General features: G+C 66.9%; 43 protein-coding genes and 14 pseudogenes (2 of these 57 running past the window's edge). 24 read left to right on the top strand and 33 right to left on the bottom strand.

All coding sequences use genetic code 11. The features are described 5' to 3' along the window. On the bottom strand, positions 1 to 347 hold the 5' portion of the coding sequence (locus OG819_RS34435; RefSeq protein ID WP_266638446.1) for an inositol monophosphatase family protein. It extends 295 nt beyond the left edge of the window; only the first 347 of its 642 coding nucleotides appear in the window; the start codon lies at positions 345 to 347; its stop codon lies beyond the left edge, outside the window. A gap of 75 nt (positions 348 to 422) precedes the next feature. Between OG819_RS34435 and OG819_RS34430 the strand changes: the two are divergent. Beyond that, positions 423 to 907: pseudogene (locus OG819_RS34430) on the top strand (transposase); the annotation flags it as partial. 191 nt (positions 908 to 1098) lie between these two features. Here OG819_RS34430 and OG819_RS34425 read toward each other — a convergent pair. Together OG819_RS34425 and OG819_RS34420 are read right to left on the bottom strand one after the other, a co-directional pair. Then, entirely contained in the window at positions 1099 to 2724 is a 1626-nt protein-coding gene (locus tag OG819_RS34425) for a cytochrome bc complex cytochrome b subunit (RefSeq protein ID WP_266638447.1), read from the bottom strand. Positions 2725 to 3214: 490 nt separating this feature from the next. Further along, positions 3215 to 3505: a WhiB family transcriptional regulator gene (locus OG819_RS34420; protein WP_323138076.1), complete on the bottom strand. Its 291-nt coding sequence runs from the start codon at positions 3503 to 3505 to the stop codon at positions 3215 to 3217. Positions 3506 to 4072: 567 nt separating this feature from the next. Between OG819_RS34420 and OG819_RS34415 the strand changes: the two genes are divergently transcribed. Continuing rightward, the gene (locus OG819_RS34415; RefSeq protein WP_266652496.1) at positions 4073 to 5044 is read left to right on the top strand and encodes a sigma factor-like helix-turn-helix DNA-binding protein; all 972 of its coding nucleotides are present in this window, start codon (positions 4073 to 4075) and stop codon (positions 5042 to 5044) included. A 22-nt stretch (positions 5045 to 5066) separates the two neighbouring features. Here OG819_RS34415 and OG819_RS34410 read toward each other — a convergent pair whose 3' ends face one another. The 3 genes from OG819_RS34410 to OG819_RS34400 form a co-directional block, all read right to left on the bottom strand. Next, on the bottom strand, positions 5067 to 5999 hold the full coding sequence (locus OG819_RS34410) for an RNA polymerase sigma-70 factor (RefSeq protein ID WP_266638449.1): 933 nt from the start codon (positions 5997 to 5999) through the stop codon (positions 5067 to 5069). An 856-nt stretch (positions 6000 to 6855) separates the two neighbouring features. Beyond that, a complete protein-coding gene (locus OG819_RS34405) occupies positions 6856 to 7143 on the bottom strand; it encodes a hypothetical protein (RefSeq protein ID WP_266652494.1) in 288 nt (95 codons plus the stop codon). Continuing rightward, positions 7140 to 7868 carry a hypothetical protein gene (locus OG819_RS34400; RefSeq protein WP_266652492.1) on the bottom strand — a complete coding sequence of 243 codons (729 nt, stop codon included), beginning with the start codon at positions 7866 to 7868 and terminating at the stop codon, positions 7140 to 7142. The genes OG819_RS34405 and OG819_RS34400 overlap by 4 nt, the downstream gene beginning before the upstream one ends. A gap of 413 nt (positions 7869 to 8281) precedes the next feature. On the opposite strand from OG819_RS34400, the pseudogene OG819_RS34395 reads away from it, so the two are divergent. The 6 genes and pseudogenes from OG819_RS34395 to OG819_RS34370 form a co-directional block, all read left to right on the top strand. After that, positions 8282 to 8476: pseudogene (locus tag OG819_RS34395) on the top strand (protein kinase family protein); the annotation flags it as partial. 122 nt (positions 8477 to 8598) lie between these two features. After that, positions 8599 to 9996, top strand: coding sequence for an IS1380 family transposase (locus OG819_RS34390; protein WP_266652490.1), 1398 nt, complete (start codon positions 8599 to 8601; stop codon positions 9994 to 9996). A gap of 159 nt (positions 9997 to 10155) precedes the next feature. Continuing rightward, positions 10156 to 11064: pseudogene (locus OG819_RS34385) on the top strand (protein kinase family protein); the annotation flags it as partial. Positions 11065 to 11146: 82 nt separating this feature from the next. Beyond that, positions 11147 to 11614 (top strand): helix-turn-helix domain-containing protein, encoded by a 468-nt coding sequence (locus tag OG819_RS34380; protein ID WP_266652488.1) that lies wholly within the window; start codon positions 11147 to 11149, stop codon positions 11612 to 11614. Between the two features lie 42 nt (positions 11615 to 11656). Continuing rightward, positions 11657 to 13138 (top strand): IS1182 family transposase, encoded by a 1482-nt coding sequence (locus OG819_RS34375; protein ID WP_266652810.1) that lies wholly within the window; start codon positions 11657 to 11659, stop codon positions 13136 to 13138. Positions 13139 to 13368: 230 nt separating this feature from the next. Then, positions 13369 to 14025, top strand: coding sequence for a transposase (locus OG819_RS34370; protein ID WP_266652486.1), 657 nt, complete (start codon positions 13369 to 13371; stop codon positions 14023 to 14025). A gap of 316 nt (positions 14026 to 14341) precedes the next feature. Here the strand turns inward: OG819_RS34370 and OG819_RS34365 are convergent, their stop codons facing one another. Together OG819_RS34365 and OG819_RS34360 are read right to left on the bottom strand one after the other, a co-directional pair. Continuing rightward, entirely contained in the window at positions 14342 to 15253 is a 912-nt protein-coding gene (locus OG819_RS34365) for a sigma factor-like helix-turn-helix DNA-binding protein (protein WP_266652484.1), read from the bottom strand. 808 nt (positions 15254 to 16061) lie between these two features. Beyond that, positions 16062 to 16160 (bottom strand): annotated as a pseudogene (locus OG819_RS34360) (IS5/IS1182 family transposase); the annotation flags it as partial. A gap of 960 nt (positions 16161 to 17120) precedes the next feature. Here OG819_RS34360 and OG819_RS34355 point away from each other — a divergent pair. The 5 genes and pseudogenes from OG819_RS34355 to OG819_RS34335 all read left to right on the top strand — a co-directional run bounded on the left by OG819_RS34355 (position 17121) and on the right by OG819_RS34335 (position 19658). After that, positions 17121 to 17831, top strand: coding sequence for a sigma-70 family RNA polymerase sigma factor (locus tag OG819_RS34355; protein ID WP_323138077.1), 711 nt, complete (start codon positions 17121 to 17123; stop codon positions 17829 to 17831). Between the two features lie 40 nt (positions 17832 to 17871). Continuing rightward, entirely contained in the window at positions 17872 to 18339 is a 468-nt protein-coding gene (locus OG819_RS34350; protein ID WP_266638451.1) for a helix-turn-helix domain-containing protein, read from the top strand. A gap of 25 nt (positions 18340 to 18364) precedes the next feature. Next, positions 18365 to 18988: pseudogene (locus OG819_RS34345) on the top strand (transposase); the annotation flags it as partial. A gap of 212 nt (positions 18989 to 19200) precedes the next feature. Next, positions 19201 to 19308, top strand: a pseudogene (locus OG819_RS34340) (IS5/IS1182 family transposase); the annotation flags it as partial. Between the two features lie 38 nt (positions 19309 to 19346). Continuing rightward, entirely contained in the window at positions 19347 to 19658 is a 312-nt protein-coding gene (locus OG819_RS34335; protein WP_266638794.1) for a hypothetical protein, read from the top strand. Positions 19659 to 19702: 44 nt separating this feature from the next. Here the strand turns inward: OG819_RS34335 and OG819_RS34330 are convergent. Next, positions 19703 to 19891, bottom strand: a pseudogene (locus OG819_RS34330) (IS5/IS1182 family transposase); the annotation flags it as partial. Positions 19892 to 20510: 619 nt separating this feature from the next. Here OG819_RS34330 and OG819_RS34325 point away from each other — a divergent pair. After that, positions 20511 to 21440: a UTP--glucose-1-phosphate uridylyltransferase gene (locus OG819_RS34325; RefSeq protein WP_266638452.1), complete on the top strand. Its 930-nt coding sequence runs from the start codon at positions 20511 to 20513 to the stop codon at positions 21438 to 21440. A gap of 569 nt (positions 21441 to 22009) precedes the next feature. Here the strand turns inward: OG819_RS34325 and OG819_RS34320 are convergent. From OG819_RS34320 to OG819_RS34305, 4 genes are read right to left on the bottom strand one after another with little or no spacing between them, the layout of a single operon-like run. After that, complete coding sequence (locus tag OG819_RS34320; RefSeq protein WP_266638453.1) at positions 22010 to 22948, bottom strand: hypothetical protein; 939 nt, start codon at positions 22946 to 22948, stop codon at positions 22010 to 22012. Continuing rightward, a complete protein-coding gene (locus OG819_RS34315; RefSeq protein WP_266638454.1) occupies positions 22945 to 23436 on the bottom strand; it encodes a hypothetical protein in 492 nt (163 codons plus the stop codon). Before OG819_RS34315 ends, OG819_RS34320 begins: the two co-directional genes overlap by 4 nt. Continuing rightward, positions 23436 to 24662, bottom strand: a complete 1227-nt coding sequence (locus tag OG819_RS34310) for a macrolide family glycosyltransferase (RefSeq protein ID WP_266638455.1) — start codon at positions 24660 to 24662, stop codon at positions 23436 to 23438. Before OG819_RS34310 ends, OG819_RS34315 begins: the two co-directional genes overlap by 1 nt. Further along, positions 24659 to 25627, bottom strand: coding sequence for a patatin-like phospholipase family protein (locus OG819_RS34305; protein ID WP_266652482.1), 969 nt, complete (start codon positions 25625 to 25627; stop codon positions 24659 to 24661). Before OG819_RS34305 ends, OG819_RS34310 begins: the two co-directional genes overlap by 4 nt. An 830-nt stretch (positions 25628 to 26457) precedes the next feature. Between OG819_RS34305 and OG819_RS34300 the strand changes: the two genes are divergently transcribed. Both OG819_RS34300 and OG819_RS34295 read left to right on the top strand, forming a co-directional pair. Then, on the top strand, positions 26458 to 26931 hold the full coding sequence (locus OG819_RS34300; protein ID WP_266638432.1) for a carboxymuconolactone decarboxylase family protein: 474 nt from the start codon (positions 26458 to 26460) through the stop codon (positions 26929 to 26931). A 1095-nt stretch (positions 26932 to 28026) separates the two neighbouring features. Further along, the gene (locus OG819_RS34295) at positions 28027 to 28866 is read left to right on the top strand and encodes an alpha/beta fold hydrolase (RefSeq protein ID WP_266638457.1); all 840 of its coding nucleotides are present in this window, start codon (positions 28027 to 28029) and stop codon (positions 28864 to 28866) included. A 422-nt stretch (positions 28867 to 29288) separates the two neighbouring features. Here the strand turns inward: OG819_RS34295 and OG819_RS34290 are convergent, their stop codons facing one another. Continuing rightward, positions 29289 to 29540 (bottom strand): hypothetical protein, encoded by a 252-nt coding sequence (locus tag OG819_RS34290; RefSeq protein WP_266652480.1) that lies wholly within the window; start codon positions 29538 to 29540, stop codon positions 29289 to 29291. A 430-nt stretch (positions 29541 to 29970) separates the two neighbouring features. Between OG819_RS34290 and OG819_RS34285 the strand changes: the two genes are divergently transcribed. Together OG819_RS34285 and OG819_RS34280 are read left to right on the top strand one after the other, a co-directional pair. Beyond that, complete coding sequence (locus OG819_RS34285) at positions 29971 to 30138, top strand: hypothetical protein (protein WP_266638459.1); 168 nt, start codon at positions 29971 to 29973, stop codon at positions 30136 to 30138. Between the two features lie 601 nt (positions 30139 to 30739). Next, positions 30740 to 32077 (top strand): IS110 family transposase, encoded by a 1338-nt coding sequence (locus tag OG819_RS34280; protein ID WP_266647905.1) that lies wholly within the window; start codon positions 30740 to 30742, stop codon positions 32075 to 32077. A 91-nt stretch (positions 32078 to 32168) separates the two neighbouring features. Here OG819_RS34280 and OG819_RS34275 read toward each other — a convergent pair whose 3' ends face one another. Further along, positions 32169 to 32573 (bottom strand): cupin domain-containing protein, encoded by a 405-nt coding sequence (locus OG819_RS34275; RefSeq protein ID WP_266419099.1) that lies wholly within the window; start codon positions 32571 to 32573, stop codon positions 32169 to 32171. Positions 32574 to 32760: 187 nt separating this feature from the next. On the opposite strand from OG819_RS34275, the gene OG819_RS34270 reads away from it, so the two are divergent. After that, on the top strand, positions 32761 to 34455 hold the full coding sequence (locus OG819_RS34270; protein WP_266652478.1) for an ISAzo13 family transposase: 1695 nt from the start codon (positions 32761 to 32763) through the stop codon (positions 34453 to 34455). Positions 34456 to 34531: 76 nt separating this feature from the next. Here the strand turns inward: OG819_RS34270 and OG819_RS34265 are convergent, their stop codons facing one another. From OG819_RS34265 to OG819_RS34235, 7 genes and pseudogenes are all read right to left on the bottom strand, one after another. After that, on the bottom strand, positions 34532 to 35461 hold the full coding sequence (locus OG819_RS34265) for a transposase (RefSeq protein WP_266647792.1): 930 nt from the start codon (positions 35459 to 35461) through the stop codon (positions 34532 to 34534). 703 nt (positions 35462 to 36164) lie between these two features. After that, positions 36165 to 36695, bottom strand: coding sequence for a DUF1003 domain-containing protein (locus OG819_RS34260; RefSeq protein WP_323139381.1), 531 nt, complete (start codon positions 36693 to 36695; stop codon positions 36165 to 36167). Between the two features lie 204 nt (positions 36696 to 36899). Then, positions 36900 to 37184 (bottom strand): annotated as a pseudogene (locus tag OG819_RS34255) (transposase family protein); the annotation flags it as partial. Positions 37185 to 37482: 298 nt separating this feature from the next. Then, positions 37483 to 37746, bottom strand: a pseudogene (locus OG819_RS34250) (transposase); the annotation flags it as partial. Positions 37747 to 37796: 50 nt separating this feature from the next. Continuing rightward, positions 37797 to 38623 (bottom strand): IS5 family transposase gene (locus OG819_RS34245; protein ID WP_266633851.1). Its coding sequence is split into 2 segments (ribosomal slippage): positions 37797 to 38263 and positions 38263 to 38623, totalling 828 coding nucleotides; the frame shifts between segments, so codons are not numbered across the junction. A 66-nt stretch (positions 38624 to 38689) separates the two neighbouring features. After that, positions 38690 to 39094, bottom strand: a complete 405-nt coding sequence (locus OG819_RS34240; protein ID WP_266638460.1) for a MarR family winged helix-turn-helix transcriptional regulator — start codon at positions 39092 to 39094, stop codon at positions 38690 to 38692. Between the two features lie 422 nt (positions 39095 to 39516). Then, a pseudogene (locus tag OG819_RS34235) lies at positions 39517 to 40413 on the bottom strand (transposase). Positions 40414 to 40910: 497 nt separating this feature from the next. Between OG819_RS34235 and OG819_RS34230 the strand changes: the two are divergent. Then, positions 40911 to 41213, top strand: coding sequence for a DUF5133 domain-containing protein (locus OG819_RS34230; RefSeq protein WP_323139380.1), 303 nt, complete (start codon positions 40911 to 40913; stop codon positions 41211 to 41213). A 463-nt stretch (positions 41214 to 41676) separates the two neighbouring features. Here the strand turns inward: OG819_RS34230 and OG819_RS34225 are convergent, their stop codons facing one another. The 5 genes and pseudogenes from OG819_RS34225 to OG819_RS34205 all read right to left on the bottom strand — a co-directional run bounded on the left by OG819_RS34225 (position 41677) and on the right by OG819_RS34205 (position 48800). After that, positions 41677 to 44427 carry an AAA family ATPase gene (locus OG819_RS34225; RefSeq protein WP_266652476.1) on the bottom strand — a complete coding sequence of 917 codons (2751 nt, stop codon included), beginning with the start codon at positions 44425 to 44427 and terminating at the stop codon, positions 41677 to 41679. Positions 44428 to 45560: 1133 nt separating this feature from the next. After that, a complete protein-coding gene (locus tag OG819_RS34220) occupies positions 45561 to 46067 on the bottom strand; it encodes an SsgA family sporulation/cell division regulator (RefSeq protein WP_266652474.1) in 507 nt (168 codons plus the stop codon). A gap of 124 nt (positions 46068 to 46191) precedes the next feature. Beyond that, positions 46192 to 46368, bottom strand: a pseudogene (locus OG819_RS34215) (alpha/beta hydrolase); the annotation flags it as partial. Positions 46369 to 46411: 43 nt separating this feature from the next. Continuing rightward, positions 46412 to 47710, bottom strand: coding sequence for an ISAs1 family transposase (locus tag OG819_RS34210; RefSeq protein ID WP_266652472.1), 1299 nt, complete (start codon positions 47708 to 47710; stop codon positions 46412 to 46414). 571 nt (positions 47711 to 48281) lie between these two features. After that, a complete protein-coding gene (locus OG819_RS34205) occupies positions 48282 to 48800 on the bottom strand; it encodes an alpha/beta hydrolase fold domain-containing protein (RefSeq protein WP_266652470.1) in 519 nt (172 codons plus the stop codon). Between the two features lie 122 nt (positions 48801 to 48922). On the opposite strand from OG819_RS34205, the pseudogene OG819_RS34200 reads away from it, so the two are divergent. After that, positions 48923 to 49270: pseudogene (locus tag OG819_RS34200) on the top strand (IS630 family transposase); the annotation flags it as partial. Between the two features lie 38 nt (positions 49271 to 49308). Here the strand turns inward: OG819_RS34200 and OG819_RS34195 are convergent. Further along, positions 49309 to 50370 carry an IS3 family transposase gene (locus tag OG819_RS34195; RefSeq protein ID WP_266623315.1) on the bottom strand — a complete coding sequence of 354 codons (1062 nt, stop codon included), beginning with the start codon at positions 50368 to 50370 and terminating at the stop codon, positions 49309 to 49311. After that, complete coding sequence (locus OG819_RS34190; RefSeq protein ID WP_266623313.1) at positions 50367 to 50780, bottom strand: transposase; 414 nt, start codon at positions 50778 to 50780, stop codon at positions 50367 to 50369. The genes OG819_RS34195 and OG819_RS34190 overlap by 4 nt, the downstream gene beginning before the upstream one ends. 80 nt (positions 50781 to 50860) lie before the next feature. Between OG819_RS34190 and OG819_RS34185 the strand changes: the two are divergent. After that, positions 50861 to 51327: pseudogene (locus OG819_RS34185) on the top strand (transposase); the annotation flags it as partial. A gap of 45 nt (positions 51328 to 51372) precedes the next feature. Here the strand turns inward: OG819_RS34185 and cpt are convergent. After that, a complete protein-coding gene (gene cpt, locus OG819_RS34180; protein WP_266652468.1) occupies positions 51373 to 51903 on the bottom strand; it encodes a chloramphenicol phosphotransferase CPT in 531 nt (176 codons plus the stop codon). A 219-nt stretch (positions 51904 to 52122) separates the two neighbouring features. On the opposite strand from cpt, the gene OG819_RS34175 reads away from it, so the two are divergent. After that, positions 52123 to 53076, top strand: coding sequence for an IS481 family transposase (locus OG819_RS34175; RefSeq protein WP_266652466.1), 954 nt, complete (start codon positions 52123 to 52125; stop codon positions 53074 to 53076). A 424-nt stretch (positions 53077 to 53500) separates the two neighbouring features. Further along, positions 53501 to 53740: pseudogene (locus tag OG819_RS59160) on the top strand (transposase); the annotation flags it as partial. Positions 53741 to 53833: 93 nt separating this feature from the next. On the opposite strand, the gene OG819_RS34170 reads toward OG819_RS59160, so the two are convergent. From OG819_RS34170 to OG819_RS34160, 3 genes are all read right to left on the bottom strand, one after another. Further along, the gene (locus OG819_RS34170) at positions 53834 to 55231 is read right to left on the bottom strand and encodes an IS1380 family transposase (protein WP_266652464.1); all 1398 of its coding nucleotides are present in this window, start codon (positions 55229 to 55231) and stop codon (positions 53834 to 53836) included. Positions 55232 to 55587: 356 nt separating this feature from the next. After that, positions 55588 to 56808: an IS701 family transposase gene (locus OG819_RS34165; protein ID WP_266652462.1), complete on the bottom strand. Its 1221-nt coding sequence runs from the start codon at positions 56806 to 56808 to the stop codon at positions 55588 to 55590. 137 nt (positions 56809 to 56945) lie between these two features. Continuing rightward, positions 56946 to 57671: the 3' portion of an IS256 family transposase gene (locus tag OG819_RS34160; RefSeq protein WP_266647762.1), read on the bottom strand. 636 nt of this gene lie beyond the right edge of the window; 726 of the gene's 1362 nt are visible here — the last part of the coding sequence; its start codon lies off the right edge, out of view — the gene reads right to left on this strand; the stop codon is at positions 56946 to 56948.

Genomic DNA, 57671 nt, shown 5'->3' with positions numbered 1-57671 from the left:
GAGGCCATGCCCAGGGTGATGCGGCCATCCTCCTCGACAGCGATCAGTGTGCTCCACTCCGGTTCACCGGCGAGGAAGCTCGCGGTGCCGTCGATGGCGTCGATGATCCAACGCCGTCTGCCGTGCCCATGGGCGCCGAACTCCTCACCGATGAACGCGTCGTCGGGATGCTCCTGGCGGATCAAGGAGCGAAGGACGATTTCGATCTCCCGGTCGGCGTCGGTGACGGGGCTCCCGTCGCTCTTGGTCCGGGATTCGATGGTGGCGGTCGAGAAGTAGCGTCGGGCGATGGCATTCGCCTGGTCGGCGAGGCGGTGCGCCAGTTCCAGGTCTGCAGGGTCCGTCACGAGGCCGCCCTTCCCACCGTGGTCCGCCGTTGAGGCTCCGAAGGGAGCGTGCAGGCGCGGTGAGACTATCAAGGCGTGGCTGCTGTGATCACGGCGTCGGAGCCGTCCTGGATTTCCCCGTTCACCGGACTGAACCCACGCTGCTTTGTCACTGACATTGCGCCAGTTCGCCCCAGCGTTCGGTATCTCAAAGTCCGCGGCTGACCGAATAGTCGACCACCTCGGTCCGCTACTGGCGCTTCAGCCCCGCAAGCGGTTCCACACGGACACCGTGCTCATCGTGGACGGAACTCTGGTGCCCACCCACGACCACACGGTGGCCGAGCGGTCCAAGAACTATCGGTACTCCACCAACCATCAGGTCGTCGCCGACGCCGACACCGTCGCCTGGTCGTGGTGGTCGGCGGGCCACTGCCGGGCAACCGCAACGACTGCAAGGCATGCGCGGAATCCGGCGCGGAGGCCGCCGTCGGCCGGGCGACCACAATCGCCGACGGCGGCTGTCCCGGCACCGGCTGGTGATGCCGCACCGCCGACGCAAAAGCGAGGAACTCCCAGAGGAGCAGCAGGCGGGCAGATGTATGGCCCCCACGAGGGCGGCTCTGCTGTGACCGTCCAGACCTGCTGCTGGGTGCGACGGCCCTCGACGGCGCTGTGCGGACAGCGCAGAGACACCGCCCCGAGCAACACGGGCCCCGGAGCGAGCAACGGTCCGTACCCCGGCGAGGTAGGACCGGCACCCGCGATGTGATCAGTGTCGGTGCCCGCTGGTGATCTCCTCGTACTCCTGCGCCGTCGGCTTGGTGATCTGCGTGCCTTCACCGTAGAGCCTCTGGCTGAGGCGGGCACGCAGACGCCGGGTAAGGCTGGAGTTGGTATCCGGTCCTCCCTCGTTTCCCGTGGAGTCGGGACCGATCGGCTTGTATTGCTCATGCTGTGTGAGAACGTGCAGTTGTTCCTGCCCGAGTGGCTCGTGCACTTCGATGAACTCGCCGTTCGGCAAACGCTTGATCATGCCGGTCTCGCGACCGTGCAGCACTTTCTCGCGGTCTTGACGCTGGAGCCCGAGTGCGCACCGTTTCGCCACGACGTAGGCCAGGAGGGGCACGATGAAGAGACCGATCCGAACTGCCCACGTCACCGACTCAACCGCGACGTGAAGACGAATGGCAATGATGTCGTTCGCGGCACCGATCAGGGCTACCAGATAGAAACTGATCCACGCGACGCCAAGTCCCGTTCGTACCGGGCGGTTGCGTGGTCTGTCGAGGAGATGCTGGTCACGATCGTCACCGGTCACCCAGGACTCGATGAACGGGTACGCACCCATGGCAAGGAAGAGACCAACGCCCGCCAACAGCGGGATCAGGTTGTCCAGAGCCAGGGTGTGGCCCCAGAAGGCGATTTCCCAGCCAGGCATGACGCGCAGAAGTCCATCTGCCACGCCCATGTACCAGTCGGGCTGCGAGCCTGCCGAAACCTGGTCGGCACGGTGGGGGCCATACTGCCAGATGGGGTTGATCTGCACGGCGGAAGCGATGATGAAGATGCCGCCGGCAACCAGGAAGAAGAATCCTGCGGACTTCACGGCGCGCACCTGAAGCGGCAGGCCCACAACATTCTTGTTGCTGCGTCCCGGACCCGGATACTGTGTGTGCTTGTGGTAGAGGACCAACACCAGATGGGCCGCAAGCAGTCCCACCATGAGGGCGGGGATGAGCAGAACGTGGATTGCATTGAAGCGCGCCACTAGATCGTTTCCCGGAAACTCGCCTCCGAAAAGGAACATCGAGAGGTAGGTTCCGACGATCGGGATGGAAAGGATTGTTCCGTTCACGACCGCGAGTCCGGTCCCGGACAGGAGGTCATCCGGAAGGTCATATCCCGTCAGCCCTCCGAACATTCCCAACACCAGCAGCAGGAATCCGAAAATCCAGTTGAGCTCACGAGGCTTACGGAACGCGCCCGTAAAGAATACGCGCATCATGTGGACGAGTATGGCGGCGACAAAGACCAGGGCTGCCCAGTGGTGGATCTGTCGGATCAGCAGGCCACCACGCACATCAAAAGATATGTGCATAGTTGAGGCGAACGCCTCTGACACCATCTGGCCCTTCAGTGGCGCATAGCTGCCTTGATATGTCACTTCCTTCATCGACGGATGGAAGTACAGCGTCAGATACACACCTGTGACCACGATGATAATGAAGCTGTAGAGGCATATCTCGCCCAGCATGAACGACCAGTGGTCAGGGAACGCTCTTCGCGCATTTGCCCTGACTCGGCTGTATACACCCAGGCGCCCATCGGCCCATTCTGCAACCTTTTCACCCTTGCGTTCTTGCCGCACTTCTTTTTCCTGACTCCCGTCACCCATGCCTCTACCACCATTCGTAAATCGCCAAAAAGGAAATGCGTCAGATTTCGCAGATTTCACGTCTCCTGCGGCAGCGCCGGTTCCTACTGGTCGCGAATTTGAGACGGGCTGGGCATCGCGTTTGTTTCCGTCCGTTTTCACGCGGCCCGTCACGGTCGATATGCGTGACATCCGCTTACGAAATGCCCGTCATCCAGCACCCGCCGGGCATCTCCTGGACCGGGCACATGGGGGAACGACGGGCCGCCCGTCACCGCCATAAGCTCCTGAGCCGCGGGCTCAAGAACGGCCATGCTCATCACTGCACTCCTAGCGTCGGCAGGCTCCTGGACTGCTTCCACCCATATGACCGGGCATGAGGCGTGAATGTGACACGCCCGTCGTGGCACTGCCAGGCCGTTCCCCGGCAGGCTTCCTCCCGGAGTCTGTGGTCGCAGGCCCGTTGAAGCTGTCTCGTTTCGAGGCCGGCACGGTACGGGTGCTGGGAACATCACGCAGCCGTTGCGACCGTGCCCTTGGCCCGGTAGGCCTGACGCCGCCTCATCGCGCGGCGTTCGCTCCCCGTCGTACCGCCCCAGATACCTTCCATCTCCCCCACCTGCACGGCCCAGTTGAGGCACTGCTCCACGACCGGGCAACGGCCACACACGGCCTTCGCTCCGTCGATCTGCTCAAGTGTCGGACCACTGTTTCCTATGGGGAAGAACAGATCAGGGTCTTCATGGAGGCAAGCTGCCCGTTCGCGCCAGTACACGGTGTAATCCGCTCGTTCGACAGTCATGGGACAGGAAACCTCCACAGTTCCGGGTGATCGCGAAATTCGGCAGGAAGCCCCCGAGTTCGATCATGGTCTTTCGCGTCCGTAGAAGGAGTTGCCGGGAGCTGTCACGTGAGACCGGGTGACCGACGCATCTGTGACATACAGCCGCGTGGCGCTGAAGGCGATGATCTGCACTGGGCCGACTGGCCGGGACGCAGCCGCGGGGACAGCCACGCTGGTGAGCCCCGCCTATGCCGCCCCCTGCCGGGATGCCGGAGAAATCGTGCGGGATCAGCGTCTCAGCGCACGCGGCGTAAGCGGGTGGTGCCGGAGTCCACATGATCGTGCGTGGAAGCCCATGTCACACGATCCATACATGCTCGGTCTAACGGGTTGAGCAGAGAAATGAAAGAGATGCGTCGTACGCAAGGACTCAGCCATTGGCTACTGCAACCCCGTTCCCGGGGTGCCGGAGCACGCATGGTGGCATCCTGCCGTCGCTACGCCGTTGTCGATCAAGCCCGCCTGAACTACGACGCGGTCGATATGTGCGGCCGTGTTGGTGCCGTGCGAGAGTGAGGATGCCGTATGGACCATGGTGACGCGGTGCCGATCGCGGAGTTGCTTGAGGAGCGTCGGTATCTGCTGGACGTCGCCCGTTGGATGCTGGGCAGCGGCAGTGAGGCGGAGAGCGCTGTCGATGAGACCTATCGGCGGTGGTACGAGCTGGCCGAGGCGGCCCGTGAGCAGATCACGACGCCCCGGTCCTGGCTCGCGAAGGTGGCGGGTGGCATCTGTCTGAGCCGGCTCGCCCTGCCCGGCCGGGCTGATGACGCCGGCCGGACGGCGGGGGCCGCTGTAGGGTCCCGGGCGGCTGGACATCCTGTTTCCACACCGGAGGAAGAGGCCAGCCGGGTTCTGCTGGATGCTCTGGACTCTCTGTCCCCGGCCGAGCGGGCGGCGTTCGTGCTCAACGATCTCTTCGGGATGGCACCCGATACGGTCGCCGACATCGTGGGACGCACCGAGCCGGAGGTCGCCGAACTCGCCGACCGGGCACGCCACTGCCTTCGGGCACAGCGTTCACGTCCCACCACGCCGCAGGAGCACGACGCCCTCGCCCGTACCGTCCGTCAGGCCTGCCTGACCGAGGACGCCGACCTGCTGGCCTCACTGCTCTGCCCGGACGCCACGGCGTTCTTCGACGGCGGCGGCAAGGTCCGCGCGCTGGTACGACCCGTACACGGCGGTGAACAGGTCGCACACAGCCTGCTCACACTCCTCGCCCGCCGCCCCCACACCACACTGACCACCCACTCCGTCAACGGCCGCACCGGCCTCGTCGCCCGCTACGGCCACCAGGTCGCCGCCGTCATCAGCCTCGACATCGCCGACCACCACATCACCCAGATCTGGGTCGTCCTCAACCCCGACAAACTCCGCTCCTGGAACCAACCCCCACCCCCAAACCCGGCATGGCCCGATCACACCAACGCCGACCGAAACAGGGTGACGGCCAGTGCAGAAGGTTGTGACTTCCCGGCAGCTGTTCCGCAATGACCGCCTCATCACACCATCGCAGTCACAGAGCATCTGCCGGGGACTGAGCTACTGCGAAGCGGGAGCGCGAATCAAAGAACGCGGCGATCTTGCTCGGGTTGAACACCCACATCAGCTTGTAGATGCCTTCCTTCGAAGCGGCTATCGTCACGAACGTGGCAGGATCGCCGTCTCGGTAGATCATCATGCCTGTACGGCCGTTGGCGTCGACCAACCTGGGGTCCGCTTCCCGCCAGAACCTCGGAGTGGCGGTCGCCAGGTTGGCCACGCGTGCACGGCCCTGGACGGGTATACGAGCGGCACCACGGATACCGTTGCCATCGGACAGACTGACGGCATCCGGGGCGAGGAGGGCCTCCAGTGAGGCCACATCCCCCGTTCGGGCCGCTGAGACGAAGGCGTGCAGAAGACGTCGGTGCTCTGCCGTGTCCACGCTCTCCCGCTGCTCGGCCGACAGGTGCTTGCGAGCACGGCTTACGATCTTCCGCACGTTGACGAGGCTGAGTTGAAGGATTTCAGCGATCTCGGGATAGCCGTAGTCGAACGCTTCGCGCAGTACGTATGCGGCACGCTCAGTGGGACTCAACTTCTCCAAGACCAGCAGCAGAGCCAGCTCCAGAGCCTCCGCACGTTGCGCGCCCACCTCCGGGTCCGAGCTCGTGTCGATGGGCTCAGGCAGCCACGGTCCGACGTAGGTTTCCCGACGCACCCGCGCGGACTGCGCGACGTTGATGGCCAAGCGGGTCGTCGTACTCGAGAGGAAGGCCACCGGGCTGATCACCACGGAGCGGTCGGTCTTCTGCCAGCGCAACCACACTTCCTGGACCACGTCTTCAGCCTCGACCACACTGCCCAGCACGCGGTAGGCGATTCCGAAAAGACGTGTCCGGTGCTGCACAAATACAGCGACCGCCTCTTCAAGAGTGCTTGTCGTGGGGCACAGCTCGGAATGCATACTCCTGTGGTCTCCGTTCCTCCGGTTGCGGCTGCCTCATGACGTGCCCACGCGGCGACCTAGGTCCTGTCGTCGAATTCCCGTCGTCCGCCCCGAGGGCGGGCCCGGCGGCGTCAGGTGCGTGCTCTCGGCGTGCCGGGCGCAGACCCTCGTACTGGATGTACTCGGGTCTGTGCCCGGTGCGGCGAGTGAGGGCACCTCCCACGCCCTTCAGGCAGTGGGGGAGCGTGCATGGCGTCGCAGGGCAGACGGGAATTTGACGACAGGGCCTAGTGGGCACGGACAGCTCCGACAATCGGTCCCAGGACATGTTTCTGGGTGCTGCGGCGCTGCCGGGTGATATGCGCCGCACGGCTTGTCCGGGTGCTGCGACTGTGGTCACTGATAGTCACGCCTGCTCCAATCGCCTCTGCTCCATAGACCGGGATCGACCCGTTCCTGTGACAGAACTGGGGCAGTCGGCTGCTGCCGACCGTCACCAAGACGGCAGACATCAGGCAGAAACACAGTGTTTTCCTGGGCTCATCGTCGGCTCATCGAGTCAAAACATACCTTCAGGTAAAAGGTTCACACGAGGACCAAGCCGCACATAGTGCCGACCCATGACCGTGGAATCGTTCCCAACGGCGTCATTAAAGCACTGCCACGTTGTTGGTCATTGGTTGGGTCGGTCTACGTCCGGACCAGGCGGATGCCTGTAACACGGTGCAATCACACCATGGGATCCAGCCTGTCGGAACGACAGAGCGGCACACGGCCGGACGAACGCGGAAACGGCGCCGCCCGAAGGAACGGCGCCGCCCGCGGGGCCGCTGTGCCTGATCCACCTATCGGCCCAAGACGCTCAGTCAGACGGTCAGTCTGCGGTGATCACGTCGGACTCGTACACCAGCCCGACTCGATGGTTGTACTGAATGGTGTACATCTTCTTGCCACCGGTCACGACACTGCCGCTGGAGGGGAAGTAGTCGTCGGTGGCCGCAGCGTCACTGGTCGCGACGTACGCCTGACCAGCGGGAACGGTGTAGAAGCTCAACGGAGCCTGGGTGGAGGGCGAAAGCCCGGTGGGATATTCGTCCTTGTCCGGGTAGCTGCTGCCGTACACCGCCGAGGGCGAGGCCCCGGCAGCCTTGACCACGGTCACACCGCGGGCAGGGGTCGTGTTGCATCCCTTCGGGTTGTGGAACCACACCTTGGTACCGCTGAACCAAATGGCTGTCCAGTCACCCTGGCGGCCCGCGACGACGAACTGTTGCCCTGCCTGCGCGGTGCTACCCCAGTCGTTGACCCGGTTGGTGCCGACACCGTCCGTGTGAATGGCCTGGTCACCGAAGAGCGGGGCGGTGCTGCTGGGTGCTGTGCGCAGGTAGACGAAGTTCGACGGCTGGCGCCGGTCGTGGCCTTCGCGTAGGAGGCCAGCAGAGCGGCGCCGCCACGTATGTTGGCGACCTCATCGTCGCGCAGCTTCTCCGCGGGCAGTCCGGTCAGCTTCGCCGCCGCCTGGAGGGTGTGCAGGGAGGGGTCGGCGGCCATCTCCTTCACATCTCCGCGGCCGACCGCTCCCGCGTCACCACTGGCCATCATCTCGGGGGTCACGTCCGTCAGATGCATCGGACCGTAGCCGCCGCTGGTGCTGTGTTCGCCGCGGTGCGCTTCCCAGGCCGACTCGTGGTAGGCCACACCGAGAAGGACCGACACGGGAACGTCGTACTCGGCTGCGGCGTGCTCGAACGCCTGCTGGCGGTCGGCAGTCTGCCCGTCCGTTTCGGAGGCTTGGGCCAGCAGTGGAACGGCGGTGATACTCGCTGCTGCCAGCACACCTGCCGTGATCATGAGTGGCAGCCGCCATCGCGGCTTGCGCTTGTGCACTGCAATACCTTGCTTTCACATGATGGTGATGAGCTCTGAGCAGCCGTTGGATTCGCCATGGCATCGCTGGGTGCGAACTAAGTGGTTGGCTCCGGAAGTCCTTCGGGGGTTGACCCCTGGGCCTGGAGGGTGTGTTCGCGGTCCGGGCGTCGAAGACGGTGCGGATGGAACTCGACCACGGCGAGACAGACCAGATCCGAGCCGCTGAGCAGCGGCGGTCTGCCGGGGCATCGTGTTCGCCCGACCTTGTTGTCGATCTCCACGTACAGTGCGGCCAAAGGGTGTTCGGATCCGTGTTCACAAACGAGTCCTGGATGCCCTTCGCCCGTGCCAGGCGGCGAACCGCAGGGCTATGCGTCGCGTGTGCGCGCCCTTTGGACGGGCCCAGGTATTTCAGAGAGGTTGGTGCCCTGGTGGAGGTAGCCGTCGAGAGCTTCGACGCGTCGCGTGGTGCGCGTTTGGCGGCCTACAGTGCCGTCTCCACATCGCTGGCGCTGTGCAGTGATCGCGAACTGCGCGACCTTGTGGATACGGCTGCGCCGATGGGTTCTGGCATCGGCGGGACCTCAGCGTTGCTGGAGGTCGGCGGAACCCCAGTCTTCGTTAAGCCTTGATCCACCGGCCGGCGTCTTGTGGATAGCGGCTAGAAAAACGAGGAAGTGCCTTGTGACCTGCGATGATGGGAGTTCTTCAGGCTTCCAGCACGCACGATCGGCAAGGCACTTCCGAGATGAAAGTTTCCCATACATCGGCGGCGGTCTCCGCTGCGTTCGATGACCCGAATCTGATCGCGTATGCCGGGCTGGTCCCGGTGATGCGCCTGGCCGAGCGGGGCGGTCTTTCGCGTCTGGTGGCCGAGAACGTGAAGCTGACCGGCGCGAGCAACAGCGCGGGGGCGGCGGCGGACGCCAAGGTCACCAGCATCGTCGCGGGCATGGCCGCAGGTGCGGACAGCATCGACGACCTGAACGTTCTGCGCCATGGTGCGATGACGGCCGTGTTCGCGGGCATTCGTGCCCCGTCCACGCTGGGCACGTTCCTGCGCTCGTTCACCCACGGTCACGCTCTCCAACTGCACGCCGTTCACGGCCGGTTCCTTGGCGCGCTGGCCGCGCATACCCCGCTGCTGCCCGGCGCCGACGCGATGGCATTCATTGATGTCGACTCCACCCATAAACGGGTCTACGGCCGGGCCAAACAGGGTGCCGAGTACGGCCGGTTCAAGGGCATCCGCACCCTCCACCCCCTGCTCGCCACCATCTGCACGCCCGGCTCCCGCCCGGTGATCGCCGGAGTCCGCATGCGCCGCGGCAAGGCAGCCGACTCCCGCGGCGCCCCGAAGTTCGTCAGCGAAGCCCTGGCCACCGCCCGGGAGGCCGGCTGCACCGGCACCCGCATCCTGCGCGCCGATTCGCAGTTCTACAACGCCGGTGTGATCGCCGCCTGCCGCCGGGCCGGAGCCCACTTCTCGATCACCACCGGCATGAACCCCTCCATCAAACGGGCCGTCCTCGCCATTCCCACCGAAGCATGGCAGCAGATCACCTACCCGACCGCGGTGCCAGACCCCGAGACCGGCGAACTCATTTCGGACGCCGAAGTCGCCGAGATGCCCGCCTACACCGCCTTCGCGAGCCGCAAGAAGAGCGAGCAAGTCACCGCCCGGCTGATCGTCCGCCGGGTCCGTGACCTCGCCAAACCCGCCGTCGTAGGTGAGCAGGGCGAACTGTTCCCCGTCTGGCGTTACCACCCGTTCTTCACCGACAACCCCGCCCCCACCCTCCAGGCCGAGCGGGAACACCGCCACCACGCGGTGGTCGAACAGGTCATCGCCGACAGCAAAGCCTCCGCACTGACCCACCTGCCTTCCGGACACTTCCACGCCAACGCCGCCTGGCTCACCCTGTGGGCCATGACCTACAACCTGCTGCGGGCCACCGGCGCGCTCACCTCCGCCTTCCACGCCAAGGCCACCACCGCCACTCTCCGTGCCCACCTGGTCCAGATTCCGGCCCGGATCGCCCGCTCCGCACGGCGTATCACCCTGCACCTGCCACACAACTGGCCCTGGCAGCACGCCTGGACACATCTTTTCGACGCCGCCCACGACCCACCCGGACCCGCCTGACGACCCTGCCCACCCCGCCCGCCAAGGCCCAACCGGAACCGAACAACGTGGAAATGCTGGGCAGACCAGCGGGTGCCACCTGCCCGCCCACAATCACCGCCCCGAAACCGGCTCAGGATCAGTCAGAAGATCATTTTCAGACCACGTCGGTGGATCAAGGTTAAGCGGCTGCCGCTGACCGATCTGGAAAGGCAGCCGGAGAACGTCCAATCCACGGCGAACCTCTTCGAGCTACCGACCTTCTGCCATCCCGGCCTCGGGGTTCCCGGAAGCCCTGGATGGGGGGCCTGGCGAGAGTTGGCCGTGCACACCATGACGACGAACTGGGTGCTCGCACAGGACCATGAAGGCTTTCCATTGATGTACCACTGGCGGGTGCTGCCGCACCCCGGGCAGGTGCTGCCCGAGCAACTGGCCGACGTGGAGAAGGCTGTCGCCTACTGGGGAGGCGGACCGCAAGTGCGCCACCGGATCGAGGCGCTACGGGACTCCTCGGCGAGCGTCGCACTGTTCCTGGAGTACATCCCGCAGAACCTGCACGACTGGCTGGACATTCAGGTCAAAGCCGACGATGAGACTGCCGAGCAGGCATGCACCATGGTGGCGAAGGAACTTGAGGCCGGAACCTCTTTCATGAACGCCCGCGGGCTCCTGCATTTCGATGGCCACTTCCAGAACATCCTCACCGACGGCAAGCGTCTGTTCTTCACGGACTACGGCCTCGCGATCTCCTCCCGGTTCGACCTGTCGAAGGAGGAGGCCGACTTCTTCGCCGAACACCAGACCTATGACCGCTGCTACACCGTCACCCACCTTGTGCAGTGGCTCGTCACTGCCCTGTACGGGTACGAGCGGGACGAGCGCAGCGCGTTCGTGCACGCCTGCGCCCGAGGGGAACCTCCGACGGGAATTCCGTCGCAGGTCGCGGCGATCCTCACCCGCCACGCCCCGATCGCCGCAGTGATGACGGACTACTACCGCGAGTTCCGTTTTGAGAGCAGGCAGACCCCGTATCCCCTGGAGGCGATCCGCCGGATCGGCGGGCCGGACAGCTTGTTCATCATCTGATGGACCTGGGCGGCCAACAGCCGGGCTAGATGCGGGAGGCTCCGGGTGCTCTGATCCGCTTCTACTGAACGGCCTGCCTGCCTTGCCCGTAGCCACCGCGCGCCCGATCGTCCTGACCGCCGCCGAACGGCACCGGCTCAAGAAAGCTGCCTACGGCCACAGCACCCCGCACCGTGACCGCCTGCGGGCGCAGATCGTGCTGCAGGCTGCCCGGGGGCGGGGCAACGCAGCGATCGCCCGCGAAACGGGAGCGCACCTGGACACCGTGCGCACCTGGCGGGTCCGCTTCGCCGACGGCGGCCTGGCTGCCCTGGCCGATCGCAGGCGCTGCGGCCGTCCACGATGCTTCACCCCGGTGCAGGTCGCCGAGGTCAAGGCCCTGGCCTGCCAACTGCCCGCCGAGACCGGCACCCCGCTGTCGCGCTGGTCGTGCCCGGAACTGGCACGTGAGGTCGTCGTCCGCCGCATCGCCAGCTCGATCTCCGCCTCCACCGTCCGCCGCTGGCTAGGAGCGTGTCTCAGTAACGGACACCCCGCTTGCGGTTCGTGATCATTCATGCGGGATGATCTCGGTATGCGTGATCGGGATGGTCTGTTCGAGATCGAGCCGGGTGAGAAGGAGCAGCCGCAGGGTCGTCCGGCGGCGGTGGACAAGACGTTCCGGGCGTTCGACCCGCACCAGGTCCTGCTGCTGCCGCCGTCGCTGGACGACTGGCTGCCCGAGGATCACCTGGCCCGGTTCGTTGCCGACCTGGTCGACGAGGTGCTCGACCTGTCGCCGATCCTGGCGGACTACACCGAAAAGCGCGGCTACCCGCCCTACGATCCGCGGCTGATGGTGCGGCTGCTGATCTACGGCTACACCACCGGGGTGCGCTCCTCGCGGGCGATCACGCGTAAGTGTGTCGATGACGTCGCGTTCCGGTTCCTGGCCGCCGACCAGGCTCCGGACTTCCGCTCGATCGCCCGGTTCCGCCGCCGCCACCTGGACGCGCTCGCCGGCCTGTTCCTGCAGTCGCTGCACCTGGCGCGGAAGCTGGACATGGTCAAGATGGGCCGCGTCGCGCTGGACGGCACCAAGCTGGAGGCCAGCGCATCCAAGCACAAGGCGATGAGCTACGGCCGCCTGATCGGCAAGGAAGAGCAGATCGAAGCCGAGATCGCCGCCCTGGAGGCCACGGCCCGGTCCCTGCTGGACGACGCCGAAGCAGTCGATACCGCCGAAGATGCCCGGTTCGGCGTGGACGGCAAAGAGGCCGACCTGCCCGCCGAGCTGGACCGGCGCGAGAAGCGCCTGGCCAGGCTGCAGGCCGCCCGCGCGCAGATCGAGACCGAGGCCGCCGACAAGGCCCGCGCTCACGCCGAAGACAAGGAACGCCGCCGTCAGGAACGCGCCGGGACCAGCGACGAGCGGGCCGTCACCGACGCGGGCGAGCAGGCAGCAGCCAAGGCCCGGCCCAAGCCCAAGGCCCAGGCCAACTTCACCGACCCCGACTCGCGGATCATGAAGAACAGCGACGGCGCCTACATCCAGGCCTACAACGCCCAGGCCGTCGTCGATGAAGAGCACCAGGTCATCACGGCCGCCGACATCACCACCAACGCCTCGGACGCGCTGAACTACACCCCGATGCTCGACCAGTCCGCGCAGAACACCGGCGTCCACCCGGGGCAGGCCCTCGTCGATGCCGGCTACTGCTCCGAGACCAACCTGCAGGCCTCCAAAGAGCGCCAACTCGCCTGCGGCACCGATACGTTCATGGCCACCGGCCGACTCGGCCACGACGAACAGGTCCCGCCCGCACCCCGCGGACGCATCCCCGCCAGCGCCACCCTCAAGGAGCGCATGGCCCGCACACTGCGGACGAAGCCCGGCAAGGCCGCCTACAGCCGCCGCAAAGCGATCGTCGAACCCGTCTTCGGCCAGATCATGACCTGCCAGAACGGCCGCCAACTCCTCCTCCGCGGCGAGGACGGAGCCCGCGGCGAGTGGCGACTGCTGGCCGCCTGCCACAACCTCCGCAAGATCTTCCGACACGCCGGAACCGCAGGACTCGCCGTCCTGGCCGGCTGACCATCCGGCCACACCGGCCTCAGCGGGCCGAAATCCCCCTCCGACCGACCCGCTCATCGGCCCCACAGGCGCTGACCGAGCGACCACGACCGATCCCGCCCATCACGACCTCCCGGCCAGTTGCCCGTTACTCAGACACGCTCCTAGGCGAGGACACACTCAAGCCCTGGCAGTACCGATCCTGGATCTTCATCCGCGATCCGAAGTTCCGGCCCAAGGCCGCCCGCATCATGGACCTGTATGCCGGCACCTTCGACGGCGTCCCGCTGGGCGCGGACGAGTACGTGGTCTCCAGCGACGAAAAGACCTCGATCCAGGCCCGCTGCCGCTGCCACCCCACCCTCGCCCCCGGACAGGCTCGGGCCATGCGGGTCAACCACGAGTATCGACGCGGCGGCGCCCTGGCCTACCTCGCCGCCTACGACGTCCACCACGCCCGCGTCCTCGGGCGCTGCGAGCCCACCACCGGCATCGTGCCCTTCATGAACCTGGTCACTCAGGTCATGACCAGCGAGCCCTACGCCAGCGCGAAACGCGTCTTCTGGATCGTCGACAACGGCTCCTCCCACCGCGGCAAGGCCGCCATCGACCGCCTGGCCAAGGCGTTTCCCAACGCCGTGATGGTCCACATCCCGGTCCACGCCTCCTGGACCAACCAGATAGAGATCTTCTTCTCCGTCCTCCAACGCAAAGTCGTGGCACCCAACGACTTCACGGACCTCGACCAGATCCGGGACCAGCTCCGAGCCTTCGAAGACCGCTACAACGCCACAGCACAGCCGTTCCAGTGGAAGTTCACCACCTCCGACCTGGACGATCTGCTGGCCCGGCTCGACCGACACACACTCGACCGACAGGAAGCATCCTCCGCCGCACCAGCAACATGATCAACCCCCGAAGGACTTCGGGCTCCGACCACTAAGCGCCAGAGCCCTGCTGTTGGATGCCAGCATGGGACTGTACATGCCGAGAAGCGTCGCCCGTCCTGCGCGGACACATCGCACTGTTTTTCAGGGTCGCACGGCTCGAATTCTCGACGCTGGGACAGCGCGGGTAGACCCTGTGAGGCGTACCTTCGTCACACAACATTCGCATTGAAACAAAGTTATGTCAGGGCAAGTAGAGTGTGAATCGGCCCTGTCCGGAAGGTTCTCTGACTTCTGGCCGACGCCCGTTCAGATGCACGTCCGCTCGTTGTTTCCCCTACCAGGGACCGTCAGGACGGGACGTCGGGTTTGGGGGTGGGGGTTGGTTCCAGGAGCGGAGTTTGTCGGGGTTGAGGACGACCCAGATCTGGGTGATGTGGTGGTCGGCGATGTCGAGGCTGATGACGGCGGCGACCTGGTGGCCGTAGCGGGCGACGAGGCCGGTGCGGCCGTTGACGGAGTGGGTGGTCAGTGTGGTGTGGGGGCGGCGGGCGAGGAGTGTGAGCAGGCTGTGTGCGACCTGTTCACCGCCGTGTACGGGTCGTACCAGCGCGCGGACCTTGCCGCCGCCGTCGAAGAACGCCGTGGCGTCCGGGCAGAGCAGTGAGGCCAGCAGGTCGGCGTCCTCGGTCAGGCAGGCCTGACGGACGGTACGGGCGAGGGCGTCGTGCTCCTGCGGCGTGGTGGGACGTGAACGCTGTGCCCGAAGGCAGTGGCGTGCCCGGTCGGCGAGTTCGGCGACCTCCGGCTCGGTACGTCCCACGATGTCGGCGACCGTATCGGGTGCCATCCCGAAGAGATCGTTGAGCACGAACGCCGCCCGCTCGGCCGGGGACAGAGAGTCCAGAGCATCCAGCAGAACCCGGCTGGCCTCTTCCTCCGGTGTGGAAACAGGATGTCCAGCCGCCCGGGACCCTACAGCGGCCCCCGCCGTCCGGCCGGCGTCATCAGCCCGGCCGGGCAGGGCGAGCCGGCTCAGACAGATGCCACCCGCCACCTTCGCGAGCCAGGACCGGGGCGTCGTGATCTGCTCACGGGCCGCCTCGGCCAGCTCGTACCACCGCCGATAGGTCTCATCGACAGCGCTCTCCGCCTCACTGCCGCTGCCCAGCATCCAACGGGCGACGTCCAGCAGATACCGACGCTCCTCAAGCAACTCCGCGATCGGCACCGCGTCACCATGGTCCATACGGCATCCTCACTCTCGCACGGCACCAACACGGCCACCGCAGCAGTCATCCAGGCGACGGGTCCGTGCACGATGGGACATCAGCGTTCCCCCTTCGGCCCGCGCGTGTGGCTCGGCAATGCGTCCGGCGTCAGGGGACGCCGTAACAGTTCCCCCCCTTTCGGCCTCCGGACACCGAAGCCCGGCCCGGGTCTACGGGCATGGGGTTGACGGTTTGAACGGTGTGATGCGCACGTGGCGGCCACCGGAGCCGCAGGAGCGCAGCGCCACGAAGGAGGTAGACAATTGTCAAGTCCTCGGTCAGTCGGAGCGCTCCTGGACGAAGCGCCGGCATGTCGTTCGCGGGCACGCAGAAGGGTGAGCTGGTCGTGTATCCGCTCGGGCGGCGCTCCCGCCCCGCTGAGCGGGAGCGTTCGGCAATGAAGGACTTCACGCACCGCTCTCCCTTCTTCTGTCGGCTCGACAGCTAGACCGGAGGCTGGCAGATGTTGTGACACCATCGCATCTCAATTGCTGGGACCGCGGAGCACCGCTGGCGTCCTGCTGCTCAGGGGCGGGAGACCAGGGTGCCTGTTGATGTGGCCGTGACCATGGCACGTGTGCTCCTCCCGTGACAGGCGGGCAGGCGTTCACCGCGCGTCCATCACCTTGGCCGCACGGCTGGCGACCAGTCACGAAAGACTGCGGACAGGTCGGCGTCGTCGTCGTAGGACAGCTCGCCATGGGAAACACCCTTTCCTCCCCAATGGAAGAAGCTCCCCAGGCACCACTCTGTGGGTCCGAGGAGGGCGACGCACTCGCCGTCGAGGCCTCCGCCCTGCGGGCGTGACCGCACTGGAGGCACCACCCGCTGGAAGAGGTCCCACAGCCCCTCTGGCAGCAACCGCTCGACAAGCTCGCTCGTCATACAGGCAGCATCCCGCAGGATCACACCAAACGAAGTGACTTGTAAGGACGACTCGGTGAATGGCGAGCCTCTGCCTATTCCCGGCAAGCCCGCGGCGACGCCGAGCCTGGTCCCGAAGGAGGAAGGAAGCCCGAACGAGGTGGTGCCGGCCGACGTTCGCGAGTGACGGCGGCTCCGGTGGTCGCGCGCGAACGCCACGGTGCGCTTGCTGATCAGCCTGGGGGGAGGCAGACCGCCCGTTCGCCGAGTGGCTCGGCATTGGCGTGAGCGCGCGTGCTCGGGCGATGGTTCCCGGTGACCGCCCGGCCTGCGGTGGCCCACTTCAAGAATCCGTGTAGGACATTCGGTACGCAACGAAGTGCAGACCACGCCAGAATCGAGCTCTCTTCCCCTGACGAGTACTCGTCGGGTCCGCACAGAGCCCTGAACGCACAATGGCCGGTGCAGCAAGCAGCCATCTGCTTTTGCAGCTCGGGCTGCTCGGAACCTGGGGCCGGTCGAGGTCCAGGCATTAGTCAAGTGACTATGACGTTCGCGGCGGACGGTGCCTGACCGCCGCCGCACGACCTCCGAGTGCATGACGCGCTCGTCAGGAGCCGAGCCGGATTGCGTCATCAGCTCGCCGCCATCCCGAACAAGGCGGTGAACCCACGCGGCCGTGTCACGCCCGATCCGTCCGGAAGGTGTTCGAAGGGCACCGCTCAGGGCTTTCTCCTACCTCTGGCCATGCCCCATGCCCAAGGTGCAGTCGGATGACCGATGTTTGGGCTCGGGGCGCCAATAGATGCTGGTCCCCGTCTACTCAGGTCACTACGCAGCGGCAGATACGTAGGGATCTTGCTCCCGAGGGCGGCATTCGTAGCTTTTCCAGCACTGCGAGTTCCGTTTTTCGGCTATCGCTGCCTGGGTGAGCTTTCTGGACGAGAACTACAGCAAAGAGACGGGGATTAAGGAGACCTTATGCATTCCACGAAGATGCCTGCCGCCAATACGCTGGAGGATGCGGCGTCCGCTTTCGTTGCACTCCGCCCACGGCTCTTTCGTATTGCGCACCGCATACTGGGGAGCGCGACCGAGGCCGAGGACGTCGTGCAGGACACATGGCTGCGCTGGCAGAACACAGACCGTGCCCGGGTGCTGGATCCACCGGCCTTTCTGGCGCGGACCACAGCCCGTCTGGCCCTCAATGTCGCCCAGTCCGCCCGTTCACGTCATGAGGCTGGCGCCAGCCCCTGGCTTGCTGAGGTGATCGACACCAGCCCGTCCCCAGTCACCAGAGTTGAGCGAGCAGAGGCACTGGAACTGGCCCTCCGCCTGCTCCTCGAGAAGTTGGACCCCACGGAACGGGCTGCTTACTTGCTCCGCGTGGCGTTCGAGTACCCCTACAGCCGGATCGCCGACAATCTCCAGCTCAGTCAGGTCAACACCCGCCAGATCGTCAGCCGAGCCGGCAAACGTCTTTTCACTGGACGACGTAGACCAGTAAGCCCGGCGGAGCACCAGCGACTTCTGGACGCGTTCGTCGCCGCAGCGCAGTCAGGCGATCTCATCGGCCTGGAGAATGTGCTGGCTGTCGACACTGGCCGGGATCAAATCCAGGTTGCCAAGCGGAGTACCTACACTCGGCAGCACACTCGCCGCAACATAAAACTGGCCTGCGTTCAACCCTAGTGCTGAATTCCTCTTTCGCTGGGTATACGTCGCTGCGGAGTTGGGCTACTGCCAGAAAACGGTCGGCTGCTGGCTGCACGGCTTCAACCACTCAGGCCTGCGAGGACTGGATGACCTGGGCGGGCAGGGACGCAAACGGCGGATCACCGAGGAGGGACGGCCGAGGATCATCGCCCTGGTCAAGACCGTGTCGCCGGGACGGCTGAGGTGGGAGCCCGTCGGGGAGCTGTGGGCCTTCGACGAGTCCGGGCCACCCGAGTGGACCCTGAACTCCCTGGCCGCAGTGGCGCGGACCGAAGGGATCGCAGTGGGCCGCTCACAGGACCGCCGCATCCTGCCCGCACCCGCCTGGTCACCCGACGGCCACCGGACCAAAGCGGAACTCGACTACAGCCGCGCACCGGAGAAGCCACGGTGGCACATTTTCCGCGAAGCCACCCTCACCGGCCGGTCATTCGCCAACCGCGACGACATCGAACACGCCACCACCCTTGCAACCACAAGGTAGTCGGCGCCGTCGGGCGCACCCGGTTCCGGGACCGCTGACATACCTGGTCAGTGAGCTCGCCGACACGGTGGCGGGCATCACGCGCCTGCTGGAGCAGACCGGGTTACGGCTGGCGGGAACCCGCACGATCCCGGACCGGCTGGTGTCGTTGGTCGACCCTGACGCCCGGCCGATCCGCAAGGGCAAGCCCCAGCACCCCACCCAGTTCGGCTACACCGCGCTGGTGACCGAGACCGAAGAGGGCTTCATGGCCGACCACCAGGTCCACCGCGGGAACCCGGCCGATGCCCCGCAGTTGGCGCCTTCGGTCGAGCGGGTGACGGCGCTGATCGGCCGGGTGACGGGAACCGCGGTCGCTGACCGTGGCTCCGGCACCGCGGCAAACAACCGGGCGCTCATCGAGCTGGGGGTCCAGCAAGTCGGGCTCCAACGCAACGGAACTCCGGGAAGACTCGCCAGGTACGAACGTAGCCGCCCGTTCTAGCGGATGCGTAACTGGAGAGTCGGTGTCAAAGCCTGGATCAGTCACCTCAAGCGCGGCTTCGGCTTCCGCCGCACCCGCCTCCGTCGCCTGGCCGGCGCCGAGACACGGGCCGGACCGGGGAGCTTTGCCTGCAACCTGCACCGAATGTCGGTCGTCGCCAGGTGAATAAGGACGCCAGCTCAGAATCCGGCACTGGAACAACCCCCAACAGCAGCCCGATCACCGGGCCAAACCCTTTTTCAGGGGCAAGTGGCCAGCTAGAGAGTTGACGGAAAACAGCGTCCGTCGGGCATCGCTGACCCTTCTGACCTGCACCGTTCCTGTGGGCGCCAAACAACTCATGCAGTTGCGACGCTCTGCGATCACTGAGGAGACCTGTGCCCGCGCTGCCATCATGGCTGGCTGAACCGCTCTGGGGCCACTTCGCGACCCTGCTGCCCGAGCCGCCGGTGTACCACCCGGGCCGTCCGCTCGGCTGCCACCGCCTAGCGACCCCGACCGGCTGAAGGCCGCCCTCTCCCGGGTGCACAGCGCGAGCCTGGCTGAGGATACCGACTACGCCGTACCGGACGTTGCCGGTGACGGCGGAGACAAGCAGACCCTCGCCGAAGTCTTCGACTGGGCAGGACACGTCGACCAGGTGCTCATCACCGCGGGCGGCATCAGCGGCACCGGCCCCCCTGACCGGGCTGTCGGCCGACGACATCCGCACGACTGTCGACTTCCGCCTCCAGGCGGCCGTCGTCGCCGCCCGCGCGCCGGCTACCTGGCCCTCTTCCTCCGCCCAACAACTACGTCACCGGCCAGGTCATCACCGTCGGCGGACCTCACCTGACTCCGACCCCCGCCATCTGAGCTCGGGCTTGAGTAAAACCTTAGGAGTTGGTCGCCGACGAGGCCGGTGATCCGGTCGCTGGACTCCAACGCGATCTGCTTGAGCCGGGCGAAGACGCCCAGTCGGATCCGCTTGTCGCGACGGTTGCGGATCGTGGTGGCCGACGTCGTGTCGGCAATCGCCTCAAATCGTTCCCAGAACGGCTCCGCCAGCCATGATGGCAGCGTGGGCACAGGTCATCGCAGTGTCTCCCCAGCGATCACAGAGCGTCACAACTCCGTGATCGCCACGACCAATGCTCGTTCTGCCCCCGAGGTCCCCACCGCGCCTCTCTGCGCGACCATTAAGTCGTTTTACTGATGGTGCAGTCGCCTCTAGCGTGTAAGGGGTCGCGCCTGATGGCATTAGCATGTGGCGTGAATTGACCTATTAGCGGAGGAACCTTCACATACTGGGCCCGATGTCGGCAGTGCCGACGGTCGAGCGTCCGGTCATGTATGAGCGTTCCGCTATCACGCAGGTAGCCCTCCTCCCGGGCCGAACGCGGATTCGGGCACGGACCACCGGGCCGGGGCATCTTCACCAACTTCTGCTGCACCGCCTCCGAGCCCGATGAGCACCTGGACAAGGACTTCTTCCCAGGGCTGCGCGCCCGCGTGCGCACCCATGTCGCCGCGGCGATCGACACCAACGGGTACTTCGCGGTGCCGAAGTACCGCGATACATTCCAGTGCCGGTCATTCCCGCGGCGGTCGGTGAAACGGGCGATCGCAGGGGCCGCGGCGGGCATTGATAGCGTCGGCATGTGCCGTGCCGGTCGGTACGGTGTGCCGCTCAACCGAGAGAGACGTGATGTCCCCGACGATTCGAAGGGCCGTGATCCCCGCCGCCGGACTCGGCTCCCGTCTGCTGCCCCTGACGAAGGCGACACCGAAGGAGATGCTCCCGGTCGGCGACAAGCCGGTCATCGAGCACACGGTGCGCGAGCTGGTCGACTCCGGCATCACCGACATCACCATCGTCGTCTCCGGCGGCAAGAGCCTCATCCAGGACCACTTTCGCCCCAACCCGGCCCTCGTCGAACAACTTCGCGCAGACGGCAAGACAGCCTACGCGGACGCGGTTGAGGAGGTCACCGAGCTCGCCCGCCAGGGCCACATCACCTACCTCGACCAGTACGGCCCGTACGGCAATGGCACCCCGGTGCTGAACGCTGCCCGTGCCTTCGGCGACGAGCCGGTGCTGGTTCTGTGGCCCGACGACGTCTTCGTGGCCGAGGTCCCCCGCGCTCAGCAGCTGATCCGCGCGTATGAGCAGACCGGCTGCCCGGTGCTGGCCCTCATGCCGATGGACCCCACCCACTCCCAGCGCTATGGCGTGCCCATAGTCAAAGAAGACCTCGGAGACGGCCAACTGCGCATCACCGGCCTGGTCGAAAAGCCCGAGCCCACAGCCGCCCCGTCGTCATACGCGGCCATCGGCGGCTACGTTGTCACCCCCGGCATCATCGACGAACTGCGCGAGCAGACGCGCCGCTGGTACGAGCACAAGACCGGCGAGGTCTACCTGACCGACGCCATCAACGCATACGCCTCCACCCGCGCGGTATACGGGCAGGTCATCCAGGGCCGCTGGTACGACACCGGTAACCCGGCCGACTACCTAGTCGCGCAAATGGCGTTCGCCCTCGCTCATCCCGAGTACGGCCCCGTCCTACGCGGCCTCGTCGCTGAACTCGACGTCGACCGTGCTGCCGCCATCCAGGCGGAAACCCACATCTGACCAGCCGCTTTCCGTCCTGGCCCGCCCGCAGCGAGCGGGCCCAGGACAGGGAGCACCTCGTGGTACCCCAACGCGTCGTCGCACCCGTCATCGATCAGCACGACATGTGGTTTGGCGGAAGAGAGACTTTGGGCCGTGCGCGGTTACACACCGATCGGGTAGCACCGCAGGGAACGCTCCTCGTCCTGCTCATTGACCGGGCATCCCAAGGTCCGCCCCTTCCACAAGAGTTGGGGATGGCGGTAGGGAACGAGTCGGATTCGTTCCCTACTCGCCACTGGGTCGCGGATTCCTCACGACGCGATGAAGCCTGCCGCCGAACACCCCGCCGACCCCATGCGCCGTTGGCCACTCCGTCGGCGGGCTTGCCGGCCCTCGCAGCACGGGGTGGCCGCCAGCGGACCAAACAGGGCGGGGAGAACCGCTGTGGCACCGTGGTCTGTAGAGCAGTGGATCCCCGGTCAGCGAAACCGGGGATCCTGCGTCGGCGACGCCGCGGCGGAGACGCCCGGCAAGGTCGACTTCGCGCCAAGCGTTCCGAACCCTGGGCTGCGCGCTCTGGTCGGGCCTCATGGCGACGGGTCGTCCGTCGCCACGGTCGCGTTGTGGTAGGCACGGATGAGCGCGATCACAGTGTCGGTGGTGCGGTCGAGGTAACTACGGCCGTCGGGCGGCTGAGGCGTCGGGCTGATGTAGCTGCGCGTCCCGAGGTGGGTGGCCGGGTCGAGCCGATGCACGGTGATCTTCCCGGCGCGGCGAGCCCGGTTCCATCCACTACCGCGCAACAGCCGCCAGCGCTGAGGGAAGATCCAGGTCCCGATCCGCTCAATTCGGTCGCTCGCGCTGGTGAGTCGATGCACGTGCTCGGCATGGGTGAGGTCGTTGGCGCCGTTGTGGAACCCACCGAGGGTGATCAGCAGGAGGGGGCAGCGTAGCTGGGTGTGCAGTTCCTCGACCGCGCCGGTGGCGACCTGGGCGCCGCCGCTGTAGCTGAGCAGCACCACGGGGATACCGCTGTCGGCCTCGTAGCCGGCGAGCCGGAGCTGAGTGGCGATCTGGGAGCCGACGGCCCGGTTGTACAAGGGGCGGTACCGGTGGTCGGCTGCGACGAAGATCTGCATGACATTGTGCAGGAACAACAGCAGCCCGATGCGGCGACGCAGTCGCGCCCACACCGGCCGATCAGCAAGCGGGTCGGCCAGCGGCGAGTAGGGCTGCACCTGACCCAGTACCCGCAGCTCCGGCGCCCCGGCGATCACGGCCTTGACCAGCTGGCCGCCGTCCCGGGTGTCGCGGACGCGGCGTTTCCCAATGCCGTCCAGGTAGACCAGGTAGGCATCCGGAGGACTGTCAGGGTCGGCACCCCGGGCGTAGGGCACGCCCTCCGGAAGCTCGGTGGTAGGAGCCCGCCAGCCGGCGCTGTAGGCAAGCACCTCGTAACGGGCCAGCAGAGCTTCGGCGAGCAGGACCGGACCGAGCACCAGGACAATGAGCAGGAACCAGGTCACGTCAGCAGCTCCCGCGCCCCGCTGGCACTGATCTTCACGAGCAGGTTCCGAACAACTTCGACGATACCGGCAAGCCCGACTCCTGCTACGGCCACGCAGCCCGCGGCAGCCCACCAGCCCAGATCCGTCATCTCGGACAGTGGGGCGACGAGGCCGGCTCCGACCCCCACGATGAGCAGCAGGTGCAACAGGGGCCCGAGCATCGGGAATGCGATGACAGCGGCGAGAACCAGCGGGGCCACCAGGCCGGGTGTCCAGGTCAGCTCGGCGGGTGACGATGGAGCGGACAGCGCCAGCTCGGCAACGGCCGATGCGGTCCGTGGCCACAGCGCGATCACAGCGGCCTCGACCATGGCACCGGTCAGCAGTAGCCCGACGGCCACAATGGGCCGAGACGCGCTGTACCGGGTGGCTACCATGGGCAGGATCCGTCCGGCGGATTCAGACAGCCCGGCGAGCAGCACCAGGACGACAACAGCGGACGACATCAGTCAGCGCTCCTGTGGGAATCCGACGGTGTCGGTCGGCCGACCCGGCCGACCCGGAGCAGGTAGCGCTCGAGTTCGTCGGCGGCGCGCATATAGCCGCCGGCCTCGCGCTGGGCGACCTGCAAGGTGGCAGCCGCGTCCCGGAAGCCCGGTTCTTCGAGCAGGCGTCGGGCCAGGACGTTCACGGGTCCCGGGGCGGCGTCCTCGGTACGGATCGACAGGCCGGCGCCGAGCTCGACAACCCGCCGGGCCACCAGCGGTTGATCTGCGCCCTGCGGGACCACCAGCATCGGCACCCCGGCGTGCATGGCCTCGTTGACGCTGTTCATCCCACCATGGGTGACGAACAGCGCGGCACGGGCCAGCACCTCCGGTTGCGGCACGAAGCGGCGGGCGAGCACGTTGGCCGGCAACGGCCCCAGGGCCGCGGGATCGGTCTGCCCGGTGGCGACGACCACGGTACCGCCCAGCGGGGCGAGCGCGGTGGCGAAGCTGCGCAGTAGCCGCGGGTGGGCGTTGAACACCGTGCCCAGCGAGGCGTACAGCACCGGGGCTTGCAGTCGATCGGTCGGGAACGACGCGTCGAGTGGACGGGCGCCAAGGCTTGGGCCGACGAACTGGTACGACTGGTCGAAGGTGTCGACGCCGACTTGGAACGCGCGCGAGGTGAAGACCAGGTTGAGCGGCTGGCGTACGTTGGTCAAGTCGACCAGGGGCAACCCGCGGGTGTTGTAGCGGCGGTACAGCTCCCACCGCGACCGCACGTAGCTCTGGACATTGCGGGGCCGGGTCGCCGCCGCGGCCAGCAGTTCCCGCGAGACGCGGCTGAGGCTGGGCACATGCCTGTTGAACGCAAACGTGGTGAACAACGCTACTGCCGGTACCTCGAGTTCGCGGGCGGCGACTGCGCCCCAGGGGCAGGCGGCGCCGTGGACGATCAGGTCGGGCCGGACGCGACGCAGATCGGAAAGCACGGCAGGCAGCAGACCCACGGCGGTGCCCGCAAGTCCGTCCAGCATCGTGAGCGGCATCGGCGGATCGGGGAGCGGTTGGTCACCCCCGGGGTAGAGGCACACGGTCGCACCGGTGGCCTCGATCTCCTCCGAGAACGCGGGCGAGGTGTAATACGTGACGGAGTGGCCACGCCGAACAAGCTCGGCTATGACCGGCAGCGTCGGATTGACGTGCCCGTGCATGGCGATGTTGAGGAACGCGATGCTGCTCACCGGCCGACCCCCGATACGGAAGTAGTCCGTGCCTTGTCCGGGGCCGCCGGTGTCGCCGGTGGATCGTCGACCCGATACAGGCCCGGCCCACTGATGCGCAGCCCGTCGAGAAAGTGCCCCGCCGCGAGGGACGCGGTGGTGATCAGCCGCTGGGAATCGCCGAAGTCCCACGGGGCCGGCCAGTTCTCGATGCCGGTCGGCAGCACGACGGTCGGAATATGCTGGGACACCTCGTGCAGATCACGCTCGATCTGATGGTGCATCAACAGCAGCCCGGCCCTGGCGGCGATCGCACTGGCACGTCGGCGCGGGATGGTTGGGCGCAATGGCGAGCTCTCCGGCCCGGTCGACAGCACCACCACGCTGGCCGCTCCGGCCTGGAGGGCCGCCAGTACCGGGACATAGGCGATCACCCCGCCGTCGACGAGCGTCCGGCCCTCACGCTCCACCGGGGGCAGCATCCCGGGAATGGCTGCGCTGGCCAGCAGCGCGGACTCGAGGTCTCCGTGGTCGAGCAGCGCCGGAGCACCGGTGCCCAGGTCCATGGCCACCGCGGTGAACGGGACCGCCAACTGCTCGATCCGCGACGGCAGTCCAGCCCGGGCGATCAGCCGACGCAAGCCGCGATCGGTGAAGAGGCTGCCCCGTGAGGACAGGTGGCCGAGCGAAAACACCTCACGACGACGCAACTGGGTCCACACGTGGTCCAGCCACGGCGCGGCCCCGTCGGGGTGGGTGGCCCCGATCGCCCCGATGAGGGCGCCCACCGAGGTTCCGATGATCATGTCCGGGACGAATCCGCGCTGCTCCAGCGCGTACCCGACACCAACATGCGCCGCTCCGAGCACGCCACCGGCGCCCACCACCACGGCAACGGGACGAGGCAGGGTGCGCAAGGCCGTCGACGTCGGGTCCCCGGGCGGCTCGATCGGTGACAGCGGACGCGTCTCCTTGTCGCCCGTCATGGTTCGACGCCTCTCACGGCCACGACGACTCGCCAAGTCGGTCCGGTTGAAGCCGAAATGTCCCAACGAGACTGATCTCCGCCGACAAGTAACCCTCATGATCCGCCTTTCTCCCCACGGCACCGAATCGGATCGGTTCCCCAACAACGACCGGGAGGCCACCCGGTCTGTGACACCGTGAGGGTGAACAAGTCGGCGCCCCTGAGCCCCACCCCGGGCAGTGATTCGCCGTCGGCGCCGTGGGCGGGCAGCCAGTCCGATCCGGGGAGTGAGCTCGTCAACGTCGTACTCAGGCACGGTGAACCCGACCCCGCACCGCGGGTCGAACAGCAACGCCAATGGCTTCGGCCCGAGCCCTCGTCGCGCGGCGTAAAGCCGCCGCCGACGGATCAGCCGTCACCACGCACGGCCAGCGGACCGTCAACGAAGCCCACACCCGCCGATACCCGCGCACCTGCGGCCGGCCAGTATTTGACTGTTGGGTGCGCTTCCCCTGATGGGGCAGGGTCGGTGGCTCGGTCCGTCGGGTGTGCGCGTACCCGACAGCGGTTGTGACGGGCAGTCAGTCCGACGGCGTGAGATTCTGGCCGCCGCACAGGAGGCACATGTCCGGTCGTACCGAGGTCCGTCGCCCAGTCCGGGCGCCGGGGCGTTGCCGAATTGGCTCTACCGGTCCGCAACGCAGGCCGCCGCCCTCGGGGCGAAGACAACGGGCGACCGATGACACGGCTGATAAGACGCACAGCCGCACACCGGGCCCGGCTTCCTGTCACACTTCGTCCGCTATCCCGGTCAGTAGTGCGTACCCCCAACATGGCTAGGAGATCATCGTGGAATCGCGTCTCAACTACTTCGGCAACCCCCTCGCCGGCAAGGTGCTGAAGCACATCAACTCGGCCGGCAAGGCGGTTTCGGACTCAACGCTGCCAGCCGTTGTCCAGGAACTGGTGAAGATCCGCGCGAGCCAGATCAACGGCTGCGGCTTCTGCACCGACATGCACACCAAGGACGCCACCGTGGCGGGCGAGACCCCGCAGCGCCTCAACCTGGTCGCGGCCTGGCGTGAGGCCACGGTCTTCACCGAGGCCGAGCGCGCCGCGCTGGAACTGACCGAGCAGGGCACCCGCATCGCCGACGCAGCCGGTGGTGTCACGGACGCGGTCTGGGCGAACGCCGCCAAACACTTCGACGAGGAGCAGCTGGTCGCGCTGATCTCCCTCATCGCCGTCATCAACGCCTACAACCGCATCAACGTCATCAACCAGCAGCCCGCCGGGGACTACCAGCCCGGCCAGTTCGGCTGACCGGCCGCCATCCCGGACGCATACGGTCCGTCTCCGCGCCACCCCGACCTGCAGCGGGAGACGGACCACCGGCGTCAACCGGTCCCACTCAACCATGGCTTCGCCGCCCCGCCGCCCCGGATCACCATTGGTCGGCTGGGGCAGGCCGTAGACACGCCATCTCTGGTCGAATTGCGCATGTCGCGGCCCAGTCACCGCATGCACTCAGCCATCGCCGTCCCACCGTTACCAACGGGCTCCTCGTCGCCCTTGTGCCTGCTCTCTTGCTGCAAACACTCAGTCGTCCAGTCGCCAGGTGCGGTTTCAAGGATGTACCCGGACGGCGACCTCATTCGGTCTGGCTACACCGCGCCAGACGCGGCAGTTCGGTACCCATGCCCGCCAGCAAGAAGCCCGGCCATGTCGTACCGGCTTCCCGGGCATCGGATGCCGTCGTCCGCCCGAAGGGCGGCCCGGGCAGCCTCTGGTGCGTCCCATCGGCGCGCCGGGCGGAAGTCCTCATACTGGACGCACTCGGACTTTCGCCCCGTACGGCGAGAGTACATGCCGGGCGTCGCCCGGCAGACGAGTATGTGACGACAGGTCCCACGCCTGGCCTAGAGAAGCCGCTGTCTGCTCACTCAGCGATACGGTGTCATCGCGGCGCACCACCGTGGCCTTTCCACGGATGTGGCAATCATCCTCTGCAAGTGTTGGCTGCTGGCCGAGTGGCCCGCTGACGAAGCCGATCCGGTCCAGTTCTGACTGTCCGACCTGTCCCTCCCCCGCTCGTGCGCGCGGATCCAACAGGCTTATAGAACAGTGGTCTTGTTTCATCCACTGTTCATAGACCGCGCAGACACGATGAGCACCGTGGGCAAACCGATCAGTACGGTGGCTCGGCACCCTGCCAAGGCGCGCATGGGAATCCGATCGATTCACCGAGTCGAGCCGATGCTCGGCCGTAGCCGGTTCCTGGCAAGCCCCGGACATCTTCCCGCTTGCCCCCCCCCACGGTCTGTCCCCATGGCTTGCGGCAACGTCCTGCCGCAACCGCGGCCATGTCCATCTGTCCGGACGTGGCTGAAACCTCTCCCTCGAAAGGGCTTCTTTCTCATGCACCGTCATTCGCGTTACCGGCGTATTCGCATCCCTCTGACCCTCATGGCCACGGCAACGGTCGCCGCCGCCCTTTTCGCTACGTCGGTCGGTCCGGCGAGCGCCGCGAAGACCACTTCCTCGCAGGAGCACAAACCCACCGTGGTACTCGTCCACGGCGCGTTCGCCGACGCCTCCAGCTGGAACGGCGTCATCAAGAGGCTGAAGGAGGACGGCTACCCGGTGGTCGCCGTGGCGAATCCGCTGCGCTCGCTGAGCGGCGACGCCGCCTACGTCAAGGAGGCCCTGGCCAGCATCGACGGGCCGGTGGTTCTTGTCGGACACTCCTACGGCGGAGCGGTGATCAGCGACGCCGCCTACGGCTCCGCCAACGTCAAGGCGCTGGTGTACGCCTCCGCCTTCCTCCCCGACAAGGGCGAGAGCGCCAATGAACTGGCAAGCAAGTTCGGCAGCACGATCGGCGAGGCTCTGCGCCCGGTCCCGATCACCAAGCCTGACGGCTCCCAGGATGTAGACCTCTACATCGACCAGTCCAAGTTCCACCGCCAGTTCGCCGCCGATGTCCCTGCGAGCATCGCTGACACCATGGCGGTCACCCAGCGTCCCGCGACCGGCACCGCTCTCAATGAAGGTGCTTCCGAGCCTGCCTGGAAGACCATCCCGTCCTGGGACCTGGTGGCCACCAATGACCAGATAATCCCCTGGAAGCTTCAGAGTTACATGGCCAAGCGCGCCAACGCCCACACTACGGAGGTCAAGTCCTCCCACGCGGTGACCGTGTCCCACCCGGGCACCGTCACCCGCATCATCGAGGAAGCGGCGCGAACGGTCAGCTGACCGACGCACTCCACGGGTGGGGCGGCCAGTTATGCCGCCCTACCCGTTCGTCGTCAACTACTCAACGAACCTCTTCGGCATCAGCGCATGACAAGGTCTTTCGAATGTGGCGGAGTCGGTGACCAGGTCGAGTTGGCCTGTGGGCCGACGATAGATGCCGGCCTCGCTTCCCGAAGTGGAGGGTTCAGGTGTGGCCGTCGACGGGTACGGTTGCCTGACTTCCCTGGCCGGCCAGGTCCCACAGCTGACCGGCCAGCAGTTCATGTGGGGATGTGATGCCCAGAGTGCACTCGTTGGTGCGGTCGGTGGGGTGATCGATCCAGAGCAGTCGAAAACAGTCTGCGTGCTCCTGTTGATAGGCGGGGTGGGAGTCCAGTACCTCATCGCCTCGAAACCGGTGGATCGCTAAGGGTCTCGAAAGATCAGCACGCCGAGTGCGTGCGCGTCAGCCGGCGTGGTGGCCCCGCTGCGCCCGCCACGATCTCCGGTGCCCCGTACACCGGGGTATGCACCGGCGCGGATTCGACTGCCGATACGAGATCGAGATTGTCCATGTCGATGAGCCGGATCTCCTGCTGCCCGGGGTCGGCGGAAACCAGAACGTGGGCGGTCGTGGCCGTCTGGACGACGAAGTCCTCGTCGCCGATGCTGAGTAGGCGGGGACGGTTGCCCATGAGGTGGATATGGGGCGCGGGTCATCGGGACCTGCTCGGCCGGAGTGATCGGGCCCACCTGCGGGACTGCGGGCGACGTGAGCGAGGAGCCGGGGGCCACGGCCCGAGGCGGCTTGGGTCGGAACAGGCTGGAGGGGGTGGCCATGTCCAGGGCCTTGGGCGCACTCGTCATTATGGGCATGAACCCAGGCGTCGATGGCGCCCTGGGCGGCCGGTAGATCAGCGAACGACCCGCAGCAGTCCTGGCGTTCGCGGCGCAGGGCGCGATGGAAACACTAGATCTTGCCGATCTTGGTGGGCGAGCACGGCTTGATCCGTCGTCCGGTGATGCCGTTCTCACGGCGGATGCGTTCGAAGAGCACTTCGGCGCGAATCGGCTTGGTGAAGCGGAGGGGACGGCGAGTACCGCTGCTACGACCAGGAACCGGGAGTGGTCGTCGATGCCGGTCAGCATCTTGCTCTCGCGCCCGTCAGCGAGGTAGATCCCGCCGACCAGGTCCAGTTGCCACCGGTGCATCGGCGCCGCACGTTGCCATCGCTTGTACTTGCGGGCGTGCCGCTGTTCCTGCAAAACGATCAAGCTGTTACGGGTGAGTAGCGGGTGGCCGATGGCTTTGGACGGCACCGGCGTCACGCCCCGGACCTCTATCCCGTAGGAGATCCTCCGGGCGCCCCAGCGCGGGTGAGCCCTGCGCAACTCACAGACCAGGACTTCGATTTCGGCTGCTGGCCGATGCGGACTGCTGTGCGAGCGCCGGGACACGTCATCGTGCCGGATGGCGTCCCGCCAAGTGGTGTAAGCGACCTAGGCAGCAAGCGCGTCGGCTCCGGCGCCGCACGGCGAGCCGCGCAAAGCCATCCAGCCGTGTGGCCGGCGGAGCTGGTCTCCGGCTCAACAGCCACACGACGGAGCCCGGGACCCTGATCTGGGTTCCGGGCTCCGCCTCCCCGTATCGAACTTCGCAGGTCAGTCCCCCTGTTCCCTTCGGGTGCGCCTTGCCGGCGTGAAAACATGGCTGCGGCGCCTGCCCGCCGACGCCGGTAGCTCGTTGGGACGTTGAGCCCGTAGGTCAGTCTGGTGCCGGGGCCGCAGAGGGGCCACGCACTGTTGCCATCGAGCACGCCGGTCAGATTTTCGCTCCCCCCGCGGCCCCCTGGGCAGGCGTCGGCCCGTACGGATCGATACCAGGGAGTTGTGCATGGCGGACACCGACGACGGTGGCGTCGAGGAGATCGAGCAGGCCGAGGAGCTCGTGGCCCGTGTCGCGGCGATCGATATCGCCAAGGCGTCGGGCATGGTCTGTGTGCGGGTGCCGCACGAGGACAAGCCCGGCAAGCGCGTGCAGCGGGTCTTCAACACCGTCGCGACCAGCGGCGCGATCCTGGACCTGGCCGACCACCTGGTCTGCCAGGGCGTCACCCGGGTGGTGATGGAGGCGACGTCGACCTACTGGAAGCCGTACTTCTTTCTGCTGGAATCGCGTGGTCTGGAGTGCTGGCTGGTCAACGCCCGTGACGTCAAGAACGTCCCGGGCCGGCCCAAAACCGACCGCCTGGACGCGGTCTGGCTGGCCAAGCTCACCGAACGCGGCATGCTCCGGCCCTCGTTCGTACCCCCGAAGCCGGTCCGTGAACTGCGCGATCTGACCCGGGCCCGGGCCGTCATGACCCACGAGCGCACCCGCCACAAGCAGCGCACCGAGAAACTCCTCGAGGACGCCCAGATCAAGCTGTCCACCGTGATCGCCGACATCTTCGGCGTCTCCGGCCGGGCCATGCTGGAGGCACTGATCGCGGGCGAACGCAGCCCCAAGGCGTTGGCGGACCTGGCCCACGGCACCATCAAGGCCAGCCACAGCACCCTGGCCGAGGCCCTGACCGGCCGGTTCGAAGAACACCACGCCTTCATGTGCCGGATGCTGCTGGACACCGTCGACTACCTCACCGTGCAGATCGACAAGCTCACCGCCCGGATCACCCTGCGTCTGGCCGAGCTGTCCACCACCGAGGACGACGAAGGCCCCGGACAGGGCACCCTCATACCGATCACCGACACCGAACGCCTCGACGAGATCCCCGGCGTCGGCCCCAGCACCGCGCAGGTCATCCTCGCCGAGACCGGCCTGGACATGACGGTCTTCCCCACCGCCGGCCATCTCGTGTCCTGGGCGAAACTCTCCCCACGCACCCTCCAGTCCGGAAACAAGAACACCTCCGGCCCCACCGGCAAAGGCAACCCCTGGCTCCGCGGCGCCCTCGGCGAAGCAGCAATCTCCGCCGCCCGCACCGACACCTTCCTCGGCGCCCGCTACCGCCGCATCGTCAAACGCCGCGGCCACATGAAAGCCCTGGTCGCCGTCGCCCGCTCCATCCTGGTCGCCGTCTGGCACCTCATGAACGACCCGACCGCCCGCTACCGAGACCTCGGCCCCGACTTCCACACCCGCAACCTCGACCCGGCCCGCAAGAGCCGCGACCTCGTCCGCCAGCTCAAGGCCCTCGGCCACGACGTCACCCTCACCCCGGCAGCCGCCTGACATCCCACGACCCCACCGCCCCACACCAGCCCCCGACCGTCACCATCGAGGGGCTATCTCGCCATCCCCATCTGACCGTTGAGTTTTCCGGTCAGCCTGCGGAGGGCCGCGGGGCGCGCAGGTGGGCCCGCTTCTCCAGCTCTTCCTCGTCGACCATCGTGAGCATCGGCTGGCCCGGCGCGCACATCATGAACACGATGTACTTGGCCGGCGCGTCCGACAGGGCATTGCCGTTCTGGTAATGGATCACGTCACCGCCCGGCTCCCAGAATGTCTCACCGGCCTTGAGCACGCGCTCCGGCTCACCCTCGAGCTCCCACCGAAGCTCGCCCTCGATCACGTAGCCGAAACACGGCCCCGAGTGGCGATGCGGAGGCGTCCCCGGGTCACCGGGGGCCCACTCGACGAGGACGGTCATCCCCGAAGCACCCTCGGGAATGAACGGCGGCTTGACGTCCGCCAGCATCTTGGGTCCGAACCCGTCCGCTGAGTCCATCTCGTGCACTTTGCTACACCTCCATGGGCTTGCCCGGAACGGACGACTGGCGTCGGCCGCCGCCCCCTGGGCCGGTATACCGACCTCTCGTTCATGGTGACTGTGTTCGTCGATTCCAGGCTCACATAACTTAGGGCTCGCAGAGAATCAACATGTTGCCTCCCGTGATTCGGTTCGTTGGCGTGGTATGCGCATCCCCGATGAGATTCGTGTTCAACTCGCGGTGAAGTTTGAGGTGTTGTTCCCTCACCTGGACGAGCGGCAGCAGCGTCTGCTGATGGGAGCCGAGGCCCGTCTCCTGGGCCACGGTGGGATCCGGGCCGTTGCTCGGGCAGCCGACGCCAGCGAGACGACGGTCCGGAAGGGGGTGGATGAGCTGGAGGCGGGAGTAGAGCCGCTGGGGCGGGTCCGCCGGCCCGGTGGCGGCCGGAAGAAGGCCGCTGACCTTGATGCGGGGCTGCGGCCCGCGCTGCTGGCCCTGGTCGAGCCGGACATGCGCGGGGACCCGATGTCGCCGCTGCGGTGGACGACCAAGTCGACCCGGAACCTGGCCGCCGAGCTGACCCGCCAGGGGCACAGGGTCAGCGCCGACACGGTCGGTGACCTGCTGCGGGAGGAGGGCTTCAGCCTGCAGGCCAACTCCAAGACCCTGGAGGGCAAGCAGCACCCGGACCGGGATGCCCAGTTCCACTACATCAACGAGCAGGCCAAGGACCACATCGGCGCCGGGGACCCGGTGGTCAGCGTGGACAGCAAGAAGAAGGAGATGGTCGGCGAGTACAAGAACGCGGGGCGTGAGTGGCAGCCCACGGGCGATCCAGTGAAGGTCAAGACGCATGACTTCCTGGACCGGGAGGGGCCCGGCAAGGCGATCCCGTACGGGATTTACGACATCGCCGGGAACTCCGGCTGGGTCAGTGTCGGCACCGACCACGACACCGCCGCTTTCGCGGTCGCCTCGATCCGCCGCTGGTGGCGCGGGGCCGGACAGGGCGACTACCCTCACGCCCGGCGTCTGCTCATCACCGCCGACGCCGGAGGCTCCAACGGCTACCGCACCCGGGCGTGGAAGACCGAACTTGCCGCCCTGGCCGCCGAGACTGGCCTTGAAATCACCGTCTGTCACCTACCTCCGGGCACGTCGAAGTGGAATCGGATTGAGCACCGGCTGTTCTCCCACATCTCCATGAACTGGCGCGGCAGGCCCCTGACCAGCCATGAAGTCATTCTGCAGTCCATTGCGGCGACCACCACCCGCACCGGACTGACGGTCCGCGCCGAACTCGACACCGGCGCCTACCCCACCGGAGTGAAAGTCGACGACGCCCAGGTCGACGCGCTGGCGATGACCCGCCACCGCTTCCACGGCGACTGGAACTACACGCTCGACGCCCAGCAGCGCGGCCCCACAACCACCGGCACTCCACACGGAGCGGAACCGCGGCAATGGGGTGCCCGCCAGCACGCCCGGCTCACCGACCCGGAACTCACCGGCCTCACCCGCGCACAACTGGACGCCCTGATCAGCAGGTTGGCGCCAATCCAGGCCGCCCAGCGGGAACACCAGCGCCGTCACCGACGCGGCCACGAACGACAGCGGGCCCCCGGGGCGGGCCCCAGGCAGGCGTTCACTGACCCCGACCGGATCCTGGCCACCGTCCTCTATCAGCGCGGCTGCTTCACCCACGCCCTCCTCGGCGCACTCTTCGAGACCAGCTCGCAAACCATCACCCGCACAATCCAGGAGACCCAACCCCTCCTGGACCAGCACGAATACACCGTCCCCCGCTCCACAGCACGATTCACCACCCCCGCAGACGTGGCCGCCTACCTCGACGCCTACGGCACCGAATCCCCGGACAACATCAAACACGCATGTTGATTCTCTGCGAGCCCTTACGACGGGGTGCGCGATTGAGGTCGGGCCGTGTTGGCCTGGCGGGTTGGCTGGTGGTTGATTACCGCATGGCCGCGCGGTCGGAGACCAGGCCGGCGATGGCCTGGTAGGTCTGGTCGAAGTACTCGCGGCGTCCGATCCAGCGTTGCAGGGGCCGCCACTGCTTGTGCTCGGCGTTGGCGTGCTCGACGCAGATCCGCTCGGAGGACTGCTGCTTGCGCGCTTCCTCCCAGGCCGCCAGGTCCTCGGGCGGGGCATCCTTCTTCGGCTTCAGCGGCGGCGCTTGGACCTGGGCGGGGAACTGCTTGGCCAGTCCCCGGTAGCCGGCGTCGACCTTGGCCTTGACCTGGGGGAACCTCTCGAACAGGTCGCAGATGCCCTCGGTCTTCAGCGCGGTCTGGTCGTGCTGGCGGCCGGGCCGGAAGGCACCCGCCCACAGGGTCCGGCCCTTCTCGTCGGTGACGACGGTGGCCTTCTTGGTGTTCTGCCGCATCTTCCCGGAGATGAATGCCCGGCGTCCGGGCTTGTTCGCCCGTGGACGTCGGACCCGGACCTCGGTGGCGTCGATCCGCAGTTCCACTCCGTGGGAGGCGGCGTAGGCGAAGACATCGGCCAGGGTGCGAAGGCGCAGGTCGGGACTTCCAGGGACGGCGAAGCCGCGGGCGGCGAGCAGGGGGCGGATCTCGTGGACCGCGCGGGTGATCGTGGAGCGGTCCACCTCGTAGAACAGGGCGAGGACGGCATGCGGAAGCTGGAAGCGCAGGATGACCAGGGTGGCGACGACCCGGTCGGTGAAGACGAGTTGGTGGTCGGGACCCGCTCCGGCGGCGCGCTGCCGGTCATGGCCCCGGCGTTCACGCAGCTGGGACTCCTGCCCGGCCACCCACGGCCCGGCCAACTCCGCGACCAGCTTGCCCAGGCGACGGCGCGGGATCCCGGTGCAGATACGATGGCTCAAGGCCGTGCGGGCCCCTCTTGACGTCACAATCATGATCGTCCCGCACGGCCGTTCGCATGCTCAGACCGGGGTTTCAGCTACCGCGCACCACGTCGTTACTTCGCAGGGAAGACAAATCAGGACCCGCATCTGTGACACGCCGCGAGGCTTCCGCCTCGCACGGAGAGTCCCGAGACCACCCTGCCGCGTGCCGAGAGCCCGCAGCATCGAGAACGCATCACACCGTGGCAAACCCGGCGTCGAACGCTGTCACAACAGAGTGGTGTCCGCGCTCGTGGTGTAGTGGATCAAGGCTGATGAGCACGTGGATATCTGCCCGGGGCGCACACCCCTGGCCGGTTGCCGCGCCCTGAAGCGCTCCGGGTCTGATGGGGGCACCGGACTCTCCGGAGTTGGGTGAAGCCGAGTTGGACTCCCGCTCCCAGACGCCGAGCTTCAGCCCTCGATGTCGTGCCAGCCATGGCAGTTACAGCTGGACCAAGCATCGGCGCGGGACCCACCCTCGATTCACATGCTGCCGTCTCCGGTTCGTAACAACAGACAGGAGCCAATGGATCTGTGACATGACAGGGACCTGGACTCTATGGAGTGACCATCCATGCCCCTGCTCAGCCCTCCAGGCGTTTCCCACCCGGATTCGTGTGCGTCTGCGACCTGACGGATAGGCAGCTCCCTCGTAGAGCCACAGCGGTCTGGCTCTACGAGGGAGCTGCCCACGCTCTGCCGGGCGAGGAGATCAGAGATTCCGGGGGTCGACCGGTGTCGCGCGTGGCGTACCGTCGATACCCGCTTTGCTCTGCGCGATGACCTCCTGGACATGCTGCTCGATCTGTTGCGAGTCGAGTCCCAGCGCCTTCCCTATGTGGATCGACCACACTTCGGAGCGCAGGTTTGTCTCGAAGTCCAGATCGGCCCGCACGTTTTCCCGCGCCGCCTGGCGGTTCTGGCTGACCATGACGAACGTGGACAGGAAGATCGCCTCCAGGCTGACGATCATGGTGAGCAGCCCGAAGGGATACGGGTCGAAGATCCCTGCCTTCCCGAGCAGGCCCTCGTTCAGTGCGATCCACACCGTGAACCAGACAGTGTGGAGGTAGACAAACAGCATCGTCCCCGCGAACGAGGTGATCGCGTCGGCGACCCGGTCCTGCGAGGTACGCATCCGGGCGAACTGGACCCGCTCGTGAGGAATGTGGACAACGGGTTGTCGAGCGGCGCTCCCGCCAGGGAGCGAGGGGTTGTCGTGACCGTCAAAGTCCCACTTCATGTCGCCCATCCTGCCCGACCGGGCACCTTCACCTACGGTCAGGCTGCCCTAAGGGAACGTTTGATGTAGGTGCAATGCCCTTTATTTCCTCATAAGCTCCGGCTCCTCGCCAGGTGGGCGTGGTCTCGTCCTTATGGGCTTGGCAAGGTTGTTGATCGAGGTGATGTGGATCGCGGCTTCGGGGTTGGCATTGTCGGTCTGGCCGCGTTCACGGTGGTGGACTGCGGGACGCGGCACGGGGTGGTCGATGATGCGGCCGGCCGCCGACTTGGAGATCCTGAACAGCGGACCGAGCTGCCGAAGCGTCAGGTCTGTCCGCCAGTACACGGCCACCAGCAGTACCCGGTCCCCCAGCGGCAGACTCCACGGCCGGCCCCTCCGCACCCGATCCGCACCCTCTTTCCGCAACGCATTGATCAACTTGCTGAAAATCGGCGACTCAAGACCCGGGAAGAGGCCTGTCCAGCACTCTTGTGACGCCGCGATCACACCATGCGCCAGAACTCCCCTTCCAATGGAGCTGGGAGAGCCCGAGCTGCCGCAGAGGGGCGAGCTCCATGTGAGGTCGTGCCACATGCCCCCCGCCGAGTGGTTGAGCAGGTGCTGTGCCGTGCTGGGGGCGGTGTGCTGCGGGGCACCAATCGCAACAAGCGCGGTGCTGAACGTCTCCGCTGCCTCGTCCGGCAGAGCATGATCGTTGAGCAGGGGAAAGCAGCAGCAGGAGGCGGGCGGCCGGGTCCTGGATGCCCTACATGCTGTTCAGCAGGGCGCGCAGCCCGTTGGTGGTGCGGGTGCGGTCGGCGTTCGCGCGGGCGTCCCGGGCGTCGGTCTTGTCTGCGCCGCGGTAGCTGTCGGTGGCTCGGTTGACCGCGATGCCGGGGATGTGACGAGTTCCTGGCCGTGGTTGACCAGGAGGGCGATCAGCAGGCCGCGCTCGCCGCCGGCCATGTCCATCGCCCAGGTGACCTGGGTACCGTCGGTGATGTCCAGGACATCGCCGAGCAGCTGGAGGAGTTTCCGGCTCACCGTTGGCCACCCGCCGCGACGGTACGAAGTGCGCCCACGCGGCGGACGGCCGGTGCGCGGGCGCACTTAGAACTCCTAACAAAGTGAGAGGTTCCTCAGTCGTCGCCAGCAGATGATGCTGCAGGCCAGGCTGAGGAAGGCTTCGTGGATGTCGTCGCGTATCTCCCAGCGGATGCGTAACCGGCGGAACCAGTGGAGGAGTGCGAAGCTCTGCTCGACGACCCACCGGTGGACACCCAACCCTGAGCCGTGTTCGGTGCCGCGGCGGGCGATGACGGGGGTGATCCCGACCGCCCGGACCTGCTTGCGGTACTTGTCGTGGTCGTAGCCCCGGTCGGCGTAGAGCTTCTTCGGACGTCGGCGGGGCCGTCCGCGTCGGCCGCGCACCGGCGGAACAGCCTCGATCAGCGGCATGAGCTGGGTGACGTCGTTGCGGTTGCCGCCGGTCAGCGATGCGGCCAGCGGGATACCGTGCGCTTCGGTGATCAAATGGTGTTTAGAGCCTGTTCGGGCACGGTCGACCGGGCTCGGTCCGGTTTTGGGCCGCCCTTCATGGCCCGCACGTGGGAGCCGTCGATCACCGCCCTCGACCAGTCCAGGGCGCCGGCGGCGTTCAGCTCGGCCAGCAGCGATTCGTGCAGACGCTGCCAGACACCCGCGTCGTTCCAGTCACGCAGACGCCGCCAGCAGGTCATCCCCGAGCCGAAGCCCAGTTCCTGGGGCAGGAACTCCCACGGAATGCCCGTATAGAGCACGAACAGGATGCCCGACAGCACCTTCCGGTCGTCCAGACGCCTGCGCCCCGGGTGATCCACGCGGCGCGGCACCACCGGAAGCAACGGCTCGATCCGCGCCCACAGCTCATCCGACACGATCCACGGCAGCTGCTCAACCCTTCTCATGTGCAGGCTAACGCCCCATCAGACGGCAACATTCCAAGGCAAGTTGCAGTATTCTGTTAGGAGTTCTTACACCTGGCCGCCTGCGGGATGGGCGAACCGGGTCAGCAGATCCGTCAGCCGCTCGGGCTCGCCGGGCCCCAGTTCGGCAACCAGACGCTCCGCCAGTGGCTCCGCCGCCGCATGGGCTGCGTCGAAAAGCTCGAGCCCCTGAGGCGTGATCTCCACCGCCCGCACCCGCCGGTCCCCCGGAACGCTCTTACGTACGGCCAGCCCCTTGCGTTCCAGGTCGTCCACGACCCGCATGATTCCCGCCTTGTCCGACCCCGTCGCCGCCGCCAGGTCCCGCTGTACCGTGGGCCCGCGGTCGACCAACACGATCAGCACGGCGAAATGCCGCAGCTCTATGCCGAGCGGCCGAAGCGCCTCCTCCATCACCCCGGCCGCGCTCCAGTGCGCCTGGCGCAGCAGCAAGCTGAGAGCGAAGGGCGAGGCGCTCCCGGGGGCCCTCGGCCCCACGCGAGGTGATGATTCCGCGAGGAAAATAGAGAGGCCAGGTTTCATGATGGCACATTATCAGCCATCGACTCGTTCGATACGGTATCGTTTGATATTAAAGGTGGTACGTCTACCCCCAAGGCTGCGTACTGTAGACACTCTCTCTGATGCCTGAGGGCGCCACCGCATTCACCCCCTTCGGCCGCTTCACTGGTACGGCATGGTTCGTCTGCTTGGCCGTGGTCCTGCTGGGCCGCCGCTCCCTCGTACCCACATCCGCTCCGCACAGCGCCGCATCGCCGGTACGAGGCCGGGGGCGAGTGTCACCGCACACTCCCTGGACAGCCAGAGGCGGCCACCGGCCGGCACCGGCGCGCATCGCGTGCTGTTCCTTCCGCTCAGTTGTCTCCCGGGCTGAGCGGACGCGGTGCAGGGCCTTGTGGATCTCCCCGCTGGTGCAGCATGAGTTGACGCGGTTCCCGCGTGGCGCGAGTGCACTGGGGCAGGGCAGGACACCGTGTGCAGTCCGATTTGGAGAACTCCACATGGATCGCCTCCTCTCCGAGCTTGGTTCGCCACGATGACCGGTGGATCGATGTCTTTCCGCGGGGGCGGTGCACCACGTGGTCGTTCCAGTCGATCCGGAATCCGTCGATGTCCAAGCCGGCTCGGGCCTGCGCCTGCCGACTGGAGTCATGCCGCATCTGCCGGGTCAGCGCGTCCAACCAGACGAACGCGTAAGGCCCCTGGCCCAGGGGCCGGTTGGGGAACACGGCCACCTGCTCGTCCAGGTGCGGGCCCATCGCCGAGACCTGGCACTTCGACAGCTAGGGCCTGTGGAGCAGGTCGTTTCAGGAGACGGCGCTTGCCCCCGCGACCCAGGCCTGATCCAGCCGACAGGCCTGGGTCACGCCGAGGGACGTGGCGAGCTTCTCCATCCGGCGCGTACTCGCACCGAGCAGGTAGGCAGTCGCGACCACCGAGATGAGAGCCTGCTCGGCCCGGCGGCGCCTCTCCAACAACCAGTGCGGGAAGTAACTCCCGCTGCACGGCCTGGGGATGGCGAGTTCCACGATGCCGACCCTGGTGTCCCACTCGCGCGGGCGGTAGCCGTTGCGGTGATTGACTCTGTTCTCGCTGACCTCCCCGTACTCGGCGTTGCAGAGTGCGTCGGCCTCCGCGGACATGAGTGCGTCGGCAAGCGTCATGACCGTCGCGCGCAGCAGATCGGGGCTCGCCGCGCCTAGGTTGTCCTCCGCGAGGGCGGGCAGGGACAGACTGTCTGGTGCGGTCATCGTGCTGATCTCCTTCGTGGCTCGACATCTCGAAGATCAGCCGGTGGCCGTTCTTGTTTCCGAGCCCTCACCCCAACACCGGGGCGAGCGCCCGGATCAGGCGGCAGCCCCTACACACACTTCGCAGGACGCAGCCGTCAGCGACCCAGATTGTGTCCTGGTGACGACGGACCACTCACGTGCACTACACACGACAGAGCTTGCACGGCTGTTGTGACACTGAGTGGAATAGCGCCATATGGCGCCCCAGCGATGTGGCGCTCGTTACGGGTGGCACGGTCACCCCCAAAGGGATGGCACTGTCTGTGTTACGAGTCTGGGCGGCGAAACCGTCACAGAGGCTGTACGCATTCGGTCTTCACTTCGAGGCAGCGGTATGAGCCTCGAACACACGGACGCTGTCGCCGCCGAGCGTGAGATGTTGGCATACCAACCCACCACCCGGCGGTAAACGATCATTCGCCTGTGCAGGTCGACAACCCCGGAGGTGCAAGACAGTGTCAAGCGACGAGTCAGCGGGCGCGACTCCCGCCCAGGACGAGGTACTCATCGAAGGAGAGAGCCTGGCTGTGCTACTCGTTCCAGATCCGAAGGTCGTCAGAGGGCTGTTGACCCGTTACGCGTCCCTGCAGATCTCGCTCGCCGAAAGCGAGAAGCTGGAATGCGCACGCGAGCTCGAGGACGTCACTTACACGCTGTGCGTCATGATGGGAACCCGGAGCGTGCACGCGGCCATAGCGGCCGCCGACACTCTGCTTGTGGCCGGGACCGGGCGGAGGAGCCGACGCACCAGGCGATAGCACCTGCGGCGCTATCGCCCATGGTGACGCGCCTTTCGCCAAGGCCAGGCCTCCGCGCCGGTTATCGTGACCATCGCCCCTGACTGATGGCACATCAGGCGAGCTCGAATGTCCGGCCGCTTGATTGTGTGCGTGACCTACTCTTCGTCGTGATCGCGGCAGCACCACACAGTGGGACACGACCCGACTGAGCGCAGTCGCCGGAGTCTCTGGTCCGCCACCGGAACAGCCGTGATCACCTCAATGGCACACCCGATGGCAAGTTCGGGACCCGAGACCCTGGCCGCCGCCCACGTCGGCCACGTCATGGGGAAACCAGCAACCCACGATGCAGGCAGCGGAGACTGGCGCTGATCTCCTTCGCCCTCGGCCTGTCCCGCCGGCGCAAGATCGACCGCGATTCACGAAGCGCGCTGGTACGAGCCACACGGGAGGATTCGTGTCGGAGTGGGACGGTGGCAGTTCATTCTGTGCTGTCAGGCAGGTCGGTTTCGGGGTGTTCTTCGTGGAGGGCTGCGAGCACGGTGGCGAGTTTGCCCCGGCTGGTGATGCCCAGGCGTGGGTAGATCCGGTACAGGTGGGCTCCGACGGTGCGGTGGGAGATGAACAGGCGCTGGCCGATCTCCCGGTTGCTCAGCCCCTGTGACGCGAGCTCGGCTATCTGCATTTCCTGGGCCGACAGCTGCTCGCTCGTGTTGGGGTGCCGTCGGCCACTTGACTCGCCGGCGGCACGCAGTTGTTCGCGGGCCATTTCGGCCCAGGGCTGCGCGCCGATCCGGTCGAACTCGTCGCGGGCAAGTCGCAGTGGGTGCCGCGCGTCTACGTTGCGGCGTTGCCTGCGTAGCCAGCGGCCGTGGTGCAGGTGCAGCTGGGCACGCGCCAGTGTCCAGCCGGCCGGTAGTGCGGCGAGTGCCGCGGTATAGCGTTCCTGCGCTGTGTCGTCCGGTGCCAGTACCGCGTCGGTGTATGCGTGTGCGACCACCATCATTTCCGAGGGCAGTCTTCCGGCCAACTCCGGTAGTTCGGCCAGCAGTTCACGGACCTGCCCGGTGTTGCCCGCGGCCACCGCTGCGTCCGCCAGGTACGGTGCGGACAGCCAGCGGCTCACCGAGTGGTAGTGCGGGTCAGCCGGATCGAATGCGCGTGCGAGGAGGTCGTAGGCCTCCACGGGGCGGCCGTCGAAAAGAGCGAGCAGGCCGTCGGTCTGCTGCGCCATCACGGTGGCGAACGGCATACCGGGGAACAGGCTGTGGGCGCGCAGTTCGCGGACTGTTCGTGCCGCGGTCTCGGTCTCGCCGCGCAGCGCCGCCACCAGTCCGGCCGTCGCTTTCAGGCCCAGCCACACGATCCACTCCCCGGTCTCCTCGGCCAGGGCGAGCCCCTCGGCGGACTCCTCGCGCGCCTGGTCGAGCTGCCCGAGGAACACCCTCGGCCAGCTGCCGGCCAGGGACCGGGCGAGCAGCCCGAGCCGCCCCTGCGACCGCCACGCCGCGGAGGCAAGCGCCAGGTACTGGGCGGCGCGGGTGGCATGCCCCATGACCATCGCGCCGCTGCCGAGGAAATGCAGGATCCTGCCGTCCTGGCGGTCCTGGCGGTCCGGGCTGAGGGCCTCGAAGCGCGCGATGACGTCGGCCCCGTGTCGGTACGGTTCGGTGTACGCCCGTACCATCAGAGCGTGAGGGGCGTCCGGATCGGGGTTCCATCGATCCAGTTCGGCTGCGGCCTGAGCGCGTACATGCGTGTCGCCGTCCTGGAAAAAGCATCGTGAGGCGGCACGCCACAGCAGGTCCTCGGCGACATCCGCGCTCCCGGCGTCGAATGCTCCACCCGCCGTGGTGACCATGTCCTGAATCCGCCGGTGCGGCTCGTCCGGTTCGAATGCGGCCTTGTCGGACACCACCATCAGACGCGCCCGCTCCACCCGGCCAAGCACGCCCGGGTCGGCGCGGTCCAGCAGCATCTGGGTGTGGATACGGTCGTTGATCTCGCTGGCCAGCTCGACCGCACGGATCAGGATGCCGGTCCGGCGGCGTGGGTCATGGACGAGCTCGGCCGCCTGGCGCAGAGCCGGGACGGCCGCCGCCACCTTGCCTGCGGCCTGCGACGCGTCGGCGAAACGCTCCAGCCGGGCGGCCAGTTCCTCGTCCGGGCCGAGCGCCGAGGCGGCCAGGTGAATGAGCTGGCGCTCAGGCATGCCGTCCATCACCGCCGCGAGGGCACGGTGGGTAGCCAGCCGGTCGGCGAGCGCGGCGCGGGTGTAGATCGCCGAGCGCATCAGCGGATGGCGGAACTCGGGGGTATAGCCGACCAGGGTGACCAGGCCCGCGTCGACCGCCTCCTGCAGTGTTTCCACACAGACCTCCGAGCCGGAAAGAAGACTCGACACCTCCAGCAGCCGGTTCAGCGGCGCGTTCGGCTCAGCGGCCAGGGCCAGCAGGAACGTGCGGCACTCCCGGCTCGCCGAGTCCGTACGCGCGGCGAACGCGTCCTCCAGCCGCTGAGTCAAGGGCAGATCGTCCACCTGCGCGGACATTCCCTGCACCGCTTTGGGCAGCTCGACCAGGGCCAGCGGATTACCCGCGGCACGCTCCAGGATCGTGGCCCGTACCGGCGCCGGCAGGCCGGGCGCCCCGGCATCGAGCAGTTCCCCGGCCGCATTCCACCCGAGCGGTTCCAGAGCGAGGTCCGGGTGCACACTCGGGCTGGAGGAGTCGGGAGAGCGGACCCGGGAGGCACCTATGACCAGTATGGAGAGGTCACGGGTACGGCGGGCGACGAACCTGAGCACGTCCCGGCTGGACGAGTCGATCCACTGCAGATCATCGACAAGCAGCAGGAGCGGCTGCCGGGCGGCCGAGTCCGCCAACAGTTCGAGAACAGCCAGCGCAACCCGGTATATACCCGGCTCGCTCTCCGTAGCGCCGAACGCGTCACTCAGCGCCTCCCGATGCGGGGCCGGCAGGTTCTCGACACCGCGGACGGCCGGTTGCACCAGCAACTGCAGCGCCGCGAACGGCAGCCACTGCTCGGTCTCCACCCCGGACGTGCTCAGCACCCTGAAACCGCCCTCGGCAGCCTCGGCAGCGACCGCACGCAGCAAAGCCGACTTGCCGACACCAGCAGAACCGTGGACATGCAGCGCCCCACCATGCCCGGCCGCCGCATCCGCCAGCAGCCCCCGCAAGGCTCGCAACTCCCCATCCCGGCCGATCATCGGACGTCTGCACGCGCCAGCTTCTGTGGCATCTCCGTCAGCCGCGCCCCAACACGCACGCCCCACACCCCGACCGTAGGCGCGACCGGGGCAGGCGACGAAGAGACGGCCCCCACCGCCGTCCAGCCGCACCCACCAGCGCCGCTCCCGTCACCGCTGACCAGCGTGACGACAGAACGCTCAGGCATGGCCGGACGCTCGACCATCGGCACAGTAGACATCGAGCTCAGCATGTGAAGCTTTCCTCAGGCAACGGTCACTAGGGACCACATGTTACCGGTCCCCGGATCGTGGCCCCGATGGGGAGGACGGAAGCACGGAAGCACGGACGGGGTGGATGCCCGCCGACGTCCGGGAAAGACGAAAGACCTCGACTGCCGCTCGTGCCGTGACTCGGTACGACAGGTGAGGACCCGCGATCGGTCGCTGTGCTGGGGACATGCCAAGGCGGTCAGACCCTGTCCCCTCAGGACCCGCTACCAGTGGGTCCAGGCAACCTGCTGGTCAGAAGGGCCCCGGCGACCAGCACCAGGCCTGGGCCACCGGTCCACCCTTCGGCCGATTCGCGACGCTGTCGGCTGGCGGTCAGGTCCATCCGATCGGGATGAACGTTCCGACGCCCGGAAGCTGTAGTCCGGCCCGGATCACGCGTGAATGGCAGAGCCCCCGGTCGCCGATGGCAGTTCGGACCTGCGACGAGTGTCCCTGCGAACTCCAGGTCTCCGCCCTCGAAACCCTGTGTCGGCGACGCGTGATCGCGCTCGCTCGCCCGTCGGGTTGGCTGCGGCCGTCCAGTCCTCCGCTTCAGCACACACCAGGTTCCCCGCACCGTACAGGCGCCGCAGAACCACGAACCATCAGCCGATCGGCAACCTGCTCCGCGTCGGCGTCCACAACTGATCAATCCCAGCTGCGATAGAGGGGTCCATGCCCGGTTTCTTCACAAGGAGGCGGACCAGGTCTCAGACCGACTAGAGCGACGGCGAGGCGGTCTCGAGCATAGGCCGGTATGCCCGCTTTTGAGACGACTCATAGCCGACGCCGCAACTGCTCCCGAGCCATCCTTACCGCATCGGTCTGCTCATTGCCTTGCGCGTGCCTTATCGGCGCGATTTACCTGAAAATGCACCTCGTCATGCTTCGTTCAGCAACTGGGTGACGACGCTTTCGATACCCAAGAAACTTTCCTCGCACCCCAAGGGTACGACCTCAAAGGTACGTTCAAGAAATACGCCAATTGCTTCCGCCGACGCGGCTACAACAAATCTTTCTCGACCCGAGCGAAACGAGATATACACGAGTGCACAATCAAGGATTTCGGAAGGCCAAACTTGGACATCACCGACACCGCTGAGCCGCTGCTCGCCAGCCAGCAGAAGCTCGCGTCCGAATTCCCACTCAACGGTCATATCGGTGTCCGCATTAAATACCATGAAAACCGAGTACGGCTCGCCACTTTCGTAGCGGAGATCTGTCGGGACCGGCAGATGCGCCTCCTCTTCGACAAGAGCCACGAGCGTTCGGCACGTCACAGGCTCGGGATGAATATCCACCCACCGTGCGTGGACATCTTTCCGGTATTTGCGATCTTTGCGAGTACACCCCAGATCGTCGTCACTCTCGAAGATTTTGCCACTCATCGATTCATCCCCTCCCGTTTTCTCGCCCCGATGGATACTGATCGGTATCCACTCAGAGCCATGAATTGCGCTACGGGTGGTTCGGTAGGTCGCCACTTGCTCCGGTAGATCGTGTTACTTATGCCAGGAATTCCCTGAGGTAAGCGGCGTCCCTGCTCAGCCCGCGCAGCGGGTTGGCCGCGGCGATCACCGGATAGCCGTCCCGCTTCAGCTTCTTGACGACGCCGTTCCAACTGGTGGAGTCGGCGAACGCGCCGTGGAAGAGAACGACGGTCGGCTTGCGGTGCTGCGAGGAAGTCACGGCCCCGGCGTTGTTCGGTTGTGTCCGGCTTCGTGGTAGTTGATCAGATGCCGTAGACGGCGAAGGCGTCGTTGTGGTTGAGGAGATCGCGGCGGGCGTGGGCGATGTTGGCTCGTCCGGCCAGGCGGAGCGTGCTGATGCCCAGGTTGCGGAAGCTGGCCAGTGCTCGGGGTGCGGTGCCGGTCCTGACCTGGGAGTTGTCCTCATGGAAGGTGACGTCCCGCACCCAGTGGATCTTGTTTTCTATGGACCAGTGGACCCTCTCGTAGTGGTTGAGGTGAGCGGGGCCTGCGAGGTGGGCGGGCAGGCTGGTGACGCCGAAGACGATCTCCTTCCCGGTCCAGGTTCCGTCGAGGCCGCCGGTGTCACGGCGCAGGCGGAAGACCTGTCCCGCGCCGGGGAAGAGGGCGTCGTCGGCTTGGGCGGTGCGGATCGTGCGACGCTCGGTGCGCCCGTGCCCACGGTCGTCCTCGGCCTCGGTGGTCTCGGTCCACTCGGCGTCGGTACCGGCCAGCAGCGCCTGGGCGGCGGCGCGGGCCAGCGGCTGGTTCCCCTTCAGGATCAGGACGTAGTGGGCGTCGAGCCGGTCCGTGATCAGGTGGGCGGTCTTCTTCGTGGTGTGCAGGGCGTCCAGGGTGAACACCCGGCCGGACAAGGCGAGTTGGGCCAGCAGCATGCGGGCCGCCTCGCCCTCGCCGCGCTTGTCCGGAACCTGCCTCTGGCCGAGGACCGCGCCGCTGGCGTGGTCGACCGCCCCGACCAGGAAGACCCGCCCCGATTCGGTGCGGGCGCCGGTCAGGGCCTTGCCGTCGAGAGCCGCAGCGGGCAGCAGCCCGGCCGGCGCCGGGTGTTCCACGGCCCGCTGGGCGGCGCGGCGCTGTTCGCGCTCGATGGGCCCCGGGGTGTCCGGGACCTCGGGCGTCGGTGCCTTTCCGGTCGCGACGTCGGCGACGTATGCGCAGGTCGCCGCGTCCAGCACGTCGGCATCCAGGTCGGCGAGCACGCGGCGGAAGGTGCGCTCGCTGGGCACAAGGTACTGGCCGGCCAGCGGGTCGTACCGGGCGCCGAGGCGGGCCAGTTTGACCTGCGGGGCGCGGGCGGACCACTGCCAGATCGCGGTCATGGAGTCACCACCGACCACCAGCGTCGCGCACGCGGCCAGCACCAGGATCACCACCAGGGGATGCCGCCGCCCACGCTCCGCACGCCGGTCAGGGACCTGCCGCAACCTGCTGACCAGCGCGGATTCCACTGCCACAGGGTCGGCGGCGAGCTCGGCCTCCCACAGCGCGAGATCGGTGAGCTGGCCAAGGACAGGGCTGATCAGGGAGGATGCGGACACGAGCGCGGCTCCTGAGACGATCTTCTGGCGTAGGAACCTGAAAGATCATCAGAGGCCGCGCTCGTCTGGCAACTCGCACCCCTCCCCCTGGGCAAACGACCCAAAACCCATCAAAGATCAACTACGCCGGGGCCGTGGCGAGGAAGTGGCTTCTTCGGAGCTCGCCGGGACGACCGATGCAGCGAAGAGTGCTGTGGCGACCGTAGCGGTGGCCATGAGGGAGAGAGGAGTCCGGGCATGTCGGTAAAGCGAACGATGGTTCATGAGGGGCCCTTTCGAGGCAGAGGTTTCGGCCGTGTCCGGACCCATGGACATGGCTGCGGTTGCTGCAGGACGCTGCCGTACGTCATGGAGAGGCAAGCCGGAGTCGGCGAGCGGTTAGGAGTTCCGGGACGCACCTGAAACGTGCTGCGGTCGCGGATTGGCTCGGCTCGTTGAATCGGCCGGCCTTCCGTGCACGGTTTGGCAAAATGCCAAGGCAACCGTGTGGATCGGCTCGCCCACAGTGCTCATCGTGACTGTGGGGTCGGTGAACAGTGTTCAGATGTAGCGGTTGAGCTGCGGGAAACCGTCAGTTGCCGTGCAGTGCGGTGTGCAGGGTGTGAATGGCCTGCCCGATCGCGGCTGTTGTGGCCTGGCTCAGCTTGCGGGCGTAGGCCTCGCCCTCGTCCCGCAGCACGTCGTTCTCGTCGACGATGACGAGCGCGGGCGGCAGGCCCCACAGCTCCTCCAGGCTCGCCCGCAGCGGCGAGGCGGTGATCTCCGCCCGCTGGGCGGGGTCGGTGGTGTAGCAGTCCCAGAACCAGGCCATGCCGACGTTGCCGAGGACCCAGCCGCCGCCGTGCCCGCAGAGGACGGCCGACAGCATGTCCTGGCCACCGACGGGCTTGACGATGCGTACCCGCACATCACCCACCTCGGCGGGCACCGTGATCCACTTCTCCTCCACGTCCAGCTTCGCCACCGGCGCCGCCTGCAGGTCGTCCAGGACCTTCCGGGCACCCTCCGGGCCGAGCTCGTACAGGAACGGCGGCTTGGCCGTCGCCTCCGCGAGCTCCTGCGCCGCGGGCTCAAGAACGGGCTTGGCCATCACTACCCTCCCTAGTGCTCTGACCGCGAAGGTTCACCGGGTTGCCGTTCGCGGTGCGGGACTTGCGCGCGGTTGGATGTGTACCGACATCCAATCTGGTGCGTGGAGGCGCGGTGGCAGAGCCAGTCAAGGTCCGCAGACTCGACCAGCCCTTCACCCGCTGGTCCATCCGCAAACTCGCCGCCTATCTGCGCAAAGTCCACGGCAGGGTGATCCGCATCGGCCGTGAGGCTCTGCGAATGCTACTGGCCCGCCGCGGGGTCACCTTCCAGCGCACCAAGACGTGGAAGGAGTCAACCGACCCCGCCCGCGACGCCAAGCTCGACCGGATCGAGCACGTCCTGGAGCACTTCCCGGACCGCACGTTCGCCTTCGATGAGTTCGGCCCGCTGGGCATCCGGCCCACCGCAGGATCCTGCTGGGCCCAACGCGGCCGGCCCGACCGGCTGCCGGCGACCTACCACCGCACCCCGGAACCTGTCAAAGCGATCAAGGCAGGTAGATCGTTCTAACGCTGTGCTGGGATCAGTGGGCCGTCTGGTGCCGGCTGGTTGATCCAGGCCGCTGCGGGGAGCTTGGGAGGCTCGGGTGGTTTGCGGACGAAGCGTTCGGGGTGCTTCGCGTAGACCGTCTGGAGGACGTCGGCACGCATCTCGCGGAGCTGCTCGGCGAGACCGAAGTGCACGTCGTAGGGCGTGTGCAGGCCGATCCCGGAGTGCCGATGCTCTTCGTTGTACCAGGTGAAGAACTGGGTGCACCACGCCCGGGCGTCCTCGAGGGATCCGAAACGCTCGGGAAAGTCGTGCCGGTATTTCAGGGTCTTGTACTGGCTCTCGCTGTACGGGTTGTCGTTCGACGTCTTCGGCCGCGAATGCGACTTGGTGACGCCGAGATGGGCCATCATCTGGGCGACGTTCTGCGCGACCATCGGGGACCCGCGGTCCGAGTGGATCGTCAACTGCCCTGGTTCGATACCGTACTTGGCGATCGACTCGGACAGGAACCGCTCGGCGAGGTCCTTGTTCTCGTGGGCGGCGATCATCCAGCCGACCGTGTAGCGGCTGAAGATGTCGATGATCGTGTAGAGGCAGTAGTAGACGCCCTTGACCGGCCCCTTCAGCTTCGTGATGTCCCAGCTCCATACCCGGTTCGGGCCCTCGGCGACCAGCTCGGGAACGGTCCGGGGCGGGTGGACGGCCTGGCGGCGGCGTTCACGGACCTCGCCATGCCGTCGCAGGAGCCGGTACATCGTCGACTCCGAGCACAGGTAGACACCCCGGTCCAGGAGCACCGCGTAGATCTCGGCGGGCGCCATGTCGGCGAACTCCAGGGAATGGAGCACGTCGAGGACCCGTATCTCCTCCTCGGGTGTGAGAGCGCGGGCGTGTCGGCGCCGTTCTGGCCGCGGCTTGGCCGGGGCGGGGCTTCGGCGGTGTTGGCGGTAGTAGGTGGCACGGCTCACGCCGAGAGCGGCGCATGCCTGGACGCGTCCGACCAGCCCGCTGAGCTCTTCAAGGGCCTGATTGCGGGCGGTGTTGAACGCCACGGCCGCGAGCTGGGCTTCGGTCACTGGTTCTTCTCGCCGTTCCGGGTCGGGGCGCTGTCCGTGGCGAACTGGTCGAGCAGCGCGGAGAGTTTTCCCTGGACCTCGATGACGGTGCGGGCCTTCGCGAGGTCGGCTTCCAGGCGGGCTTTCTCCGCCTTGAGCTTCTCGATCTCCTTGTCCCTGGGGTCCGCCTTCGGCCGTCCGGCCGACGCGGCGAGCGCGTCCAGGGCACCCTTGTCCCGCTGTTGCCGCCACGTCGTGATCAGCGACGAATACAGGCCCTCCCGCCGCAGCAGAGCACCCTTGCCCTTCTTGTCCAACGTCTCGTACTCCGCGAGGATCCTCGCCTTGTACTCCGCGGTATACCGGCGCGGACCGGCCGAACGGGCTTCTACCTGCGGATCAGGGGTCCCGTGGTCATTCGTGCTGGCCACCCGGGCACTACTCCTTCTCCGCCCTCGACTCAATGAATCATCCAGTATGCCTGACTCGATCTACTTTGACAGAGAGGGCCCACGGCATCACCTATTTCCACGGCTGCTACTCCGTCGGTGACGACACCCTGTGGGGCGTCAACCGCCGCCGCAAAGGCACGGCCAACACCCTCACGGCCCTGAAGTCGATCCGGGCCGCCCGCCCCGACGGCGCCCCGATCTACATCATCCTGGACAACCTCTCCGCCCACACGGGCAACAAGATCCGCCGCTGGGCGAAGAAGAACAAGGTCGAACTGTGCTTCACCCCGACCAACGCCTCATGGGCCAACCCGATCGAAGCGCACTTCGGACCGCTGCGACAGTTCACCCCTCGCCAACTTCCACCACCCCAACCACACCGTCCAGACCCGCGAGCTGCACCGTTACCTGCGCTGGCGCCGCCCGCCACCCCGACTTGCTGGCCGCCCAACGCCGCGAACGCGCCCGGATCCGCAGCGAGAAGGGCATCCGCTGGGGACGACGACCCCTGGCAACAGCGGCCTGATCATCACGGCGCCCCGGTCATAGCGGCAGACAGCCGCGCTGTCGATCACCTGACACGTGCGGCGATGGCCCGTGCGCACTCCATCGACTCGGCATGCGTGGTGTCCACCTCCAGGTCATAGACCACGCCCCGGTGGACCACATCCGCCTGGGACACGGCCATCCCGATGACCCGATCGCCTCGTGCGACCTCACGGCCTGCGGCAACCGCACCGTCACACCGGACGCCGACCCACAGCACCCGCAGGTCACGCAAAGTCTTCTGCCACCGCTGCTGCGAGTCCGCTCCGCCGAGGAAGACCTCATCGACGATGACCCGGGCGCCCGCACGGGCCATCGCGGCGACTCCCTCGATCCATGCCGCTTCCAGCGTCCGGAACTCCGGCCCGACGACCACCTCTCCGTCCGGAGCGAACTCGATCCCCGCATCCGACGCCTGCATGGACGCGGGCATCGCGTCAACCAGCGTGTCGGTCCCGAGAGCCAGCCACGGATCCGGCAGCACCGCCTGCAGACACCGGGCGATCCCGGACTTCCCGGAGCTGGAACCACCGTTGAGAACGATCACCTCAGTCATCACCGCGCCACAGTAGAGGCACCGCAGCAACCCCCGAAACGGATTTCCGCGAACGCTGCCGCCTCCTACAACCCGGTGAACCTTCCCGGTCAGAGCACTAGGTGTTCTGTCCACGGAGGTTGGTGACAGTGATCACGGTTGGGTGATCTTGAACGAGTGAGGGCCTTCCGGGTTCGGTGTGGATTGCGACGTCTACACACGAACGACAAGAAGGCCCTCATGCCCCACCGTAATGCACCCCTGACCGAGACCGGCCGCCTGCGTCTGGCCCGCTGCGTCGTCGAGGACCGATGGCCGCTCCGCCGGGCCGCGGAACGGTTTCAGGTATCGGTCACCACCGCTGCCCGCTGGGCGGGGCGTTACCGCCTGCTCGGCGAGGCGGGCATGGCCGACCGTTCCTCCCGCCCGCACCACAGCCCGCGCCGGACCCCGACACGCACCGAGCGCAGGGTCATCAAGGTCCGCGTCCTGCGCCGCTGGGGGCCGGCTCGTATCGCCTACCTCCTCGGGCTGAACCCGGCCACCGTCCACCGCATCCTGACCCGCTACCGCCTGTCCCGCCTCTCCCACCTCGACCGCGCCACAGGCCGGGTCATCCGCCGCTACGAACACCCGGCACCCGGCGACCTGGTCCACGTCGACATCAAGAAACTCGGCAACATCCCTGACGGCGGCGGCCACAAGGTCCTCGGCCGTCAGGCAGGCCGCAGGAACCGCGCCAACGCCGGCGTGAGCTACCTGCACAACGCTGTCGACGACCATTCCCGCCTGGCCTACAGCGAGATACTCACCGACGAGAAGAAGGAGACCGCCACCGCGTTCTGGCAGCGGGCCCACGCCTACTTCGCCTCCTGCGGGATCACCGTGCGGCGCGTCCTGACCGACAACGGCTCCTGCTACAAGTCGTTCCTCTGGCGCGACGCGCTCGCCGCAGCCGGGATCACCCACAAGCGAACCCGGCCCTACCGGCCCCAGACGAACGGCAAGGTGGAGCGCTTCAACCGCACCCTGCTCGACGAATGGGCCTACGCGACGCCCTACCGAACCGAGAGCGAACGACGCGACGCCTACCCGCACTGGCTGCACACCTACAATCACCACCGCGGACACACCGCACTCAAGGGCCAGCCACCCGCCAGCCGCGTCCCCAACCTCACGGGTCAATACAACTAGGTCGGCAGGCTTTTCCTGCTTCCCCTTCTAAGACAGGGCACCTGCTGCCGGTGTGACACACGCCCGGGAAAAGGCTGGCGACATCGATATGTGGATCATGGAGCGCACCGCGAAAGGGCACTGAAATTTCGCTCACGAGCTGTCCCGACAGCGGGCGGTTCAATTCGGGATATGAACTGGGCTCGGATCCACGACTGTTGCTTCGGCCAACGAGCTCGTGCACGGTTGGCTGGTGAGGCGTCGAGGAGTTCGCTTGGGCTCCGGTTTCACATCTGCTGAGCCGACGTCAGGTCCGCGTTCTGCTGACGGGACAGCAGGCCGGCGATGGCCTGCACCGTGTCGCTCATGGGCTTGCGGCGGCCGAGGTGGCAGGCCAGGGCTCGCCAGTTCTTGAGATGGAAGCGAGTACCAGAAGCGGTATCCGGAGGAGTTCAAGCGCGACGCGGTCGCGCTCGTAACCTCCTCGGGCCGGACGGTGACCGAGGTCGCCCGAGAACTCGGCGTCAGCTCGGGAGAGTCTGCGAGGCTGGGTGGAGAGGGCCGATGGAGCCTCACTCTCCCGGCGGGGGCGTCCGCACCGGCCGGAGACGCGCTTAGCCTTGATCCACCGACGTGGTCTGAAAATGATCTTCTGACTGATCCTGAGCCGGTTTCGGGGCGGTGATTGTGGGCGGGCAGGTGGCACCCGCTGGTCTGCCCAGCATTTCCACGTTGTTCGGTTCCGGTTGGGCCTTGGCGGGCGGGGTGGGCAGGGTCGTCAGGCGGGTCCGGGTGGGTCGTGGGCGGTGTCGAAAAGATGTGTCCAGGCGTGCTGCCAGGGCCAGTTGTGTGGCAGGTGCAGGGTGATACGCCGTGCGGAGCGGGCGATCCGGGCCGGAATCTGGACCAGGTGGGCACGGAGAGTGGCGGTGGTGGCCTTGGCGTGGAAGGCGGAGGTGAGCGCGCCGGTGGCCCGCAGCAGGTTGTAGGTCATGGCCCACAGGGTGAGCCAGGCGGCGTTGGCGTGGAAGTGTCCGGAAGGCAGGTGGGTCAGTGCGGAGGCTTTGCTGTCGGCGATGACCTGTTCGACCACCGCGTGGTGGCGGTGTTCCCGCTCGGCCTGGAGGGTGGGGGCGGGGTTGTCGGTGAAGAACGGGTGGTAACGCCAGACGGGGAACAGTTCGCCCTGCTCACCTACGACGGCGGGTTTGGCGAGGTCACGGACCCGGCGGACGATCAGCCGGGCGGTGACTTGCTCGCTCTTCTTGCGGCTCGCGAAGGCGGTGTAGGCGGGCATCTCGGCGACTTCGGCGTCCGAAATGAGTTCGCCGGTCTCGGGGTCTGGCACCGCGGTCGGGTAGGTGATCTGCTGCCATGCTTCGGTGGGAATGGCGAGGACGGCCCGTTTGATGGAGGGGTTCATGCCGGTGGTGATCGAGAAGTGGGCTCCGGCCCGGCGGCAGGCGGCGATCACACCGGCGTTGTAGAACTGCGAATCGGCGCGCAGGATGCGGGTGCCGGTGCAGCCGGCCTCCCGGGCGGTGGCCAGGGCTTCGCTGACGAACTTCGGGGCGCCGCGGGAGTCGGCTGCCTTGCCGCGGCGCATGCGGACTCCGGCGATCACCGGGCGGGAGCCGGGCGTGCAGATGGTGGCGAGCAGGGGGTGGAGGGTGCGGATGCCCTTGAACCGGCCGTACTCGGCACCCTGTTTGGCCCGGCCGTAGACCCGTTTATGGGTGGAGTCGACATCAATGAATGCCATCGCGTCGGCGCCGGGCAGCAGCGGGGTATGCGCGGCCAGCGCGCCAAGGAACCGGCCGTGAACGGCGTGCAGTTGGAGAGCGTGACCGTGGGTGAACGAGCGCAGGAACGTGCCCAGCGTGGACGGGGCACGAATGCCCGCGAACACGGCCGTCATCGCACCATGGCGCAGAACGTTCAGGTCGTCGATGCTGTCCGCACCTGCGGCCATGCCCGCGACGATGCTGGTGACCTTGGCGTCCGCCGCCGCCCCCGCGCTGTTGCTCGCGCCGGTCAGCTTCACGTTCTCGGCCACCAGACGCGAAAGACCGCCCCGCTCGGCCAGGCGCATCACCGGGACCAGCCCGGCATACGCGATCAGATTCGGGTCATCGAACGCAGCGGAGACCGCCGCCGATGTATGGGAAACTTTCATCTCGGAAGTGCCTTGCCGATCGTGCGTGCTGGAAGCCTGAAGAACTCCCATCATCGCAGGTCACAAGGCACTTCCTCGTTTTTCTAGCCGCTATCCACAAGACGCCGGCCGGTGGATCAAGGCTTAGTACGGCCGAGCGCGAGGAACTGAAGAAACTCCGCGGGCTCGCCGCCGAAAGGCCACAGCCTTCTAGTAGGGCTTTGTTAGGTCCTGTGGTGGGGTTCGGGTGTGGGGGCGGGGTGGCCGCATATCGAGCAGGCGCCGGTCCAGGTGGCCAGGATCTTCTGTAACGCGCGCAGAACCGCGTAGAGGGTCAGGCCGGCGCAGGGACTTTTGGGTCGAGGCGGAGCATGGTGTCAGAAGGCCTGGGCGAGGGCGGCCAGGGTCACGTGCCGGTGCCAGCCGAGGTAGCTGCGGCCTTCGAAGTGGTCCAGGCCGAGGCCGTCCTTGAGCTCACGGTAGTCGTGCTCGACCCGCCAGCGGATCTTGGCGATACGGACGAGTTCGCGTAGCGGGGTGCCGGCGGGCAGGGTGGAGAGCCAGTAGTCGGTGGGCTCGGCGGCGCCGGGTGGCCATTCGGCCAGCAGCCAGCACTCGGGCAGACTGCCGTCCAGATCACGGGGGATGTCGCGGTTGGCCGGGCGCACGCGCATGGCCACGAAGCGCGAGCGCATGTCGGCCCGTGGGTTGCGCGGACCGCTCTTGGTGCCCTGGCGCCAGGTGACGGTGCGGGCGGCGCCCCGCCCGGCGGCCAGGACGAGGTCACGCAGGGTGCTGTGCGGCATCGGGTAGGCGGGCCGGGGCGGGCGGCCGCGGCCGCTGTAGGGCGGACGCTCGGGCAACGCCTCACCGGGGTAGGCGGTGGTGGTTCCTTTGACGGCGACCGCGTAGGCGAGACCGCGTTCGGTCAGGCCCAGGCGGAAGCCGGTGGCATCGCCGTAACCGGCATCGGCGACCACCGGCAGACCGGGCAGTTCCCACTGGCCGCGGACCTCGTCGAGCATCTCCAGCGCCTGGCGCCACTTCTCCTTGTGGCGGACCTGGTCGGGGATGCCCGCCCGCTGGCGGCGTCGGCGGATCGCCTCGGCCAGCAGCGGGTCGTCCCCGGATGCGGCGTCGTCCCAGCTGTCGGGGATGAACAGCCGCCAGTTGACGGCCGCTGAGGCGTGGTCGCTGACCAAGTTGACACTGACCGCTATCTGGCAGTTTCCGCGCTTGCCCAAGGCGCCGCAGTACATCCGGGCCACCCCAGGGGAGTCGTACCCGTCCTTTGGGAAGCCCGTGTCGTCGATCGCATACGCCTCCGGGGTGATGTGCGCCGCTGCCCACCGCGAGACCCGGCGCCGCACCTCGACGTAGTCCCAGGTGGAGGAGGAGATGAACTGCTGCAGCTGCTGGTGGTCCACGCCCAGACGCTCGGCCATCGGCTGCATCGACTTGCGCTTGCCGTCCAGCATCAGCCCACGCACGTACAGCTCGCCCTTGGCCCGCTGGTCCCGGCGTTTCACCGTGCCGAGCATCTCGGCTGCGAACGCCTCCAAGCGGGGGCGGATCTCGTCCATCTCCTCAGGTGTCACACCTGACAGGACATCACGAGACTACCTCGGAACGATCAACCAGGGTACGTAACAAAGCCCTACTAGTGCTCGGGTCTATCATGATTTAGGTGTTTTTAGGCCCTTTGGCCTAGTGGTTTTTGGTTGGTCCGACTGGCTTATACCCGTCCGGCGGTAAGGCGGCCGTCGAAGAGCTGGTCGAACTCGTTCAATGCTGCCTTCCACTTGTTGTTCCAGCGTTTGCGTCCCCGGCCGGAGGGGTCGAGGGCGAGGGTGGCCAGGTAGATCCTCTTGAGTGCTGCCTGTTCGTTGGGGAAGTGTCCGCAGGCGGTGGCCGCGCGGCGGTAGCGGGCGTTGAGGGACTCGATGCTGTTGGTCGTGTAGACGACCTCGCGGATGGAGTCGGGGAAGGCCAGGAAGGGTACGAACTCGCTCCAGGCGCGCTGCCAGACGGTGGCGATCGAGCCGTATTTGTGGCCCCACTTGGCGTCGAACTCGTCGAGCCGCTCGCGGGCCTGGGCCTCGTTGACGGCGGTGTAGACGGGCTTGAGGTCGGCGGCGACCTCGGGCCAGTCCCGCCGGGAGGCGTAGCGCAGGCTCTGCCGGATCAGGTGAACGACGCAGCGCTGCACAACGGTTTGGGGCCACACGTTCGCGACCGCGTCCGGCAGAGCGGACAGCCCGTCACAGACGAGCATGAGGACGTCTCTGACCCCGCGATTACGCAGGTCGGTGAGGACTTGCTGCCAGAACTTGGCGCCCTCGCCACCGTCGCCGGCCCACAGGCCGAGGATATCGCGGTAGCCGTCGGCGGTGACCGCGATGGCCACGTAGATCGGCCTGTTGGCGACCTGCCCGTCCCTGATCTTGACGTGGATGGCGTC

The organism is Streptomyces sp. NBC_01549 (genome assembly GCF_026339955.1).
Taxonomy (GTDB): domain Bacteria; phylum Actinomycetota; class Actinomycetes; order Streptomycetales; family Streptomycetaceae; genus Streptomyces.
The sequence above is the reverse complement of the archived record's forward strand: the minus strand, read 5'-3'. Positions and strand labels throughout refer to the sequence as shown.

What these genes read in the sequence shown, in the direction of transcription:
- OG819_RS34425 (WP_266638447.1), bottom strand. Translation starts at nt 2,724, where the DNA reads ATGGGTGACGGGAGTCAGGAAAAAGAAGTGCGGCAAGAACGCAAGGGT.
- OG819_RS34370 (WP_266652486.1), top strand. Translation starts at nt 13,369, where the DNA reads ATGGACCTGTATGCCGGCACCTTCGACGGCGTCCCGCTGGGCGCGGAC.
- OG819_RS34265 (WP_266647792.1), bottom strand. Translation starts at nt 35,461, where the DNA reads ATGATTGTGACGTCAAGAGGGGCCCGCACGGCCTTGAGCCATCGTATC.
- OG819_RS34410 (WP_266638449.1), bottom strand. Translation starts at nt 5,999, where the DNA reads ATGCATTCCGAGCTGTGCCCCACGACAAGCACTCTTGAAGAGGCGGTC.
- OG819_RS34225 (WP_266652476.1), bottom strand. Translation starts at nt 44,427, where the DNA reads ATGATCGGCCGGGATGGGGAGTTGCGAGCCTTGCGGGGGCTGCTGGCG.
- OG819_RS34170 (WP_266652464.1), bottom strand. Translation starts at nt 55,231, where the DNA reads ATGAAAGTTTCCCATACATCGGCGGCGGTCTCCGCTGCGTTCGATGAC.
- OG819_RS34365 (WP_266652484.1), bottom strand. Translation starts at nt 15,253, where the DNA reads ATGGACCATGGTGACGCGGTGCCGATCGCGGAGTTGCTTGAGGAGCGT.
- OG819_RS34355 (WP_323138077.1), top strand. Translation starts at nt 17,121, where the DNA reads ATGCATTCCACGAAGATGCCTGCCGCCAATACGCTGGAGGATGCGGCG.
- OG819_RS34325 (WP_266638452.1), top strand. Translation starts at nt 20,511, where the DNA reads ATGTCCCCGACGATTCGAAGGGCCGTGATCCCCGCCGCCGGACTCGGC.
- OG819_RS34220 (WP_266652474.1), bottom strand. Translation starts at nt 46,067, where the DNA reads ATGAGTGGCAAAATCTTCGAGAGTGACGACGATCTGGGGTGTACTCGC.
- OG819_RS34175 (WP_266652466.1), top strand. Translation starts at nt 52,123, where the DNA reads ATGCCCCACCGTAATGCACCCCTGACCGAGACCGGCCGCCTGCGTCTG.
- OG819_RS34280 (WP_266647905.1), top strand. Translation starts at nt 30,740, where the DNA reads ATGGCGGACACCGACGACGGTGGCGTCGAGGAGATCGAGCAGGCCGAG.
- OG819_RS34295 (WP_266638457.1), top strand. Translation starts at nt 28,027, where the DNA reads ATGCACCGTCATTCGCGTTACCGGCGTATTCGCATCCCTCTGACCCTC.
- OG819_RS34275 (WP_266419099.1), bottom strand. Translation starts at nt 32,573, where the DNA reads ATGGACTCAGCGGACGGGTTCGGACCCAAGATGCTGGCGGACGTCAAG.
- OG819_RS34390 (WP_266652490.1), top strand. Translation starts at nt 8,599, where the DNA reads ATGAAAGTTTCCCATACATCGGCGGCGGTCTCCGCTGCGTTCGATGAC.
- cpt (WP_266652468.1), bottom strand. Translation starts at nt 51,903, where the DNA reads ATGACTGAGGTGATCGTTCTCAACGGTGGTTCCAGCTCCGGGAAGTCC.
- OG819_RS34420 (WP_323138076.1), bottom strand. Translation starts at nt 3,505, where the DNA reads ATGACTGTCGAACGAGCGGATTACACCGTGTACTGGCGCGAACGGGCA.
- OG819_RS34305 (WP_266652482.1), bottom strand. Translation starts at nt 25,627, where the DNA reads ATGACGGGCGACAAGGAGACGCGTCCGCTGTCACCGATCGAGCCGCCC.
- OG819_RS34270 (WP_266652478.1), top strand. Translation starts at nt 32,761, where the DNA reads ATGCGCATCCCCGATGAGATTCGTGTTCAACTCGCGGTGAAGTTTGAG.
- OG819_RS34290 (WP_266652480.1), bottom strand. Translation starts at nt 29,540, where the DNA reads ATGGGCAACCGTCCCCGCCTACTCAGCATCGGCGACGAGGACTTCGTC.
- OG819_RS34415 (WP_266652496.1), top strand. Translation starts at nt 4,073, where the DNA reads ATGGACCATGGTGACGCGGTGCCGATCGCGGAGTTGCTTGAGGAGCGT.
- OG819_RS34315 (WP_266638454.1), bottom strand. Translation starts at nt 23,436, where the DNA reads ATGTCGTCCGCTGTTGTCGTCCTGGTGCTGCTCGCCGGGCTGTCTGAA.
- OG819_RS34260 (WP_323139381.1), bottom strand. Translation starts at nt 36,695, where the DNA reads ATGAAGTGGGACTTTGACGGTCACGACAACCCCTCGCTCCCTGGCGGG.
- OG819_RS34205 (WP_266652470.1), bottom strand. Translation starts at nt 48,800, where the DNA reads ATGGCCAAGCCCGTTCTTGAGCCCGCGGCGCAGGAGCTCGCGGAGGCG.